Annotated in this window: 50 protein-coding genes, 2 tRNA genes and 1 other RNA gene (2 of these 53 only partly in view); 24 read left to right on the top strand and 29 right to left on the bottom strand. The window is 69.2% G+C overall.

Going from position 1 to position 56,368, the window contains the following annotated elements:
- Positions 1–839 carry the 5' portion of a proteasome assembly chaperone family protein gene (locus ACFVDO_RS02775; protein WP_378859646.1) on the bottom strand. It extends 94 nt beyond the left edge of the window, so only the first 839 of its 933 coding nucleotides appear in the window; the start codon lies at positions 837–839; the stop codon falls past the left edge of the window.
- A 104-nt stretch (positions 840–943) separates the two neighbouring features.
- Between ACFVDO_RS02775 and ACFVDO_RS02780 the strand changes: the two genes are divergently transcribed.
- From ACFVDO_RS02780 to sucB, 3 genes are all read left to right on the top strand, one after another.
- Positions 944–2,416: a leucyl aminopeptidase gene (locus ACFVDO_RS02780; protein ID WP_378859645.1), complete on the top strand. Its 1,473-nt coding sequence runs from the start codon at positions 944–946 to the stop codon at positions 2,414–2,416.
- Positions 2,416–3,789 carry a dihydrolipoyl dehydrogenase gene (gene lpdA / locus ACFVDO_RS02785; protein WP_378859644.1) on the top strand — a complete coding sequence of 458 codons (1,374 nt, stop codon included), beginning with the start codon at positions 2,416–2,418 and terminating at the stop codon, positions 3,787–3,789. Before ACFVDO_RS02780 ends, lpdA begins: the two co-directional genes overlap by 1 nt.
- 96 nt (positions 3,790–3,885) lie before the next feature.
- On the top strand, positions 3,886–5,589 hold the full coding sequence (gene sucB, locus ACFVDO_RS02790; protein WP_378859643.1) for a 2-oxoglutarate dehydrogenase, E2 component, dihydrolipoamide succinyltransferase: 1,704 nt from the start codon (positions 3,886–3,888) through the stop codon (positions 5,587–5,589).
- Between the two features lie 3 nt (positions 5,590–5,592).
- Here the strand turns inward: sucB and ACFVDO_RS02795 are convergent, their stop codons facing one another.
- Positions 5,593–6,927, bottom strand: coding sequence for a hypothetical protein (locus ACFVDO_RS02795; protein ID WP_378886827.1), 1,335 nt, complete (start codon positions 6,925–6,927; stop codon positions 5,593–5,595).
- Between the two features lie 136 nt (positions 6,928–7,063).
- On the opposite strand from ACFVDO_RS02795, the gene ACFVDO_RS02800 reads away from it, so the two are divergent.
- Complete coding sequence (locus tag ACFVDO_RS02800; protein WP_378860144.1) at positions 7,064–7,774, top strand: DUF4191 family protein; 711 nt, start codon at positions 7,064–7,066, stop codon at positions 7,772–7,774.
- A 57-nt stretch (positions 7,775–7,831) separates the two neighbouring features.
- Here ACFVDO_RS02800 and ACFVDO_RS02805 read toward each other — a convergent pair whose 3' ends face one another.
- The gene (locus tag ACFVDO_RS02805; RefSeq protein WP_378859507.1) at positions 7,832–9,019 is read right to left on the bottom strand and encodes a RimK family alpha-L-glutamate ligase; all 1,188 of its coding nucleotides are present in this window, start codon (positions 9,017–9,019) and stop codon (positions 7,832–7,834) included.
- Positions 9,020–9,044: 25 nt separating this feature from the next.
- Between ACFVDO_RS02805 and ACFVDO_RS02810 the strand changes: the two genes are divergently transcribed.
- Positions 9,045–9,548, top strand: coding sequence for an ATP-dependent zinc protease (locus ACFVDO_RS02810; RefSeq protein ID WP_378859506.1), 504 nt, complete (start codon positions 9,045–9,047; stop codon positions 9,546–9,548).
- Positions 9,549–9,551: 3 nt separating this feature from the next.
- On the opposite strand, the gene ACFVDO_RS02815 is transcribed toward ACFVDO_RS02810, so the two are convergent.
- Positions 9,552–9,938, bottom strand: a complete 387-nt coding sequence (locus ACFVDO_RS02815; protein ID WP_378859508.1) for an RDD family protein — start codon at positions 9,936–9,938, stop codon at positions 9,552–9,554.
- A 163-nt stretch (positions 9,939–10,101) separates the two neighbouring features.
- Between ACFVDO_RS02815 and glnA the strand changes: the two genes are divergently transcribed.
- Positions 10,102–11,526 carry a type I glutamate--ammonia ligase gene (gene glnA / locus ACFVDO_RS02820; protein WP_378859505.1) on the top strand — a complete coding sequence of 475 codons (1,425 nt, stop codon included), beginning with the start codon at positions 10,102–10,104 and terminating at the stop codon, positions 11,524–11,526.
- 77 nt (positions 11,527–11,603) lie between these two features.
- Positions 11,604–12,401, top strand: a complete 798-nt coding sequence (locus tag ACFVDO_RS02825; protein WP_378859504.1) for an LLM class F420-dependent oxidoreductase — start codon at positions 11,604–11,606, stop codon at positions 12,399–12,401.
- Positions 12,402–12,449: 48 nt separating this feature from the next.
- Here the strand turns inward: ACFVDO_RS02825 and ACFVDO_RS02830 are convergent, their stop codons facing one another.
- From ACFVDO_RS02830 to ACFVDO_RS02855, 6 genes are read right to left on the bottom strand one after another with little or no spacing between them, the layout of a single operon-like run.
- Positions 12,450–12,863 carry a hypothetical protein gene (locus ACFVDO_RS02830; RefSeq protein WP_378859503.1) on the bottom strand — a complete coding sequence of 138 codons (414 nt, stop codon included), beginning with the start codon at positions 12,861–12,863 and terminating at the stop codon, positions 12,450–12,452.
- Positions 12,860–13,291 carry a cupin domain-containing protein gene (locus ACFVDO_RS02835; RefSeq protein ID WP_378859502.1) on the bottom strand — a complete coding sequence of 144 codons (432 nt, stop codon included), beginning with the start codon at positions 13,289–13,291 and terminating at the stop codon, positions 12,860–12,862. Before ACFVDO_RS02835 ends, ACFVDO_RS02830 begins: the two co-directional genes overlap by 4 nt.
- Positions 13,288–13,866: a pyridoxal 5'-phosphate synthase gene (locus ACFVDO_RS02840; protein ID WP_378859501.1), complete on the bottom strand. Its 579-nt coding sequence runs from the start codon at positions 13,864–13,866 to the stop codon at positions 13,288–13,290. Before ACFVDO_RS02840 ends, ACFVDO_RS02835 begins: the two co-directional genes overlap by 4 nt.
- Positions 13,867–13,882: 16 nt before the next feature.
- Positions 13,883–16,858 (bottom strand): bifunctional [glutamine synthetase] adenylyltransferase/[glutamine synthetase]-adenylyl-L-tyrosine phosphorylase, encoded by a 2,976-nt coding sequence (locus ACFVDO_RS02845; RefSeq protein ID WP_378859500.1) that lies wholly within the window; start codon positions 16,856–16,858, stop codon positions 13,883–13,885.
- A 3-nt stretch (positions 16,859–16,861) separates the two neighbouring features.
- On the bottom strand, positions 16,862–18,199 hold the full coding sequence (locus ACFVDO_RS02850; RefSeq protein WP_378859499.1) for a glutamine synthetase family protein: 1,338 nt from the start codon (positions 18,197–18,199) through the stop codon (positions 16,862–16,864).
- Between the two features lie 5 nt (positions 18,200–18,204).
- Complete coding sequence (locus ACFVDO_RS02855) at positions 18,205–18,396, bottom strand: SPOR domain-containing protein (protein WP_378859498.1); 192 nt, start codon at positions 18,394–18,396, stop codon at positions 18,205–18,207.
- Between the two features lie 69 nt (positions 18,397–18,465).
- On the opposite strand from ACFVDO_RS02855, the gene ppgK reads away from it, so the two are divergent.
- On the top strand, positions 18,466–19,224 hold the full coding sequence (gene ppgK, locus ACFVDO_RS02860; protein WP_378859497.1) for a polyphosphate--glucose phosphotransferase: 759 nt from the start codon (positions 18,466–18,468) through the stop codon (positions 19,222–19,224).
- Positions 19,225–19,312: 88 nt separating this feature from the next.
- Here ppgK and rnpB read toward each other — a convergent pair.
- Both rnpB and ACFVDO_RS02870 read right to left on the bottom strand, forming a co-directional pair.
- Positions 19,313–19,668, bottom strand: an RNA gene (rnpB, locus tag ACFVDO_RS02865) — RNase P RNA component class A.
- A gap of 14 nt (positions 19,669–19,682) precedes the next feature.
- Complete coding sequence (locus ACFVDO_RS02870) at positions 19,683–21,398, bottom strand: bifunctional 3'-5' exonuclease/DNA polymerase (RefSeq protein WP_378859496.1); 1,716 nt, start codon at positions 21,396–21,398, stop codon at positions 19,683–19,685.
- A gap of 91 nt (positions 21,399–21,489) precedes the next feature.
- Here ACFVDO_RS02870 and ACFVDO_RS02875 point away from each other — a divergent pair, with 91 nt between their 5' ends.
- The gene (locus ACFVDO_RS02875) at positions 21,490–22,329 is read left to right on the top strand and encodes an aldo/keto reductase (RefSeq protein ID WP_378859495.1); all 840 of its coding nucleotides are present in this window, start codon (positions 21,490–21,492) and stop codon (positions 22,327–22,329) included.
- 155 nt (positions 22,330–22,484) lie between these two features.
- On the opposite strand, the gene ACFVDO_RS02880 is transcribed toward ACFVDO_RS02875, so the two are convergent.
- From ACFVDO_RS02880 to ACFVDO_RS02890, 3 genes are all read right to left on the bottom strand, one after another.
- Complete coding sequence (locus ACFVDO_RS02880; RefSeq protein ID WP_378859494.1) at positions 22,485–23,219, bottom strand: zinc ribbon domain-containing protein; 735 nt, start codon at positions 23,217–23,219, stop codon at positions 22,485–22,487.
- Positions 23,220–23,239: 20 nt separating this feature from the next.
- The gene (locus tag ACFVDO_RS02885; protein WP_378859493.1) at positions 23,240–23,635 is read right to left on the bottom strand and encodes a YchJ family protein; all 396 of its coding nucleotides are present in this window, start codon (positions 23,633–23,635) and stop codon (positions 23,240–23,242) included.
- Positions 23,635–23,711: transfer RNA gene (locus ACFVDO_RS02890), tRNA-Val, on the bottom strand. The genes ACFVDO_RS02885 and ACFVDO_RS02890 overlap by 1 nt, the downstream gene beginning before the upstream one ends.
- A 153-nt stretch (positions 23,712–23,864) precedes the next feature.
- Between ACFVDO_RS02890 and aceE the strand changes: the two genes are divergently transcribed.
- The 6 genes from aceE to ACFVDO_RS02920 all read left to right on the top strand — a co-directional run bounded on the left by aceE (position 23,865) and on the right by ACFVDO_RS02920 (position 31,455).
- Positions 23,865–26,591 (top strand): pyruvate dehydrogenase (acetyl-transferring), homodimeric type, encoded by a 2,727-nt coding sequence (gene aceE, locus ACFVDO_RS02895; RefSeq protein ID WP_378859492.1) that lies wholly within the window; start codon positions 23,865–23,867, stop codon positions 26,589–26,591.
- Positions 26,592–26,598: 7 nt separating this feature from the next.
- Complete coding sequence (locus ACFVDO_RS02900; protein WP_378859491.1) at positions 26,599–27,816, top strand: PucR family transcriptional regulator; 1,218 nt, start codon at positions 26,599–26,601, stop codon at positions 27,814–27,816.
- A gap of 85 nt (positions 27,817–27,901) precedes the next feature.
- Positions 27,902–28,822, top strand: coding sequence for an ACP S-malonyltransferase (locus ACFVDO_RS02905; protein ID WP_378859490.1), 921 nt, complete (start codon positions 27,902–27,904; stop codon positions 28,820–28,822).
- Entirely contained in the window at positions 28,819–29,820 is a 1,002-nt protein-coding gene (locus ACFVDO_RS02910) for a beta-ketoacyl-ACP synthase III (RefSeq protein ID WP_378859489.1), read from the top strand. Before ACFVDO_RS02905 ends, ACFVDO_RS02910 begins: the two co-directional genes overlap by 4 nt.
- Positions 29,821–29,884: 64 nt before the next feature.
- Positions 29,885–30,133 (top strand): acyl carrier protein, encoded by a 249-nt coding sequence (locus tag ACFVDO_RS02915; RefSeq protein WP_116242207.1) that lies wholly within the window; start codon positions 29,885–29,887, stop codon positions 30,131–30,133.
- Positions 30,134–30,213: 80 nt separating this feature from the next.
- Positions 30,214–31,455, top strand: coding sequence for a beta-ketoacyl-[acyl-carrier-protein] synthase family protein (locus tag ACFVDO_RS02920; RefSeq protein WP_378859488.1), 1,242 nt, complete (start codon positions 30,214–30,216; stop codon positions 31,453–31,455).
- A 59-nt stretch (positions 31,456–31,514) separates the two neighbouring features.
- Here the strand turns inward: ACFVDO_RS02920 and ACFVDO_RS02925 are convergent, their stop codons facing one another.
- Entirely contained in the window at positions 31,515–32,171 is a 657-nt protein-coding gene (locus tag ACFVDO_RS02925; RefSeq protein ID WP_378859487.1) for a YitT family protein, read from the bottom strand.
- 96 nt (positions 32,172–32,267) lie between these two features.
- On the opposite strand from ACFVDO_RS02925, the gene ACFVDO_RS02930 reads away from it, so the two are divergent.
- Complete coding sequence (locus ACFVDO_RS02930; RefSeq protein ID WP_378859486.1) at positions 32,268–33,671, top strand: PLP-dependent aminotransferase family protein; 1,404 nt, start codon at positions 32,268–32,270, stop codon at positions 33,669–33,671.
- Between the two features lie 126 nt (positions 33,672–33,797).
- Here ACFVDO_RS02930 and ACFVDO_RS02935 read toward each other — a convergent pair whose 3' ends face one another.
- Together ACFVDO_RS02935 and ACFVDO_RS02940 are read right to left on the bottom strand one after the other, a co-directional pair.
- Positions 33,798–34,301, bottom strand: coding sequence for a DUF3145 domain-containing protein (locus ACFVDO_RS02935; RefSeq protein ID WP_378859485.1), 504 nt, complete (start codon positions 34,299–34,301; stop codon positions 33,798–33,800).
- A 169-nt stretch (positions 34,302–34,470) separates the two neighbouring features.
- Positions 34,471–35,244, bottom strand: a complete 774-nt coding sequence (locus tag ACFVDO_RS02940) for a hypothetical protein (RefSeq protein WP_378859484.1) — start codon at positions 35,242–35,244, stop codon at positions 34,471–34,473.
- 174 nt (positions 35,245–35,418) lie between these two features.
- Between ACFVDO_RS02940 and ACFVDO_RS02945 the strand changes: the two genes are divergently transcribed.
- Positions 35,419–37,419, top strand: coding sequence for a DUF262 domain-containing protein (locus ACFVDO_RS02945; protein ID WP_378859483.1), 2,001 nt, complete (start codon positions 35,419–35,421; stop codon positions 37,417–37,419).
- On the top strand, positions 37,419–38,669 hold the full coding sequence (locus ACFVDO_RS02950) for an alpha/beta fold hydrolase (RefSeq protein WP_378859482.1): 1,251 nt from the start codon (positions 37,419–37,421) through the stop codon (positions 38,667–38,669). The genes ACFVDO_RS02945 and ACFVDO_RS02950 overlap by 1 nt, the downstream gene beginning before the upstream one ends.
- Before the next feature lie 11 nt (positions 38,670–38,680).
- On the opposite strand, the gene ACFVDO_RS02955 is transcribed toward ACFVDO_RS02950, so the two are convergent.
- Positions 38,681–38,754: transfer RNA gene (locus tag ACFVDO_RS02955), tRNA-Ile, on the bottom strand.
- Between the two features lie 27 nt (positions 38,755–38,781).
- Positions 38,782–39,318, bottom strand: coding sequence for a gamma carbonic anhydrase family protein (locus tag ACFVDO_RS02960; protein ID WP_378859481.1), 537 nt, complete (start codon positions 39,316–39,318; stop codon positions 38,782–38,784).
- Between the two features lie 129 nt (positions 39,319–39,447).
- Here ACFVDO_RS02960 and ACFVDO_RS02965 point away from each other — a divergent pair, with 129 nt between their 5' ends.
- Positions 39,448–39,933: a Dps family protein gene (locus ACFVDO_RS02965; protein ID WP_378859480.1), complete on the top strand. Its 486-nt coding sequence runs from the start codon at positions 39,448–39,450 to the stop codon at positions 39,931–39,933.
- A gap of 68 nt (positions 39,934–40,001) precedes the next feature.
- Here the strand turns inward: ACFVDO_RS02965 and ACFVDO_RS02970 are convergent, their stop codons facing one another.
- The 7 genes from ACFVDO_RS02970 to ACFVDO_RS03000 form a co-directional block, all read right to left on the bottom strand.
- The gene (locus ACFVDO_RS02970; protein WP_378859642.1) at positions 40,002–42,110 is read right to left on the bottom strand and encodes an acyltransferase family protein; all 2,109 of its coding nucleotides are present in this window, start codon (positions 42,108–42,110) and stop codon (positions 40,002–40,004) included.
- Between the two features lie 48 nt (positions 42,111–42,158).
- Positions 42,159–43,649: an amidohydrolase gene (locus tag ACFVDO_RS02975; RefSeq protein WP_378859641.1), complete on the bottom strand. Its 1,491-nt coding sequence runs from the start codon at positions 43,647–43,649 to the stop codon at positions 42,159–42,161.
- Positions 43,646–44,287, bottom strand: a complete 642-nt coding sequence (locus tag ACFVDO_RS02980; protein ID WP_378859640.1) for an FMN-binding negative transcriptional regulator — start codon at positions 44,285–44,287, stop codon at positions 43,646–43,648. The genes ACFVDO_RS02975 and ACFVDO_RS02980 overlap by 4 nt, the downstream gene beginning before the upstream one ends.
- A 66-nt stretch (positions 44,288–44,353) precedes the next feature.
- A complete protein-coding gene (locus ACFVDO_RS02985) occupies positions 44,354–45,838 on the bottom strand; it encodes an alanine/glycine:cation symporter family protein (RefSeq protein WP_378859639.1) in 1,485 nt (494 codons plus the stop codon).
- 91 nt (positions 45,839–45,929) lie between these two features.
- Complete coding sequence (locus ACFVDO_RS02990) at positions 45,930–46,928, bottom strand: Fpg/Nei family DNA glycosylase (protein WP_378859638.1); 999 nt, start codon at positions 46,926–46,928, stop codon at positions 45,930–45,932.
- Between the two features lies 1 nt (position 46,929).
- Complete coding sequence (locus ACFVDO_RS02995) at positions 46,930–47,415, bottom strand: ribose-5-phosphate isomerase (RefSeq protein WP_378859637.1); 486 nt, start codon at positions 47,413–47,415, stop codon at positions 46,930–46,932.
- Between the two features lie 23 nt (positions 47,416–47,438).
- The gene (locus ACFVDO_RS03000) at positions 47,439–48,614 is read right to left on the bottom strand and encodes a ferrochelatase (protein WP_378859636.1); all 1,176 of its coding nucleotides are present in this window, start codon (positions 48,612–48,614) and stop codon (positions 47,439–47,441) included.
- Between the two features lie 152 nt (positions 48,615–48,766).
- Here ACFVDO_RS03000 and pepN point away from each other — a divergent pair, with 152 nt between their 5' ends.
- From pepN to ACFVDO_RS03020, 4 genes are all read left to right on the top strand, one after another.
- Positions 48,767–51,319: an aminopeptidase N gene (gene pepN, locus ACFVDO_RS03005; RefSeq protein ID WP_378859635.1), complete on the top strand. Its 2,553-nt coding sequence runs from the start codon at positions 48,767–48,769 to the stop codon at positions 51,317–51,319.
- Between the two features lie 86 nt (positions 51,320–51,405).
- Positions 51,406–52,509, top strand: a complete 1,104-nt coding sequence (locus ACFVDO_RS03010) for a mechanosensitive ion channel family protein (RefSeq protein WP_378859634.1) — start codon at positions 51,406–51,408, stop codon at positions 52,507–52,509.
- Positions 52,506–52,937, top strand: a complete 432-nt coding sequence (locus ACFVDO_RS03015; RefSeq protein WP_378859633.1) for a globin — start codon at positions 52,506–52,508, stop codon at positions 52,935–52,937. Before ACFVDO_RS03010 ends, ACFVDO_RS03015 begins: the two co-directional genes overlap by 4 nt.
- Before the next feature lie 36 nt (positions 52,938–52,973).
- Positions 52,974–54,635, top strand: a complete 1,662-nt coding sequence (locus ACFVDO_RS03020) for an FAD-binding dehydrogenase (RefSeq protein WP_378859632.1) — start codon at positions 52,974–52,976, stop codon at positions 54,633–54,635.
- Here ACFVDO_RS03020 and ACFVDO_RS03025 read toward each other — a convergent pair.
- The gene (locus ACFVDO_RS03025; protein ID WP_378859631.1) at positions 54,632–55,303 is read right to left on the bottom strand and encodes a hypothetical protein; all 672 of its coding nucleotides are present in this window, start codon (positions 55,301–55,303) and stop codon (positions 54,632–54,634) included. The genes ACFVDO_RS03020 and ACFVDO_RS03025 overlap by 4 nt on opposite strands.
- A gap of 66 nt (positions 55,304–55,369) precedes the next feature.
- Here ACFVDO_RS03025 and ACFVDO_RS03030 point away from each other — a divergent pair, with 66 nt between their 5' ends.
- Positions 55,370–56,245, top strand: coding sequence for an acyl-CoA thioesterase (locus ACFVDO_RS03030; protein WP_378859630.1), 876 nt, complete (start codon positions 55,370–55,372; stop codon positions 56,243–56,245).
- An 18-nt stretch (positions 56,246–56,263) separates the two neighbouring features.
- Here the strand turns inward: ACFVDO_RS03030 and ACFVDO_RS03035 are convergent, their stop codons facing one another.
- On the bottom strand, positions 56,264–56,368 hold the end of the coding sequence (locus ACFVDO_RS03035) for an acyl-CoA thioesterase (RefSeq protein WP_378859629.1). The gene runs 369 nt beyond the window's last position; the window shows 105 of its 474 coding nt (coding positions 370–474); its start codon lies off the right edge, out of view; its stop codon occupies positions 56,264–56,266.

A 56,368-nucleotide genomic window follows, 5' to 3' on the forward strand; every position in this document is an offset into this window, starting at 1 on the left:
TCGTCGAAGCCGCCCTCATCGACGTCCTCAGGGTCGCGTCCGGCCATGTACGCGTCATAGCGGCGCTCGAGCGTGTGGACCATCTGCATCAGCTCGTCGTTGCCCTGCACCTGCTCCTCGACCCGCGATACGTACGCTTCGCGGCTCTCCTGCACCTCGTCCATCCGCAGCACCAGCCCGGTGGCCGCCATAAGCCGATCGGCGGCGGTGATGACAGCATCCGGATACTCCGTGTCGGCGAGGTAGTGGGGCACGAGCAGCACGAATCCGACCACACGATCGCCCTGCTGCGCGAAGCGATACTCCAGAAGGTGGCCGGCGGTCGACGGCACCTGTGTGCGCGGGCGCCAGACCGAGTGCGCGCCGATGAGATCGCGCCTGTTGCCGCTGACGGTGGTGCCGATCGGACGTGTGTGAGGAACGGGCATGGCGATCGAGTGCACCCAGGACACACCGGACACCTCGAACTCGGTCGCCAGTTCGAGGACCGCGTCCGAGAATGCATTCCAGGCGAAGTCCGGCTCGTAGCCGGCGAGCAGCAGGAACTGCTGCCCGAGCGCATCGTGCGCGAGGGAGAGTTCGAGCCGCGCGGGACGGAACTCGGTGAGGTGATCCTGATCGAAGGAGACGACAGGACGTCGGGCGCGGTAGTCCAACAGCATGTCATTGTCGAAGACGACGATCGGCTGCGGGCCGGCCGTCTCCTCGAGGTGGTCGATCAGACCGGATACCGCGTTGCCCGCGTCGGTGAACCCGGTGAGCAGGATGACGAGCGGCAATCCGGTCGGCACGACCGGGGCGTTCGCGACGCGTTCGTGGACGTCTCCGGTGAAGGGCATGCTTCCATGCTACGAGCCGGTCCTGCCCACGGGGCCGCGGCTCTCATGCTGAGAGCGAACAGCACGGCGGTCTCGCGCTCTCATCCCTGAATAGGATGGGAGGCATGACGCTACCCGCGCTCTCGCACACGACCGAAACGTTCCCCGAAAGCGCTGCAGACGCCGCAGTGCTCGTGATCCAGGATCCGGAGGCCACGCCAGAAGCGCTCACGGCCTACCCGGGTCTCGCGGACTTCCTCTCCGGCGTCGGCTTCCGCGGCTCCGCCGGCGCACACGCTCGCGTGCACCTGCCCGAGATCACCGCGCTGCCGCTGACCGTTGTCAGCATCGGCAAGGAGCAGACCGCCGCCGCCGTGCGCGATGCCGTCGCGACCGCCGTCCGCACGCTGACCGGCTTCAGCCGCGTCGCCGTCGGGTTCGCCCCCGGCGCGGATGCGCACGCCGCCGCCGCGGCCGAGGGGGCCGTGCTCGGCGGCTACCGCTTCGACGACTACCGCAGCGACCGCGGCCCGTCGCGAGCCGATGAGCTCGTGCTGCACGCCGAACTGACCGACGCGGACGTCTCCCGTGCCGTCGCCGTCGCTGAGGCAGTCGCCCTGGTCAAGGACCTGGTGAACGTCCCCGCGGAGTGGCAGAGCCCCGCACAGCTCGCCGACAGCGCTGTCGACGTGGTCAAGGATCTGGCCGTCACCGTCGATGTGCTCGACGAGAAGCAGCTCGAGGAGCAGGGCTACGGTGGCATCCTCGGCGTGGGGCGCGGCTCCGACCGCCCCGCGCGCCTTGTGCGGCTGGACTACTCCCCCGCCGGCGCGACCCGTCACATCGCTCTGGTCGGCAAGGGCATCACCTTCGACACCGGCGGGCTCTCGCTCAAGCCCGCCGCCAGCATGGTCGGCATGAAGTTCGACATGGCAGGCGCCGCCACGACGCTCGCCGCTGTGCGCGCGATCGCAGCTCTTGGTCTTCCGGTGCGGGTGACCGCCTGGATGTGCATCGCCGACAACATGCCCTCCGGCCGTGCCACCCGCCCCGGCGACGTGCTGCGGATGCTGGACGGGCAGACCGTCGAGGTGCTGAACACCGACGCCGAGGGTCGCCTGGTCATGGCTGACGGCCTCGTGGCGGCGAGCCGCGAGAATCCGGACGTCATCATCGACGTCGCCACTCTCACCGGCGCGATCATCGTCGCGCTCGGCATGCGCCACACCGGGGTGATGGGCAGCGAGGACGCCGTCGCCGAGTACCTGTCGGCCGCGGAGAGCGCCGACGAGCTCGCCTGGCCGCTCCCCCTTCCCGACCACATGGAGGAGTCGCTCGACTCGCCGATCGCCGACATGGTCAACGCGAACATGGGCGACCGCTCCGGTGGCTCGCTGTTCGCCGGCCTGTTCCTCCGTCGCTTCGTCGGCCGCACGTCCGACGAAGCCGACGCACCCCGCATCCCCTGGATCCACCTCGACATCGCCGGCTCCGGTGAGCACAAGGGGTCGGCGTACGGCTTCACGGAGAAGGGCCCGACCGGGGCCACCGTGCGCTCGCTGATCGCGTTCGCCGAAGCATCCGCCAAGGAGGCATGATGACCACCCACACCTTCGACGTCGTCATCCTCGGCGGCGGCAGCGGCGGCTATGCGGCCGCGCTGCGTGCTGCGGAGCTGGGCAAGAAGGTCGCCCTGATCGAGAAGGACAAGGTCGGCGGCACCTGCCTGCACCGAGGCTGCATCCCGACCAAGGCGCTGCTGCACGCGGCCGAGGTCGCCGAGCACGTCCGCGACGCGGCATCCGTCGGCGTGACGGCGACCCTCGAGGGGATCGACGCCGCCGGCGTCCGCTCCTATCGCGAGGGGATCGTCGCCAAGAAGTTCAAGGGTCTCGAGGGCCTGATCAAGGCGCGCGGGATCACCGTCGTCGCGGGTGCCGGGCGCCTGGACACCGACCGCGCCGTCGTCGTCGGCGAGGACCGCTACGTGGGCGCCGACGTGGTGCTCGCGACGGGCTCGTACAGCAGGTCGCTCCCCGGGCTCGAGATCGGCGGCCGCATCCTCACCAGCGAGCAGGCGCTCGCCCTCGACGAGGTGCCGGCACGCGTTCTCATCCTCGGCGGCGGTGTGATCGGCGTCGAGTTCGCCAGCGTGTGGCGCTCGTTCGGCGCCGAGGTGACCATCATCGAGGCTCTGCCGCACCTGGTCCCGAACGAGGACATCGCCCTCAGCAAGGGCCTGGAGCGCGCATTCCGCCGTCGCGGCATCGCGTACTCGCTCGGCGTGCGGTTCCAGTCCGCCACCCAGACCGCGGATGCCGTCACCGTCACCCTCGAGGACGGCAAGACCCTCGAGGCCGACTACCTGCTGGTCGCCGTCGGTCGCGGTCCCGCCACCGCCGATCTCGGCTTCGCCGAGGCCGGCGTCACGATGGATCGCGGTTTCGTGATCGTCGACGAGGAGCTGCGCACGGGCGTTCCCGGACTGTGGGCCGTCGGCGACATCGTCCCCGGTCTCCAGCTCGCGCACCGCGGGTTCCTGCAGGGCATCGCGGTCGCCGAGCGCATCGCCGGGCTGAGCCCGGCTCCGATGCCCGAAGCGAACATTCCGCGAGTGACGTACTGCAGCCCCGAGGTCGCCTCGGTCGGCATCACCGAAGAGGCGGCGGTGGCCGCGCACGGCGCGGAGCAGGTCGTCTCGTACGACTACAACCTCGCGGGCAACGGCAAGAGCGAGATCATCGGCACGGGAGGCCTGGTCAAGGTCGTCCGTCTCAAGGACGGTCCCGTGCTGGGTGTGCACCTGCTCGGCGACCGCGTCGGCGAGCTGATCACCGAGGGTCAGCTGGCCGTCGCGTGGGAGGCGCACCCTGAGGACATCGCACCGCTGATCCACGCACACCCCACTCAGAGCGAGGCTCTGGGCGAGGCCTTCCTGGCCCTCGCCGGGAAGCCTTTGCACGCATTGTGAAAACTTTTTCGCGCATTGTGGAAGTTTCGTTCTGTCTCTGCGCGGTCAAGGCCACTAAGCTGAACACCACACGAACATCCTGAAGGAGACTCCGACATGAGCACATCCGTGGTCCTCCCCGCTCTCGGAGAGAGCGTCACCGAGGGTACGGTCACCCGCTGGCTCAAGCAGGTCGGCGACACCGTCGAGGCTGACGAAGGCCTCCTCGAGATCTCGACCGACAAGGTCGACACCGAGATCCCCGCACCCGTCAGCGGCGTGCTCGAGGCGATCCTGGTCGAAGAGGACGAGACGGTCGAGATCGGCGCGCTGCTCGCCCGCATCGGCGACGGTTCCGGCGCGGCCCCGGCCGCCGAGGCACCTGCTGCCGCTGCCCCTGCACCCGCTGAGGCACCTGCACCCGCCGCTCCGGCACCGGTCGCTGAGGCGCCCGCACCGGCACCCGCTGCCGAGGCGCCCGCCGCCCCCGTGGCGTCCGGCGACGCCACCGACATCGTGCTTCCTGAGCTCGGCGAGAGCGTCACCGAGGGCACCGTCACCCGCTGGCTCAAGCAGGTCGGTGACAGCGTCGAGGTCGACGAGGCGCTCCTCGAGATCTCGACCGACAAGGTCGACACCGAGATTCCGTCGCCTGTCGCCGGCGTGCTGCAGGAGATCGTCGCCGCCGAGGACGAGACCGTCGCCGTCGGCGCCGTGCTCGCTCGCGTCGGCTCCGGTGCTCCCGCTGCGGCTGCTCCGGCACCTGCGGCTGCTCCGGCACCGGCTGCTCCCGCTCCCGCGGCTGCTCCCGCTCCGGCGGCTGCTCCCGCACCCGCTGCTGCTCCGGCGCCCGCCCCGGCTCCCGCGGCTGCTCCGGTTCCGGCACCCGCTGCCGACGTGACCGGCTCGGACAACCTCTACGTCACCCCGCTCGTGCGCCGCCTGGCCGCGCAGCAGGGTGTCGATCTGGCAAGCGTGCAGGGCTCGGGCGTCGGCGGTCGCATCCGCAAGGAGGACGTGCTGAAGGCTGCGGAGACCAAGACGCAGGCGCCTGCCGCGGCGGCTGCACCGGTCGCCGCCGCTCCGGCTGCGCTCGAGGTCTCCCCGCTGCGCGGCACCACGCAGAAGATGTCCCGTCTGCGCAAGGTCGTCGCCGAGCGCGCCGTGGCATCGATGCAGCAGACGGCACAGCTGACCACGTTCGTCGAGATCGACGTGACGGCCCTGGCCGCGTACCGCGACAGCGTCAAGGTGGCGTTCCAGCAGAAGACGGGCGACAAGCTCTCCTTCCTGCCGTTCTTCACCCTCGCCGCCGCTGAGGCGCTTCAGGCCTTCCCGATCATCAACTCGACGGTCGACGGCGACAGCATCGTCTACCCCGCGACGGAGAACATCTCCATCGCGGTCGACACCGAGCGCGGCCTGCTGACGCCGGTCGTGCGCGATGCGGCGACGAAGAACCTCGCCCAGCTGGCGCACGAGATCGCCGATCTCGCCACCCGCACGCGCGACAACAAGCTGAAGCCGGACGAGCTCGCCGGTGGCACCTTCACGGTGACCAACACCGGTTCGCGCGGCGCGCTGTTCGACACGCCGCTCGTGTTCCTGCCGCAGTCCGCGATCCTCGGCACCGGCGTCGTGTTCAAGCGCCCCGGCGTCGTGAACGTCGGCGGCGTCGACGCTATCGCGGTCCGCTCGTACGTGTACTTCGCGATCTCGTACGACCACCGGATCATCGACGGCGCGGACGCCGCCCGCTTCCTGGGCGCGATCAAGGCCCGTCTCGAGGCGGCGGACTTCGCCGCCGTGCTCGGCGCGTAAGCCTCACGACGATCCTGGCTGGTCCGCGACGGCATAGACGTCGCGGACCAGCCATTCGTCTTTCTGGAGGAGGAGCACCAGGATCTGCTGCTCCTCCTCCGGGCCGCCGCGACGGATCACCGCGATGTCACCGTAGGAGTCGACGAGTGCGACGTCATCGCCGGCATCCGTGGCCTGCACGGCCTTGAGCACCGCCGACTCCGATCCGTCGACGACGGCGTCCGCGCAGCGCTCGTCGTGCTCCCGCACGCACCGCGCGATCCGCTTCAGGAGTGCCGGTGCAGCAGCGGCGGGGTCGACCGTCTGCTCCGCCACCGGGTCCTGTGTGAGCGCCGGGGGCGAGGCCGGCGAGCTCGCCGCGGGACTGATCTCCGTCGCGGCCGGTTTCTCGGCATCCTGAGCCGATGCCGCCTCGTCGGCGTCACCACTCGGCCACAGCAGCCCGCCCGCAAGCACGATGACTGCGGCAGCCAGGCCGACGAGGAGCGGACGGCGACGCCCGGCTCGACTCGTAGCGGATGAACGCTCGGGCGCTGACCCGACAGGAGCATGTCTGCCCAGCCGCAGCGCGCGCCCCAGGTGCGCGCGCCCGGCGTCGAGCGCGGCCCCCAGCCATCCGACGAGGACCGTGCGCCATCCGACGCCGCGAGCTTCCAGGCCATCCACATCCGCCGGGAAGCGGTCCTCCACGACTGCTGCCGCCGCGGCGGGAGCGAACACCTCACGCTGAAGAGGCCGCGGCGCGGCGAGCTCGGTGAGGTCGGCCTCCCATCGGTCCATCCGACGCCGCGCAGCGCGCAGATCGAACAGGCCGGACTCGATGTCTGCGAGGAGTCGTTCCAGGCTCCGATCAGACCCACTCGCACGCACACGGGCGACGACTGCGCGCGTGGCCTCCGCCGCCGACTCCCCCGTGCCGAGGACGAACAACGGCCGGCCGCCGTCGGTCAGCCACCAGGTTCCCGGCAACGGGCTTCCGTCGAGCTCCATGAGGCCGCGCAGCAGGCTGCCGACCAACGTGACGCTCTCCCCGGTTCCGAGTGGCTGCGCGGCGGCGACGCGGCGGCCGAGAAATACCCCGACGCGCTCCGTGCACCATGGCAGGAGGACATCGGTGCCGTCCGCGCGGCGCACGAGGTCGAGCGGACCCGCCACGTGGTCGGCGCCCCCGTACGCCCAGAACGGTTCCCCGACGCATCCGGCAGCATCCGTGCGCACACGCACGTCCTCGCCGTCTGCGATCAGCTCGCCGCGGAACGGACCCTCCTGCGGATCGAGCACACGGATGCGGCGGTGCACGCCGCCGACCAGTGCCGCGGGCGATCTGTTGTCTGTCATCTCGCCATCCCAGCGCAGTGCGTGCCCTTGCCCGCCCCGGAATCCCGAGGCTGTGCAGGACACCTTCCACACCTCGGCCTGTGCACGATGAGTCACCGGCGGCGACGCGCCCCGGGCGACCGGTAGGCTGGTACCCATGGCAAAGCGTGATTCCGCACCTGAGAAGCGACCTGGGTTCTTCTCCCAACTGAAGTCCCTGTTCCGCTTCACGCGCGAGATCTACGGCTGGCTCCCCTGGGCCCAGGCCGCGATCGTCGTGGGCGGCGTGCTGATCGGCGTGATCCTCGGATACCTGATCCCGCCGAGTGGCGTGTTCGCGATCATCCTGTGGGGCGTGACCGGCCTCATGCTCGGTCTGCTCGGCGCGATGATGCTGATGACCCGACTCTCCACGAGCGCGATGTACCAGAAGATCGACGGCATGCCCGGTGCGAGCGGTCACGTGCTCTCGACCAGCCTCGGTCGCAACTGGCAGGCATCTGACACGCCTGCCGGCATCAACCCCAAGACGCAGGAGGCGGTCTACCGTGCGGTCGGCCGCGGCGGCGTGGTCGTCGTCGGCGAGGGCGCACGCGGTCGCCTCACGCGCCTCGTGAACGAGGAGCGCTCGAAGGCCCAGCGCGTGGCGACCGGAGTGCCGGTCACGGTTCTCTACGTCGGTCACGGCGAGGACGAGGTGCAGATCAAGGATCTCGCCAAGACGATCAAGAAGCTGCCCAAGAAGATCGACAAGGCCACGATGGCCGCCGTGATCAAGCGCATCGAGTCGGTCTCGCAGTCGGTGACCTCGCTGCCGATCCCGAAGGGGATCGATCCGATGAAGGCCCGGGCGCAGCGCCCGCGCTGATCCACCACAGAGCTCATGAGAAAGGCCCCGTCCTCGGACGGGGCCTTTCTCATGCCATCATTCGCCGAGCGGCTGCTTGGGCAGTCGGCGCACCTTCGCGCGCCGGCGCGGTCGCTCCGGAATCATCGAGCGCATCTCATCGAGTTTGCCGAAGCAGAGCAGCCGGTCCCCCGCCTCCAGCACGACGTGCTTACGCGGATTCGGGATGACGGTCACGCCGCGGTGCAGGGTGAGCACGGTGATGTCGCGGTCCCACAGTCCCAGGTCTCCGAGCTGCTTGCCGACCTGCTCGGCACCGGAGTGCATGACGAGCTCGGCGACGCCGTATCCGGTCGACACGCTCAGCCGCTGACGGACGTCGATGTCGGGGAAGGCGACCTGCTCGGAGATGTAGTCGATGATCGCGCCCGCGACGTCGAGCTTGGTGGCCGCTTCGATTCCCTGCAGTCCCGGAGAGGAGTTGACCTCCATGACCAGCGGACCGTCCTCGCCCTCGAGCATGTCGACGCCGGCGACCCGCAGGCCCATGATCTGGGCCGCGCGCACCGCCGTCTGCTCGTACACCGGGTCGAGGGTGACCGGCTCCACCCGGCCGCCGCGGTGCACGTTGGAGCGGAACTCGTCGCCGTCAGCGACCCGTCGCATGGCTGCGACGACACGCCCGCCGACGACCAGGGCACGGATGTCGCGCCCGCGCGACTCGGCGATGAACTTCTGGATCAGCACGTTCTGCTTCGTCGAGTGCAGTGTCTCGATGATCGCCTCGGCCACCTTCACCTGCGGCGCGAGGATCACGCCGATGCCCTGGGTGCCCTCCAGGAGCTTGATGACCACCGGTGCTCCACCGACCCGTTCGATCGCCGGACGCACGTCCGCGCGATTGCGCACGAAGGCTGTCGCCGGCATCGCGATGTTGTGCCGCGACAGGATCTGGTTCGCGCGCAGCTTGTCGCGCGCGCTGGAGATGCCGTTGGCCGTGTTCGGCGTGTAGACGTCCATCTGTTCGAACTGCCGCACCACGGCGGTCCCGAAGTACGTGATCGAATTGCCGATGCGCGGCAGGATCGCGTCGTAGTCGCTGAGCTGCTTGCCGCGATAGAACAGGTCCGGTTCATCCGCTGTCAGATCGATCGCGAACCGCAGGGTGTTCAGGACCTTGACGTTGTGCCCGCGCTGCTGCGCTGCAGCACGAAGACGCTGGGTGGAGTAGGACTGCGGCGCTCGGGAGAGGACGGCGATCTTCAACGGGGATTCCTGCCAGGATGTAGGGATGGGTCGGTCTTCTCATTCAAACACGCTCACGGGGTGGCGTGAGTGGGTCGCGCTGCCCGATCTCGGCGTGGCGTGGATCAAGGCGAAGATCGACACCGGCGCGCGCACCTCCTCGCTGCACGCATTCGATGTCGAGGAGTTCACTCGCGACGGCGCCGAGTGGGTCCGCTTCCGGGTGAACCCCTGGCAGGACACCTTCGCCGACGCCGTGCGCGCCGAGTACCCGGTGCATGATCGTCGCGAGGTGCGCAGCTCTTCTGGGCACACCGAGATCCGTCTGGTGGTGCAGCTGGTGGTGCGCCTGGTCGACCAGGAAGTCACCGCCGAGGTCACGCTCACCAATCGCGATGAGATGGGCTTCCGCATGCTGGTCGGACGCGAGGCGCTGCGTCAGGGCTTCGTCGTCGACCCGGCGCGGTCGTTCCTCGGCGGGCGCGCACCAAAGGAGGCACGCCGCCGCAACCGCGGCAAGGACCCTGCGACAGGCTCCGCCACCTCGTAGCGGTCAGGCGCGGATCAGCACCAGCCCTGATGCCTTGTCATGCAGGCCCCGCTGATCTGCGTCCCAGATGACCGCGGGGATCACGACCACGAGCAGCAGCGTGCGGATGATCGGCCGCCACAGCCCCGACCAGCCGCCGCCCAGCCGGATCACGCGCATGCCGAGGATGCGGTGCCCAGGGCTGCCGCCCGCGGTGGGGATGAACAGGATCTGCATCACGGCGAACACCATCATCGGCGCGAACTGACGCCACCCGGCCTCGGCGGGCAGATCGAACTGGTTGTAACCGAGGAAGCCGATCGCGATGATCGTGGCTGCCAGGTAATCGATCGCCAGCGCACCGATGCGGCGACCGACGCGGGCGATGCTCCCAGGCCCCGTCTGCGGCATTCCGAGGCGCTCTCCGGGGTACGTGTTCACAGCATCCGTCACGGTTCCAGCTTAGGCGTCGCCTGTAACATGCTCGAAACACGGCAGACACGGCGGGGAAACCGCCTCTCCGTAATCTGCCTCGTGGGCCAAGTCCCCCGAATCCCTTCCACAGGAGTGCTACATGTTCAGTGAACCGTCCGAGCTGCTCGCCTACATCAAGGAGAACGACGTCAAGTTCCTTGACATCCGCTTCACCGACCTGCCAGGTGTGCAGCAGCACTTCAACATCCCGGCCTCCACGGTCGACGAGGACTTCTTCCGGGACGGACAGCTCTTCGACGGCTCCTCGATCCGCGGCTTCGCGTCGATCCACGAGTCCGACATGCAGCTCATCCCCGACGTGACCACCGCGTACATCGACCCCTTCCGCGAGGCGAGCACCATCGTGATGGTGTTCGACATCTACAACCCGCGCACCGGCGAGATCTACTCGAAGGACCCGCGCCAGGTCGCCAAGAAGGCCGAGAAGTACCTCGCCTCCACCGGCATCGCCGACACCGCGTACTTCGCCCCCGAGGCGGAGTTCTACATCTTCGACGACGTGCGCTACTCCGTCACCTCGGGTGAGAGCTTCTACAAGGTCGACTCCGAGGAGGCCGCGTGGAACTCCGGCCGCGAGGAGGAGGGCGGCAACCTCGGGAACAAGACCCCGTTCAAGGGCGGATACTTCCCGGTCGCGCCGGTCGACAAGACCGCCGACCTGCGCGACGACATGACGCTGCGCCTGATCGACGCCGGCTTCCACCTCGAGCGATCGCACCACGAGGTGGGCACCGCGGGGCAGCAGGAGATCAACTACCGCTTCGACACCATGGTGCATGCGGCCGACGACATCCTGAAGTTCAAGTACATCATCAAGAACACGGCCGAGGAGTGGGGCAAGACCGTCACGTTCATGCCGAAGCCGCTGTACGGCGACAACGGCTCGGGCATGCACACGCACCAGTCGCTGTGGCTGGACGGCAAGCCGCTGTTCTTCGACGAGAACGGCTACGGCCAGCTCAGCGACACCGCCCGCTGGTACATCGGCGGTCTGCTCAAGCACGCGCACGCCGTGCTCGCCTTCACCAACCCGACCCTGAACAGCTACCACCGTCTGGTGAAGCACTTCGAGGCGCCGGTGAACCTGGCCTACTCCGCCGGCAACCGCTCCGCCGCGATCCGCATCCCGCTGACCGGCTCGAACCCGAAGGCCAAGCGCATCGAGTTCCGCGTTCCGGATGCCTCGGGCAACCCGTACCTCGCGTTCGCCGCGCAGCTGATGGCCGGCCTCGACGGCATCCGCAACCGCATCGAGCCGATGGAGCCGATCGACAAGGACCTCTACGAGCTGCCGCCGGAGGAGGCCAAGAACATCCCGCAGGTGCCGAACTCGCTGCTGGACTCGCTCGAGGCTCTCCGCAACGACCACGACTTCCTGCTCGAGGGCGGCGTGTTCACCCAGGAGCTCATCGACACCTGGATCGACTACAAGTACAACAACGAGATCCTGCCGATGGCGCAGCGCCCGCACCCGTACGAGTTCGAGCTGTACTACGGCGTGTGATCAACGCCTGACCAGTGAATGCCCCGCCTTCCCCTTGGGAGGCGGGGCATTCCCATAGAGTCGACCTGGAGGAACACATGACGTCTGAACACCGCCCCGTCCGCATCGGCGTGCAGATCCAGCCTCAGCACGCGCCCTACGAGAGGTTCCGCGACACCGCGGCGGCGCTCGAGGACCTCGGCGTCGACGTGCTGTTCAACTGGGATCACTTCTTCCCGCTCCGAGGAGAGCCTGACGGCCTGCACTTCGAGTCGTGGACGATGCTCGCGGCCCTGGCGGAGCAGACCAGCCGTGTCGAGATCGGTGCGCTGGTCAACTGCAACAGTTACCGGAACGCGAATCTGCAGGCGGACATGGCGCGCACGATCGACCACATCAGCGCGAAGGGCGGTCAGGGCCGGTTCATCTTCGGCACCGGATCGGGCTGGTTCGAGCGCGACTACGACGAGTACGGCTTTGAGTTCGGAACCGTGGGCAGTCGCCTGGACGCGCTCGCGAGGGATCTTCCGATCATCGAAGGCCGGTGGGCAAGGCTGAACCCGCCCCCGACCCGTCACATCCCCGTTCTCATCGGAGGGGGCGGCGAGAAGAAGACGCTGCGGATCGTGGCGCAGCACGCCGACATCTGGCACTCGTTCAGCGACGCGGCCACTCTCGAGCGCAAGCTCGGCATTCTCGCGGATCACGGTCGTGCTGTCGGCCGGGACACGACTCAGATCGAGATCTCCACGGAGATCGGCAACCGCAGTCTGGACGAGGTCGAGCAGCAGTACGCCCTCGGCGCAACCCTCTTCACCATCGGCATCTCCGGCCCGGACTACGACCTCGCCCGCGTCCAAGACTGGATCGCCTGGCGCGACGACAAGAACCGCTGAGCATCGCAGGGGCCGGGCGTCACGATGCCCCGCGCACGGCCCCTGCGATCACGCCCCGACGCTCCGGTACACACCCGACACGAGCGGCTGCAGCTCGCCGTCGCCGGATGCTGCGGCCAGGTGCATCGTCAGCACCTTGCCATCGGATGCCAGGCGCATGACGTTGCGGCCGCGCTCCGAACTCCGCTCCAGGACGAGCTCTCCGTCGATCCACGCAGCTGTGCCCGGCGCGGCAGGCACGAACCCGTAGGAGTCGAACCACCACCAGCCGTCTCCGTGGACGACGCCGTGCCCCGTCATCGAGCCGTCCGTGCGCGTCTCGGAGTAGTCGACGATCAGGGCGTCGCTCGGGCCGGCGGCGAGCACCAGCTCCGCCTGTGCACGCCCCGCCGGCGTCCACGCAGTGGCGAACACCTCTTCCTCGCCCGCCCAGCGGCCGTGCAGGGTCTCGAGCGCCGTCACCACGGCATCGGCCGTTCGGGCGCACGCGTGCTGTCATTCGGCATGTGCGGCAGCTCCTCGCCTCCGGCACGGATACAGAGCCAGCGCAGCTCTCCGGGGCTGTCCGGCAGCGCCCGCCAGGTGCGCCAGACGTTCTGGCCGACTCGAACGACCGTGCCGGGCCCGACATCGACGACATCATCGTCGAGGCCCATCTGGCCTCGTCCGTCAAGGAAGACGTAGAGCTCCTCCACGCGGCTGTGCGCGTGCCAGTAACCGGCCTGCTCCCCCGGCAGCAGTGCGTTGGCGGTCATGCCGATGTACTGCATGGTCAGTTCATGGTCGACCACCCGGCGGCCATCCCGTGATCGGTTCTCGTCGAACCCGCCGAAGTGGCCCCGCCAATCGTCCAGACCACCGATCTGAGTGACTTCGTAACTGTCGGTCATCCTGCATCCTCTCTCTGTTCACCGCTCCGCACGGCGTGCGACCAGCCGTCGCCCCGTCGCTCGTACACCAGCCTCAGGTGCCGGCGATCCGCCGATCCCTGCCAGAACTCGATCTGCTCGGGCACCACGCGCCAGACTGCCCAGTCCCCCTCGGCGACACCCTCGCGGGCCGCTGCGGAGCGCGCCGCGAGATCTGCGGCGGACTCCTCCTCGGCCGCCCGCACGACCGGCCCGCGCACGCGCACCGCGCGCACCTGCGCCTGCCACCAGAAACTCAGCGCCGCCGCCGGATGCACCGCGAGCTGATGCCCCTTGGCAGACGAGCGCGTGCTCGCGAACGCCCATCCCAGCCGGTCGACGTCCTTGAGGATCAGCGTCCGGGCATCCGGGCGTCCCTCCTCGTCGACGGTCGACAGGGTCATCGTATGGGGCTCGGCGATTCCGGCAGCCAGCGCCTCGTCGCACCAGACGAGGAAGAGCGCCACGGGGTCATCCGGTGCGGAGAGCGGATCGAACGACGGCGCCGTTCCGGTGAGCGCGGGCACGGCGCGCAGCAGGCCTCGGACGGAGCTCATCATGCGATCCTCTCGGTCAGCCGTAGAAGTGCTTCTCGAACACGCGCCGGGCGCGCCGGGTGACCCGCAGGTAGTCCTCGTCGAGCTGCGTCGCCGAGCGATCCGGATAGCCGAGAAGCCTCGCGACGGCGTCCAGCTCGCGACGATCGGCCGGCAGGATGTCGGTCGCCTTGCCCGTGTACAGCGTGATCGCAGATCGCAGCCGGCTGGACATCAGCCACGCCTCGCTCAAACGGGTCACGGCCGAGGCAGGCAGCAGCCCCGCATCCTCTGCAGCGGAGAGCGCGCCCAGCGTCGACGTCGTGCGCAGCCCCGGCAGGGCGGCGGCGTGCTGCAGCTGCAGCAGTTGTGCCATCCATTCCACGTCGCTGAGCGTGCCGGGGCCGAGCTTGAGGTGGCGGCGCGGATCGGCGCCCTGCGGGAGCCGCTCTCCTTCGACCCTGGCTTTGATCCGCTTGATCTCGCGGACGTCCTGGAGCCCGATCGACTCCGGGTAGCGGATGCCGTCGGCCAGCTCCATGAACCGCGCGGTGAGCTTGGCGCTCCCGGCGACGCCCCGTGCCCGCAGCAGCGCCTGGGCCTCCCACGACAGCGACCAGCGCCGGTAGTACTCCGCATACGCGTCGATCGAACGGACCATCGGACCGTTGCGGCCCTCCGGCCGAAGATCCGCGTCGAGCTCGAGCGGCAGCCTGTGATCCGTGAGGTGCTCGCGCAGCCCCGCGACGACCTTGGCGGACAGGCGCTGCGCGGTCTGCGGGTCGACACCGTTCGCGTCGTACACGAAGAGCACGTCGGCATCCGATCCGAAGCCGAGCTCGGCGCCGCCGAACCGGCCCATGCCGATGACGGCGAAGTCGAGGGCCTCATGCTCGGGCGGCACGGTCTCGCGCCACACCGCCCGGAGCGCGGCCTGGATCGCCGCGCCGGTGATGTCGGTGAGGGCCTGCGCGACCTGGTCGATGGTGAGCACGTCGAGCACCGCACCCATCGCCGTGCGAAGCAGCTCACGACGGCGCATGGCGCGCACCGCTTTGGCCGCGTCGGCGACGGTGCTGTGCCGGGTCTGGATGGCCCGCGCCTCATCGTCGAGGGCTTTGGCCGAACGCGGCCGCAGCTGAGCCTCGCTGTCGAGCCAGGCCACGGATTCCGGAATCCACTCCATCAGCTCGCCGATGTACTTCGACCCGGACAGGACGCGAGTCAGGCGTTCGGCGGCGCCGGCGGAGTCTCGCAGCATGCGCAGGAACCACGGGGTGTCTCCGAGGCGCTCGCTGATCCGGCGGAACGCGATCAGGCCGTAGTCGGGGTCGCTGCCGTCGGCGAACCATCGCACCATGATCGGCATGAGGGAGCGCTGCACCACCGCCTTGCGGCTGAGTCCTCCGGTGAGCGCGCCGATGTGACGCAGCGCACCCGCCGGATCGCGGAAGCCGATCGCTGCGAGCCTGTCGTGCGCCTGCGCGGCGGACAGCGTGCGCTCCTCCTCGGGGAGAGCCGCCACCGCGCTGAGCAGCGGCCGGTAGAACAGCCGCACGTGCAGCTCGCGCACCTCACGGCGGATCGCCTCCCACCGCCGCCAGATCCCGGCGGCGGTGTCGGAGAGTCCGGTGGCCCGCGCCAGCACCCTCAGCCCGGCATCGGTGCGGGGCATCAGGTGGGTGCGCCGCAGGTCACGCAGCTGCAGCCGATGCTCCAGCAGGCGCAGCATCCGGTAGTCGGCGCCGAAGACGGCGGCCTCCGCGCGGCCGATGTACCCGCGATCGCGCAGCGCGTCGAGTGCCTCGAGAGTGCCGCGCACGCGCAGAGACTCGTCAGCGAGGCCGTGCACGAGCTGCAGCAGCTGCACGGTGAACTCGATGTCGCGCAGGCCGCCCTCCCCCAGCTTCAGCTGGTATGCGGCGTCCGCCGGGTCGATGTGCGCCGTGACGCGCTCGCGCATCTGCTGCACGCTGTCCACGAAGTCGTCGCGTGCGGCGCTGGACCAGATCAGGGGCTGCACGGCGGCGAGGTACTCCTCGCCGAGCACGTGGTCGCCCGCCAGCGGCCGCGCCTTCAGCAGCGCCTGGAACTCCCAGCTCTTCGCCCAGCGTTCGTAGTACGCCAGGTGCGAGGCGAGCGAGCGCACCAGCGCGCCGTGCTTCCCTTCCGGCCGGAGCGCGGCATCCACCTCCCACAGCGGAGGCTCCACCTCCATGCCTGACAGGATGCCCATCACGTCGCGCGCGAGACGGGTGGCATGGTCGAGCGCCCTGGACTCGGCGAGGACTTCCTCGTCATCGGTGCCGCCGACGAAGATCACGTCGACGTCGCTGATGTAGTTCAGCTCGCGCGCCCCCGCCTTTCCCATGCCGATGATCGAGAGCCTGGTGGCCTTTACCTCGGCCACGGGAACCGACTCCGACAGTCGAGCGCGCGCGACCGCGAGAGCGCCTTCGAGCGCTGCACCCGCGGCATCGGCCAACGCCGCACAGACCTTGTCGATCAGCCCCACAGGATCATCGGATGTCACATCGACGAGCGCGATCTCGCTGAGCACCCGGCGGTAGGCGACGCGCAGCGCGATCACCGCATCCTCGCCGCCATCGACGGCGACGCCGTCGACGGATCGCACCGCGTGCAGCGTCCGTTCGCGCATGGACTGTTCGTCGGGCAGCGCCGGCGCGGGGTCCGCGAGCACCGCGAGATGTTCCGGATGCCGCAGCAGGAACTCCGCCACGCCGGAGGAGGCGCCAAACAGTCGCCAGGCGCGCGAGCGCGCCCCGGCATCCGCCAGCAGCGGAGCGAGGTCGCCTGGCGCGCGCCGGGCGACCCGAAGCAGGCCTTCCAGCGCAGCGTCCGGATCGGCCGCCCCCGCGCCCTCCAGGAGCGCGGCGCGCGACGATCCGGTCAGCGCCGCGAGCTCCTCCAGTGCAGCCGACGCCGTGCTCAGCTCGGCGAAGCCGAGCCGGGCGAGCGCCGACAGCGAGACGGACTCGTCCTGGCGGGCCATGGATCAGAGCAGCTCGAGGTTGCTCTTGAGCTCGAACGGCGTGACCTGGCCGCGGTACGCCTCCCATTCCTTGCGCTTGTTCAGAAGCACGTAGTTGAACACCTGCTCACCGAGGGTCTCTGCCACCAGCTCGGAGTCCTCCATGAGCTCCAGCGCATGGTCCAGGCTCGCCGGAAGCGGCGCGTAGCCGAGCGCCCGACGCTCGGCGTCGCTCAGCGTCCACACGTTGTCCTCGGCCTCCGGAGGCAGGTCGTACTCCTCCTCGATGCCCTTCAGACCGGCCGCGAGGATCAGTGCGTACGCCAGATACGGATTCGTCGCGGAGTCCAGGCCCCGGTACTCGACACGCGAGGACTGGCCCTTGTTCGGCTTGTACATCGGCACGCGAACGAGCGCGGAGCGGTTCTGGTGGCCCCAGGTGACGAAACTGGGCGCCTCGCCGCCGCTCCACAGCCTCTTGTACGAGTTCACGAACTGGTTCGTGACGGCCGCGATCTCGTTGGCGTGTCGCAGCAGGCCGGCGATGAAGTTCCGGCCGGTGCGGGAGAGCTGATACTGCGCGCCCTCCTCGTAGAACGCGTTCACGTCGCCCTCGAACAGCGACATGTGCGTGTGCATGCCACTGCCCGGATGGTCGCTGAGCGGCTTGGGCATGAACGTGGCGTACACGCCCTGCTCGATCGCGACCTCCTTGATGACGGTGCGGAAGGTCATGATGTTGTCGGCCGTCGTGAGCGCGTCGGCGTAGCGCAGGTCGATCTCGTTCTGCCCGGGGCCGCCCTCATGGTGGCTGTACTCCACCGAGATGCCGAGGTCCTCCAGCATCCGCACCGCGCGGCGGCGGAAGTCGTGCGCGGTGCCGCCTGGCACGTTGTCGAAATAGCCCGCGGAGTCCGCAGGGATCGGTCCCTCCGGGCCGATCTGCGAGGACTTCAGCAGGTAGAACTCGATCTCCGGATGCGTGTAGAACGTGAATCCGGCATCCGACGCCTTCGCCAGCGTGCGACGCAGCACGTGTCGCGGATCGGAGACCGCGGGCTGCCCGTCGGGCGTGGTCAGGTCGCAGAACATGCGAGCGGTGGGGTCGATCTCCCCCCGCCACGGCAGGATCTGGAAGGTCGTCGGGTCGGGCTGAGCCAGCAGATCCGACTCGAACGAGCGGGTGAGCCCCTCGATCGCCGACCCGTCGAAGCCGATGCCCTCCGCGAATGCGCCCTCGACCTCCGCCGGCGCGATCGCGACCGACTTCAGCGTGCCGATCACATCGGTGAACCACAGGCGCACGAACTTTACGCCGCGCTCCTCGATGGTCCGCAGCACGAAATCACGCTGTTTGTCCATAGGTGTCAGTCCCAGCCGTTCTCGGCCGCTTCTTCCTCGGCCCACTTGTTCGAGCGCTCCGTCATGACCTCCGGAGCGCGGGCCGCCTCAGCCGCAGTGTCGAACGGGCCGACACGGTCGTAGGACGTCGAGATCATGCCGTACTCGACCTGCTTGGTGGTCAGGTTGTACCAGTACTTGTCGTCACCCTCGGGCATGGCCCCATCCCTTCGTCAGCTGTTGTCACGATCCTAACGTCGGGTCGCGCTCTCGGTAGGCTAATGGTCATGGCACAAGCGATCGGCGTCGACATCGGCGGCACAGGCATCAAGGCGGGAATCGTCAATCTCTCGCACGGCACTCTCGACTCCGATCGCATTCGGGTTCCCACTCCGAAGGGCGCCGCTCCCGCCGACGTGCTGACCGCCGTCAAGCAGGTGCTCGACACCCTCGGCGTCGCCGACTCGGACCTGCCGCTCGGAGTCGCCTTCCCGGCGATCGTGAAGAACGGCAAGACGCTGTCCGCCGCGAACATCTCGAAGGACTGGATCGGGTTCGAGGCCGAGAAGTTCTTCGAGGACGGCCTCGGCCGCCAGATCCACTTCGTGAACGACGCGGATGCCGCCGGCGTCGCCGAAGTGCGCCACGGCGCCGCGCGCGATGCGCAGGGCCTCACCATCCTCGCGACGCTCGGAACCGGCATCGGCTCCGCGTTCCTCTACGACGGCGTGCTCCTGCCGAACACCGAACTCGGCCACCTTCTGTACAACGGCACCTCGGTCGACACCGACTCGATCGAGAAGTGGACCGCATACTCCGCCATGGAGCGCGAGAACCTCTCCTGGGAGGAGTGGTCGGCGCGGCTGCAGGTCTTCTTCAGCCACGTCGAGTTCCTGTTCAGCCCCGACCTGTTCGTGGTCGGCGGCGGCGTGTCGAAGCACCCGGAGAAGTTCATCCCGCTGCTCGAGCTGAACACCCCGATCGTCCCGGCGATCCACCGGAACTCGTCCGGCATCATCGGCGCGGCGTCGCTCGCCGCCGACTGAGCCTCACGCCCGGGCGATCTGTCGGGGACCTCAAGACGCATCAGAAGCCCCGGATTCCGAACGGAGTCCGGGGCTTCGTCGTGTGAGGTGAACGGGCCGGCCTGTACGCCGGGTTCTGTCCGGGGGCTCACGCCCCGTGGACGGTCATCTCTCTCGGCGACACGTTGCCGTGCCGCTCCAGCGGCCTACCCGAGGACTCGGCGAGCCGCGTCAGCATCCTCTGTCTGGCCTTGCTCCGGGCGAGGTTTACCTGGCGGGCCGTGTCACCACGGCCCCCGGTGGTCTCTTACACCACCCTTTCACCCTTACCTCTTGCGAGGCGGTCTGCTCTCTGTGGCACTGTCTCGCGGATTGCTCCGGGTGGGTGTTACCCACCGCCCTGCCCTGTGGAGCCCGGACGTTCCTCGGTGCGGTCACCCGCAACGCGACCGTCCAGCCGACCCGTTCACCCTTCGATTCTAGGCGTCTTTGCCCGCGTCATCCGCGACGCGCAGATCGAGGGGGATCTCGATGTCGAACCCGGGGAACAGGCGTGCGGTCGCCGCATCGGCGGCAGCCCTGACGATCGCGGCCGCGGCATCCGACTGCTCGGCAGGGCAGTGCACGATCACCTCGTCGTGCAGGAAGAACGCGAGATGGGCGGTGCTCCGGAACACCGGACCGGATGCCGGTGCCGGCGACTCCGCGGCGGGAAGTGCCGACAGCCGATGCCGGATCTCGGCCAGCCACAGCAGCGACCACTCCGCGGCAGTGCCCTGCACGACGAAGTTGCGGGTGAATCTCCCCCGGTCCCGCGCGCGGCTGCGCGCCCGACGCTCCTCCGCGCCGCCCGCTGTGGGGTCGCTGGCGCGGGACTGCGCATCGCGCCAGGCTCCGTCCGGGGGCGGCGAGCTGCGGCCCAGCAGGGTGGACACGACCCCGCCCTCCTCCCCCGTGCGCGCGGCGCGGTCGACGAGCGCCATGGCCTTCGGGAACACCCTGCGCAGCCGGGGCACCAGACGACCGCTCTCCCCCGTCGTCGCGCCGTACATCGCGCCCAGCACCGCGTACTTCGCCTCGGTGCGGGTCGCCACCGCACCGGAGCGGACCACCCCCTCGTAGAGATCCGCTCCGCGTGCCGCAGCCGCCATTGCGGAATCCTGCGACATCGCGGCGAGGACCCGGGGCTCGAGCTGCGCGACGTCCGCCAGTACGAACCGCCACCCGGCATCCGCGCGGACCGCGGGGCGGAGGCTGCGCGGGATCTGCAGTGCTCCCCCACCGCTGGATGCCCAGCGACCGGTGACCACCCCGCCGGTCAGGTAGATCGGGCGGAACCGGCCGTCGCGAACCCACTCCCGCAGCCAGGCCCAGCCGTTCGCGGTGTGCAGTCGCGCGAGCTTCTTGTATGCGAGCAGCGGTTCGACAGCCGGATGCTCGTGCTCGGCGAGCTCCCACCGCGAGGTCGACTCGACGAGGATCCCCGCACGGTGCAGCGAGCGCAGCAGGCGGGGCGGACTGTCGATCGGCACCTCGCGCTCGCCCAGCTGCTCCGCCACCTCGACGGCGAGCCGCGCCATCTTCGCCGGGCGCGCACCGGTGAGAGGGCGCGGCCCCAGCGCGTCTTCGAGCAGTCGTTCGTGCGCGGCGACGTCCCAGGGCAGCCCGGCGGCCGTCATCTCCTCGGCGACCAGCGCCCCTGTCGACTCCGCCCGGCAGAGCAGATCGAGCCTGGCATCCGGTGCGCGGCGGAGTGCGGCGCGCTGGCGCGCCCACTCGGCGAGCAGCTCCTCGATCCCGTCGACCGGTGCAGCAGCCGCTTCCACCTCGAACAGCGCCTGCGGACGCGGCTCCGCGGCCTCGGTGCGGAGCCAGAGAGCGGATGCGGGCACCGGCGGCGCCAGCGATGCGGTGTCGCGCAGGATCGCATGGCAGAGCAGCAGATCGTGCGCGCGGCGCAGCCGGATGCCCGCAGCCAGCAGCGGCGGGTAAGTCTCCCGCAGCGTCCGGACGACCCACAGCGGTGTGGCCTGCTCCGCGCGCGCGACGGCGGCGGCCAGGTCCTCGGGAGGACAGGTCTCACGGTCGAGCTCGATGCCGTCGGCATCGCACCGCACCAGCACCCATGAGCCTGTGGCATCGCGCCCCAGCGCGACGGCGGCGGGGCGCTGCGCCGTCGCATCCGGTTCGTTCACGTCTCGACGTTACGCCAGACCGGCGACACCGGGACGCGAGCGTCTAGCGTGGAATGCAGGACCAGACCGACCGCCGACTGAGGGAGCCATCATGACCGACTCATCCGCCTTCACCGCACACAACGGGTTCACCCTGCCTCCGCAGGGGCTCGGCACCTACAACCTGCGCGGTGAGGCCGGGGCCGACGCCGTCCGCCAGGGCATCGAGCTCGGCTACCGCCTGATCGACACCGCCTTCAATTACGAGAACGAAGGCGCCGTCGGCTGGGGCGTCGCCGGCGCCGCGGTCGACCCCGCCGAGCTCATCATCACGACCAAGCTCGCCGGCCGGCACCATGCCGCCGGTCGGGCGCGCACGGCGCTCGAGGAGAGCGGGTTCCGCCTCGGCGTGGATCAGGTCGACATCGCGCTCATCCACTGGCCGAACCCGAGTGTCGACCTGTATGTGGAGGCGTGGCAGGCGCTGATCGATGCGAGGGAGCGCGGCCTGGTCCGGCAGATCGGCGTCTCGAACTTCCTGCCCGAGCATCTCGAGCGGATCGAGGGTGCCACAGGCGTGCGTCCGGTCGTCAATCAGATCGAGCTGCACCCGCACTTCCCGCAGCAGGATGCCCTTGCGTACCACCGGGAGCGCGGCATCATCACCGAGGCCTGGAGCCCGCTCGGTCGCGCCCGCGATGTGCTCGAAGAGCAGGCGATCATCGACATCGCCGGCGCACATGGCGCGACGACGGTGCAGACGGTGCTCGCCTGGCACCAGGCCCGTGGGGTCGTGTCGATCCCGAAGGCGGCCGACCCGGCGCATCAGCGTCAGAACCTCGCGGCCGGCGACATCGTGCTCACCGCGGAGGAGGTCGAACGGATCACCTCGCTCGGCCGTGCCGACGGGCGTCTGTTCGACGCCGACCCGCGCACCCACGAGGAGCAGTGACGCTCACCTGCCGGTGAGGCCCCGAGTCCCCCGCGAGTTCTGGGTGAGACCCCGGGTTCTGCGCGAGACGTGCGTCGCGCACCTGGGTCTCATACAGAGCTCGGGGTTTCGCCGCGACGCCAGACGACCGCCCGCGGTCACGGACCAGACCGGGGTCAGAGCCCGGATTCCTCGGTGCGCACCAGGATCGCACCGCACTCCGGGCACGAGACGACCGCGTCGGAGGCCTGACGGCGGATCGCGGTGAGGTCGGTGCCCGAGAGCACCATCCGGCATCCCTCGCAGGTGCCGGCGCGCAGCAGCGCGGCGGCCGGGATCGTGCGCACCGCGCGACGGTCGTAGTCCGAGAGCAGCTCGGCGGGGATGCCGCCGGCGACGGCCGCACGGTCGCGGGCGAGCTGCTCGCCCTCGGCCTCGGCGGCGGTCATGTCGGCCTTGGCCTGACGTGTGAGCTCGCCGCCCTCGGCACTGGTCGCGTCGATCAGTGCCTGCTGCGCCGCGACCGCCGCATCCGCCTCCTCGACGGCCCCCATGCGCTCCAGTTGAACATCCTCGAGCGAGCTGAGTCGCTGACCGAGACTGGCGATCTCCTGCTCGAGCGCGACGGCGTCCTTCGGGCTGGTCACCGTCGCGAGTCGCTCGGCGTCGCGATCGCGGCGCTTCTCGGCCAGAGCGACATCCGACTCGACGCGTGCCAGCTCGGTCTGCGCGTCATCCCGCACGCCGGCGAGAGCGGTCAGCTCGCGAAGCTGATCCTGCCGCTGCGCGGCGAGCTCGGAGATCCGGGCACCTTGAGCGGGGTTCTTCGCGGCCTTCGCGGCCCGCGCGATGCGCAGGTCGAGATCGGCGATGTCGAGCAGGGCGCGCTGGCTTTCGGGAGTGGCGTTCACGAAGTCCAATCTACCCAGTGTCAGCCCAGATCGCCGTCGACGTAGAACCAGTCCCGTCCCTCTCTCACGAACCTGCTGCGCTCGCGCAGCTCGCCCTGGCCGGATGCGTCGCGATAGGCCGCGACGAAGGCGACGACGCCGTCACGGTCGAACGGCCCGCCGGCCTCGGTCGCGGAGATCTCCAGCCAGAGCCAGCGGGTCGCCTCGTCGAGGTCCAGCACCTCAGGACGGGTGGACGGATGCCACGACCTGAGCAGGTACGCCGCGTCACCGACCGCGAACGCCGTGAACCGCGAGCGCATCAGACGCTCCGCGGTCGGCGCCGGTCTCCCGGCGAGGACCGGGCCGCAGCACTCGCCGAAGCGCGAACCGCTGGAGCACGGGCAGCGTGTGGAGTCGTCGGGGGTGATGGACATGGTGCGCCCAGAGAGACTCGAACTCCCGACCCCCTCGGTGTAAGCGAGGTGCTCTAACCAACTGAGCTATAGGCGCCTGCGTCCCACTTTAGCCAGGTTCACGGTGCGCCATGACGTCGCCGCGGAGGGATAGGCTGAGCACAGTGCGCGTTGTGTGAAGCCGACAAGGCTCACCGATGCGGCATCCCGTTCCCTTGGCATGATCTGCCAGCATGACGAAAGGTCGACCGTGACCGTTCACGATCAGGATCCGTACTCGCAGGGCCCGCAGGACAGCGACCCGGAGGAGACCGGCGAGTGGCAGCAGTCACTCGATGAACTCGTCGATGCGAAGGGCCACGGCCGCGGGCGAGAGATCATGCTCAGCCTGCTGAAGCGCTCCAAGGATCTGCACCTGGGCGTGCCGATGGTTCCGACCACCGACTACATCAACACCATCGCCCCCGAGAACGAGCCAGCGTTCCCCGGCGACGAGGAGCTCGAGCGCCGCTACCGGCACTGGATCCGCTGGAACGCCGCGATCACCGTGCACCGCGCCCAGCGCCCCGGCATCGGTGTCGGCGGCCACATCTCCACCTACGCCTCCGCGGCGTCGCTGTACGAGGTCGGTCACAACCACTTCTTCCGGGGTCGCGACGACGCCAACGGCGGAGACCAGATCTTCTACCAGGGCCACGCCTCCCCCGGCATGTACGCCCGAGCCTTCCTCGAGGGTCGTCTCACCGAGACGCAGATGGACGCGTTCCGCCAGGAGAAGTCCGGCGCCCCGAACGGGTTGCCGTCGTACCCGCACCCGCGGATGATGCCGGAGTTCTGGCAGTTCCCGACCGTGTCGATGGGCATCGGCCCGATCAACGCGATCTACCAGGCAATGACGAACAAGTACCTCGCCAACCGTGGCATCAAGGACGTCTCGGACTCGCACGTCTGGGCGTTCCTCGGCGACGGCGAGATGGATGAGGTCGAGTCCCGCGGCCAGCTGCAGGTCGCCGCGAACGAGGGCCTGGACAACCTCACCTTCGTGATCAACTGCAACCTGCAGCGTCTGGACGGCCCGGTCCGCGGCAACGGCAAGATCATCCAGGAGCTGGAGAGCTTCTTCCGCGGCGCCGGCTGGAACGTCATCAAGGTGGTCTGGGGCCGCGAGTGGGACGACCTGCTCGCCCGCGACACCGAGGGTGCGCTGCTGAACCTCATGAACGTCACGCCCGACGGCGACTACCAGACGTACAAGGCCGAGAACGGCGCCTACGTGCGCGAGAACTTCTTCGGTCGCGACGAGCGCGCGCTCGCCCTGGTCAAGGACCTCACCGACGATCAGATCTGGCAGCTGCGCCGCGGTGGTCACGATTACCGCAAGGTCTACGCCGCGTACAAGGCGGCCATGGAGCACAAGGGCCAGCCCACCGTCATCCTCGCGAAGACCGTCAAGGGCTACGGCCTCGGTCCGCACTTCGAGGGCCGCAACGCGACCCACCAGATGAAGAAGATGACGCTGGACGACCTCAAGCTGTTCCGCGACACCATGCACATCCCGATCACGGATGCGCAGCTCGAGGCCGACCCGTACCGCCCGCCGTACTTCCACCCGGGTGAGAAGGACGAGACCATCCAGTACATGCTGGACCGCCGTCACGACCTGGGCGGCTTCCTGCCCGAGCGGCGCAGCACGCACGTCGGTCTGCAGCTGCCCGACGACAAGGCGTACTCGCTGCCGAAGAAGGGCTCCGGCAACCAGGAGGTCGCCACGACCATGGCCTTCGTGCGCATGGTCAAGGACCTCATGCGCGTGAAGGGCTTCGGCGAGCGGATCGTGCCGGTCATCCCGGATGAGGCCCGCACGTTCGGCATGGACGCGTACTTCCCCACGGCGAAGATCTACAACCCGAACGGCCAGAACTACACCTCGGTCGATCGGGAGCTGCTCCTCGCCTACAAGGAGAGCCCGCAGGGCCAGCTGATGCACGTCGGCATCAACGAGGCCGGTGCGACCGCCGCCTTCACCGCGACGGGCACCTCGTACGCGACGCACGGCGAGCCGCTGATCCCGATCTACATCTTCTACTCGATGTTCGGATACCAGCGCACCGGTGACGCCTTCTGGGCTGCCGGCGACCAGATGGCGCGCGGTTTCGTGATCGGCGCGACCGCAGGCCGCACCACCCTGACCGGTGAGGGCACCCAGCACGCGGACGGTCACTCACCGCTGCTCGCCTCGACCAACCCGGCGACGCTCGTCTACGATCCCGCCTTCGGCTACGAGGTCGCGCACATCGTGCAGGCCGGTGTCGAGCAGATGTACGGCGGCACGCACCCCGACCCTGACGTCATGTACTACATCACCGTGTACAACGAGCCGATGCGCCAGCCGGCGGAGCCCGAGGATGTCGACGTCGAGGGCATCCTCAAGGGTCTGCATCGCATCTCGGTCGGCTCCGGCGAGGGCCACCGCGCACAGCTGTTCGCCTCCGGCGTCGGCGTGCCGTGGGCGCTCGAGGCGCAGCAGCTGCTGCGCGACGACTGGGGTGTCACCGCCGATGTCTGGTCGGTGACCTCGTGGAACGAGCTGCGCCGCGACGGCCTCGCCGCCGACGAGCACAACTTCCTGCACCCCGAGCAGGAGCCGCGCGTCGCCTACCTGACGCAGAAGCTGCAGGGCGCCGAGGGTCCGGTCATCGCGACCAGCGACTTCATGCACGCCGTGCAGGACCAGATCCGCCAGTGGGTGCCCGGTTCCTACTACACGCTGGGCGCCGACGGGTTCGGCTTCGCCGACACCCGTGCCGCCGCTCGCCGGTTCTTCAAGATCGACGGTCCGTCCATGGTCGTCCGCACCCTCCAGGCGCTGGCGGATGAGGGCAAGGTGGAGCGCTCGGTCGTCGGACAGGCCATCGCGAAGTACGACCTGTACAACGTGAACGCCGGCACCAGCGGGAACGCGGGCGGCGAGAGCTGAGAACCAGGTGACTGCGACTCCTCCGCCGGCCGTCGACAAGGCTGCCTCCCTCGCCTGGCTGCGCCGTATCTCCGGCGATCTGGCCACGGCGACGATCAAGCGCCTCGAGGAGACGCTGCCCTGGTACGCCGACATGCCACCGGCCCGACGGTCCTCCGTCGGGCTGGTGGCCCAGGCCGGGATCACCTCGTTCATCCAGTGGTACGAGGATCCGAGTTCGACGCCGTGGATCGGCGCGGACTTCTTCGCCGCTGCTCCTCGTGAGCTGCTGCGCAGCGTCAGCCTGCAGCAGACCCTGCAGTTGATCCGCGCGACAGTGGACGTCACCGAGGAACGGGCCGCGGGCAAGGACGAGAACATCCGCGAGGCGATCCTGCTGTACTCGCGCGATGTCGCCTTCGCCGCCGCCGACGTATACGCGCGCGCCGCTGAGTCCCGCGGTCTGTGGGATGCCCGCCTCGAGGCCCTCGTCGTCGACTCGATCCTCACCGGCGAGGCCGACGAGGAGCTGCCCAGCCGCATCGCGGCCCTCGGCTGGCACGGCCACGGCGAGGTGAGCGTCATCGTCGGCACGACGCCGGCGCAGTTCGACGTCGACACGGTCCGCCGCACGGCGCGCAAGCTCGCCGTCGACGTGCTGATCGGCGTGCAGGGCTCCCGGCTCGTGCTGGTGGTCGGCCGCGCCCGCCTCCCCGGTCGTGAGGAGCCTGTCGACGAGCTGCCCTTCGAGGAGATCGCCAGCCGGCTGGAGCCTTCCTTCGGGCCCGGATACGTCGTGCTCGGCCCGCCGGTCGCGGCCCTGGTGGATGCCGGTCAGAGTGCCCGCGCAGCACTTGCGGGTTTCGCCGTCGCACGGGCCTGGCGTGGAGCGCCGCGACCTGTCGAGGCCGACGACCTGCTGCCCGAGCGCGCTCTCGCCGGCGACGCGCTGGCGAAGCAGACTCTGATCGAGCGGATCTACCGCCCGCTCCAGGCGCACTCCCCCGACCTCGTGACCACCCTGTGGAGCTATCTCGACAACGGGCGCTCGCTCGAGGCCACGGCCCGCGAGCTGTTCGTGCACCCGAACACGGTGCGCTACCGCTTGAAGCGGGTCAGCGAGGTGATCGGCTGGGATGCCACGGGTCCGCGTGAGGCGCTGATCCTGCAGACCGCGCTCATCCTCGGCTCGATCGGAACCGCCGAGCAGGTGCGCCGTCGCCCGCTGGGGCGACGCCCGCGCTGACCTCTGTGCGCCACGCACAAACGAATCGCCGATTGTTGTGAGAGATCATCCACCGCTTCCGCGTGATCGTTGACAGAATGGGTGAGTGATCGTCGTCGCCTGCCCTGGACAGGGCTCTCAGACCCCCGGCTTCCTCTCCCCCTGGCTCGAGCTCGACGGTGTCGCCGAGCAGCTCGCCGCCTTCTCGGATGCCGCGGAGGTCGACCTGGTCAAGCACGGAACCGAGTCCGACGCCGACACCATCCGTGACACCCGAATCGCTCAGCCGCTCATCGTCGCCGCTTCCATGGTCGCCGGCAAACAGCTCGCGGAGCGAGCCGGACGTCGCCCCGACGGCCTCGCCGGGCACTCGGTCGGCGAGCTCGCCGCCGTCGCCGCAGCGGGCGTCATCACCGGCATCGACGCGATGCGCCTGGTCGGTATCCGCGGCCGCGCGATGGCGGATGCCGCCGCTCGCACTCCCACCGGCATGAGCGCCGTGCTCGGAGGCGACGCCGACGAGGTGCTCGCCCTGCTCGCCGAGCTCGACCTGACGCCCGCGAACTACAACGTCGCGGGCCAGATCGTCGCGGCGGGCTCCCTGGAGAACCTCGCCAGGCTCGCCGAGAACCCGGTCAAGGGCAGCCGCGTCCGCGCCCTCGAGGTCGCCGGCGCGTTCCACACCTCGTACATGGCCCCCGCGGTCGAGGCGCTGCGCGCCGCGGTCGACGAGGTCACTCCCGAGGACCCCTCCGTCACCCTCTGGTCCAACCGCGACGGCGCCGTGGTGGCGGACGGTCGCGACGCCCTGGATCGCATCGTCACCCAGGTGTCGTCGCCCGTGCGCTGGGACCTGTGCATGGAGTCGATGACCGAGGCCGGCGTCTCCGGCCTGATCGAGGTCGCCCCGGCGGGCGCTCTCGTCGGCCTTGCCAAGCGCGGCCTGCGCGGCGTACCGAACGTCGCCGTCAAGACCCCGGAAGACCTCGAGGCGGCGGTGGCGCTGCTGAACGGAGAAGCAGCATGACCCGCACGCTCGCCCACACCACCGGTCCTGCGTACACCCGCATCTACTCCTACGGCGCAGCGCGTGGCGAGAACGCGGTCCCGAACGACGATCTGGTCGGCCCGATCGACTCCAGCGACGAGTGGATCCGCCAGCGCACCGGCATCATCACCCGTACCCGCGCCGTGCCGGAGACCGACGCGATCGACCTCTCCACCGCCGCGGGCAAGGAAGCCATCGAGAAGTCGGGCATCGACCCGTCCGACATCGACCTGGTCATCGTCGCCACGATCAGCAACCCCAAGCAGTCGCCGTCGGTCTCGGCCATCGTCGCCGATCGCGTCGGCGCGAACCCCGCAGCCGCCTACGACATCAACGCCGCGTGCGCAGGGTATGCCTACGCGATCACCCAGGCCGACGCCCTGATCCGCAGCGGCGCCGCGCACTACGCGCTGGTCATCGGCGCGGAGAAGCTCTCCGACATCGTCGACCCGACCGACCGCAGCATCTCGTTCTTGCTCGGCGACGGCGCCGGCGCCGCCGTCGTCGGCCCGAGTGACACCCCGGCGATCTCGCCGGCGGTCTGGGGCTCCGACGGCAGCAACGCCGAGGCAGTGGGCATGAACCACACCCTCACGGAGTTCCGCGACGGCGCCGCCCCCTGGCCCACGCTCCGCCAGGAGGGCCCGAAGGTGTTCCGCTGGGCTGTCTGGGAGATGGCGAAGGTCGCGCGCGAGGCTCTGGACCGTGCCGGCATCGAGGCCTCCGACCTCGCCGCCTTCATCCCCCACCAGGCCAACATGCGCATCATCGACGAGTTCGCCAAGCAGCTCAAGCTGCCGGAGACCACCGTCATCGCGCGCGACATCGAGACCACCGGCAACACATCAGCAGCATCCATCCCGCTGGCGACGCACCGCCTGCTGCAGGAGCACCCGGAGCTTTCGGGCGGTCTCGCGCTGCAGATCGGCTTCGGCGCGGGTCTGGTCTTCGCCGCCCAGGTCGTCGTCCTCCCCTGAGAACGCGCACCCGTTCCCTAGACTGTTCCCGGTTCCGAATACCACCCCAAGAAAGAGGAAAGAAATGGCTCTCACCAACGACGAGGTCCTCGCGGGCCTGGCTGAGCTCATCACCGACGAGACCGGCATCGACGCGTCCGAGGTCGCCCTGGAGAAGTCGTTCACCGACGACCTCGACATCGACTCGATCTCGATGATGACGATCGTCGTCAACGCCGAGGAGAAGTTCGGCGTCACCATCCCCGACGACGAGGTCAAGAACCTGAAGACCGTCGGCGACGCCGTCAGCTTCATCGTCGCCGGCGCGGAGTAATTCCCGTGGATGCCACCCCCGCACACCCTGCGGGGCGTGGCATCCGCCGTCCCTGAACGATCCCCACGAAGGAACCATCCATGACCAAGCGCATCGTCGTGACCGGTATCGGCGCCACGTCCGCCCTCGGCGGCACGGCCCCGGAGAACTGGCAGAACCTGCTTGCGGGAGTCCCCGGCGCGCACACCCTGCCGCACGAGTGGATCGAGACGTACCAGATCCCCGTGAAGTTCGCCGCCGAGGCATCCGTCCGCCCCGAGGAGGTCCTGCCCCGGCACGAGGCCAAGCGCCTCGACCCCTCGACCCAGTTCGCGCTGATCGCCGCGCGCGAGGCGTGGGAGGATGCCGGATCGCCGGAGATCGAACCCGAGCGCCTCGGCATCGACTGGGCGACCGGCATCGGCGGCGTCTGGACGCTCCTCGACGCGTGGGACACGCTGCGTGAGAAGGGCCCCCGCCGGGTGATGCCGCTCACGGTCCCGATGCTGATGCCGAACGCCGGCGCGGGCAACCTGTCGCTGCACTTCGGCGCCAAGGCGTTCGCCCGCACCGTCGTCAGCGCCTGCGCCTCCAGCACCGAGTCGATCGCGAACGCCTACGAGCACCTGCAGGACGGTCTGGCCGATGTGGTCATCGCCGGTGGTGCGGAGTCCGCGATCCACCCGATCACGATGGCTTCCTTCGCCTCCGCCCAGGCGCTCTCCCGTCGCAACGACGACCCCGAGGGCGCGTCGCGTCCGGGTGCCGTCGACCGCGACGGCTTCGTGATGGGCGAGGGCGGTGCGGCACTCGTGCTCGAGACCGAGGAGCACGCCAAGGCCCGCGGCGCGAAGATCTACGCCGAGCTCGTGGGCGGCGGTGTCACTGCCGACTCGTACCACATCACCGGCAACGACCCGACCGGCGCGGGTGCGGCCCGGGCCGTCGAGGCCGCACTCGAGCAGGCGGGCGCCTCGCCCGCCGAGGTCACGCACATCAACGCGCACCTCACTTCGACCCCGGTCGGCGACCCGAACGAGTACGAGGCGCTGAAGCGGGTGTTCGGCGCGCGGATCGACGAGATCCCGGTATCAGGCACGAAGGCCTCCACCGGTCATCTGCTCGGCGGCACCGGTGCGCTGGAGGCGGTCTACACCGTGCTCGCGCTGCGCGACCGCGTTGCCCCGCCGACGATCAACATGACCGAGCAGGACCCGGCCGTCCCGTTCAAGCTCTCCGGAGAGCCGCAGGCGCTCGGCGAGGGGCCGCAGCTCGCGATCAGCAACTCGTTCGGCTTCGGCGGTCACAACGCGGTCGTCGCGTTCCGCAGTTACGACGGCTGACCGACGGATGCACGTCGAGGCGCCTCCGGGGAGATCCCCGGAGGCGCCTTGCGTATCCGTCACCGGGTGGCGAGCTCGCGTGTCCTCGCCCCGCGGAACCGGGTGAGACGCGGCAGGAACCAGCCGATCAGCGGGCCGACGCCGAAGGCGAACAGCAGGGTGCCGACGCCCACGGGGCCACCGAGCAGGAACCCGATCACCAGGACGATCCCCTCGATCAGTGTGCGGACGATCCACACCCGCCAGCCGGTCCGCTGGACCAGTCCGGTCATGAGCCCGTCGCGTGGCCCCGGGCCGAAGTCCGCGGAGATGTAGAGACCGGTGGCGAAGGCGAGCAGCACGAGTCCGAACAGGAACAGCGGCACACCCGCCCACAGCGAGGGCGCCGCAGGGACGAGCCACAGCGTCAGATCCGCGCTCGGCCCGATGAGCAGGGCGTTGAGCACCGTGCCCAGTCCGAGGCGCTGGCGCAGCGGGATCCAGAGCAGCAGCACCACCACCGCCGTGAGGTTGGTCACGAGCCCGTAGCCGAGACCGGTTCGCGCGGAGATCCCGAGAGACAGGACGTCCCAGGGGGCGACGCCGATGCCGCCGCGGATCATGAGCGCCAGCGCGACGCCGTAGAGGAACAGACCCGCCACCAGCTGCAGCAGGCGCTCACCGAGATCCCTGGGGCCTCGCCACGAGATCGGCAGCAGGATGGATCGGAGATTCATCCCCTCATGCTGTCGGAGCGTCCTCACCCGTTCGTCGGGCCACCACAGCGAAAGTGGCCTGGGTGTTCCAGTCCACTCTGCCGCAGAATGGACTGCATGAGCTCACGACTGGTCACCCTGCTCGGAGTGCAGAGCGCCGCAGGCGCTTCCGCGGCGTCGCTCGCGGATCAGATCCGCGCGCTCGTCCTGGACGGCAGGCTCACCGTCGGTGAGCGACTCCCGAGCGAGCGAGCGCTGGCACTCGAGCTGCGGCGATCCCGCTCGACGATCACGCACGCCTACGACCTGCTCGCCGAGGGCGGCTATGTCCACCGGGTGCACGGCGGGGGCACCGGAGTGACACTCCCGCATCAGCGGCGGGCTCCTGCGCCCGCCGTCGACGCGGACTCGATCGACATGTCCGTCGCCTCGATGGGATCGACGCCAGGTCTGTACGACGCGACGGTGCGGGCGCTGCCCCGCCTCGCCGGACTCCGCGGCACCAGCGGATACTCGCTGCAGGGGCTGCCCGACTTCAGGGATGCCGTCGCGCGGCGCTTCACAGAGCGCGGCGCACCTACCTCCGCGGACGAGATCGTGATCACGGCCGGTGCGATGCACGCGCTCAACCTGGTACTGAGCGCGATCGGGCGCCGCGGCGAACGGGCGCTGATCGAGCAGCCCACCTTCCCGCACGCGATCGAGGCTCTGCAGCGACACGGGTACCGGATGCTTCCGACCCCGGTGGATGTCGACGGCTGGGACGCCGAGCACGTCACCGACACCCTGCTGAGTGCACGCCCGGATCTCGCCTACCTCATCCCGGACTTCCACAATCCCACCGGGGCGAGCTTGCCGGATGGTTCCCGGTCGGTCATCGCCGCGACGGCACGCAGCGCCGGCACCCGCATCATCGTCGACGAGACCACCGCAGAGCTCGACATCGATCGCGGTTGGACACCCGTGCCGTTCGGCGCCCTGGGACCGCACGTGATCACCATCGGCTCGCTGTCGAAGCTCGCCTGGGGCGGGCTGCGGCTCGGATGGATCCGAGCCGAGAGGGCCACCGTGGACCGCATCCTCGCGACACGGGCCTCCTACGACCTGGGAACGGCGTTCCTCGAGCAGTGCATCGCCGTCGAACTGCTCGACGACCTTCCCGAACTCGCCGCCCAGGTTCGCACCCGGCTGTCCGCGGGGCGCGAGGCGATCGCCGCCGGCATCGCAGCCCTGGACGGAGCGACCATGTCGCACGTGCCCGGCGGTCTCTCCGCTTGGATCGACCTGGGCGCTCCCATCTCCACGGAGCTGTCCCTCGCCGCGCGGTCGCACGGACTCATCCTGCCGCCCGGGCCGCGCTTCGCCACAGGGGGCGTGCTGGAGCGACGGATGCGGATCCCGATCACCCACGACCCCGAGACCGCGACCGAGGCGATGCACCGGTTCGCTCGAGCCTGGCAGGACGTGCGGCACGGCGCGACGCCCCCGGTCGGGGTCTACCCGCGCACCGCCGTCATCTGATCCGGACATGACGGAGCCCCCGCCTTCCCCGGCGGGGGCTCCTGTCGTATGCGAGAGATTCGCCTTCTCGGTCTCCGGGAGCATTCACCGGATCCCGCTACTCGCGCCTCTCCCGCAAGTGTGTGGTTATCCCACCTTGTGCAGCCAGACCACTCGGGAGTCGTCACTGGCATGCCGGAACGGCTCCAGCTCCTCGTCCCAGGCCGCGCCGAGCGCCACGTCGAGCTCGCGCTGCAGCTCGGCGATGCTCCCGGCCGCGATCTCCATGGCGTACCGGATGCGGTCCTCGCCGATGACGATGTTGCCCGCGGCATCCGTCTGGGCGTAGTGGATGCCGAGATCGGGGGTGTGCAGCCAGCGGCCGCCGTCGCTGCGCGGAGTCGGATCCTCCGAGACCTCGAAGCGCAGATGCTCCCACCCTCGGATCGCGGTCGCGAGCGCGGCGCCGGTGCCGACCGGGCCGTCCCAGTAGAACTCCGCGCGGCGCGTGCCCTGCTGCACCGGCTGGTCGCTCCAGTCGAAGTTGACGGCACGACCGAGAGCGCGTCCCACCGCCCATTCGAGGTGCGGGCAGAGCGCGCGAGGCGAGGAGTGGATGTAGACCACTCCCCGTGCGTATCCCGTCGCCATGATCTCTCCGTTTCATCAGGTGCGTCTTCCCCTACGACCTGAGCCACGGATGCTGGCGGACTATGCGGTTATACGGCGATTATCGTCGACATTCCGAGGAATGACAAGCATGTAACACAGAACGGCCCCGATTCGTGGATCGGGGCCGTTCCGAGGGGAGCGCTGAGGATCAGGCCTCGCTCATCGCGAGCTTCTCCTGCTGGCCCTTGGCGGCGTAGTACGCGGCGCGAGCGGCATCCTTGCGGGCCTGCTCGGCGTAACCGGCCTCGAGCACGTCCTGCGCGACCTCGAACTGGGTGTGCTGGTCGGTGCCGTGGTACTTCTCGATGTAGGCGTCGAGCTCCGGGCCCGAGGTCCACGAGGTGATCAGGCAGTAGCGCGGCTCGGTGCCGTTGTGGGTGGTCGCGTGCCACAGGCGCTGCGTGTCGACGATCAGCTGGGCGCCAGCCGGCAGAGCGATGCGGTACTCGATGCTCGGGTCGGTGCGGTTCTCACGCAGGACGAAGTAGCTGTCCTTGTCATCGGTGAGGTTGAAGAATCCACGCACGACCCAGCCGGTGCCGTCCGGGTTCAGGCGGTTGTTGTCGTCCTGGTGCAGGTTGTAGAGGCAGTCGCCGTAGGGCGTGGGCTGCAGCTCGATGACGCGGCAGCGGCCGACGTTGGCACCGGGCTCCTGTGCACGCGCGGTCAGCGTCGGGGCGATGGCGGTCTGCGACTCGATCCAGACGCCGTCCTTGTCGGTGCGCGGCGGCTTGTGGTTCCAGAAGCCGTTGCACTCGATCTCACCCTTGGCACTGGCTAGCGGCGAGAAGCGCGTGTCACCCGAGGACTTCCAGTCGACATACTCGATGTCGAGCCATTCCTTCGGGTCCATTTCCCCGCCGTAGCTGTCGAGGATGACGAAACCCTTGTCCTCAAGGGCTGCGGACTTGATGTATCCCATGATCGAGTCATGTCCTTTCGTAATGGGCCAGCGAAGTTTTAACAGGCCCTACTTAGGTAAGCCTACCTCCCGTCCCTGGACGCGCTGGAGAGGCGGGCCGGGTAAAACACCGCCCCGGATAGACTCGGTGGCGGCGGATCCCGTCTTCCCGCCGCACGGAGGCATCACCCAGTCATGGCAACGGCAACCAACGTCGAAGCGACCGCAACGAGCACGATCGAATGGCTGTCGGCACCGTCGACGAACATCGTCGTCCCGGTGTATCAGCGCCAGTACCGCTGGGATATCGGAGGGTGCGAGAGGCTGCTCTCCGACATCCGCGCCGTCGCCGCGGAGGATGCCGGGCACCGGCACTTCATCGGATCGATTCTGTCCGCCCAGGACGCGTCCTCCGACGGTGCCGACCTCATCCTGATCGACGGTCAACAGCGCGTGACCACCCTCATGCTGCTCGTCGCCGCGCTGCATCACTCCGTGCGCGACACGGACCCCGCGATGGCCGCCGAGCTGGAGCGCGTGCTGGTCCGCGCAGACGATTCCTCCCGCACCAAGCTGCGCCCCCACCATGCCTGGGCCGACCTGTACGACTCGGTCGTGCTGGATCGGCGCGACGACGCCGACCGCGAGTCGCGGTTCGACGACAACTACGCCTTCTTCCGAAGCCAGGTGCACGCCGACGAGGCGCCGCGCATCTGGGAGGGCCTGAAGAAGCTGGAGCACGTCTCGATCACCCTCGGTGCGGCGGCCAACGCGCAGCAGATCTTCGAGAGCCTGAACTCCACCGGCGAACCGCTCCGCGACCACGAGCTCATCCACAACTACATCCTGATGGGACTCTCGCACGGCGAGCAGCTCGAGATCGAGGAGCAGTACTGGCTGCCGATCGAACGCCTCACCGGAGAGACGATCGGGGCCTTCTGGCGCCACTTCCTGGTGATGACCACCGGTCGCGAGGTCGACGTCGCCGGTGAGCGCGGCGTGTACAGCGCGTTCCGCGCAACGTTCCCGCGCTTCGACGTCGAGCGACTGCGGGCGGATGCCGGCATCTGGCGCGAGTACGCCGAGATCTACGGCATCCTGCTCGATCCATCGCTCGAATCGGATGCCGGCATCCGACGCCAGCTCGGCTTCGTGAACACCTTCGGTCGCGCCGCCTATCCCCTGGTGATGAGCGCCTATCACGACCACGCCCGCGGCGTGATCTCGCGCGACGAGCTCATCAGCACGATGGAGTGGGTGCAGGCCCTGCTCCTGCGCCGCACCGTGGTGGGTCTGCCGACAGACCGGCTGATCGCTCGCCTGTGCCGTGCCCGCACGGAGGGGACCGATGCACTGATGCGCGCGATCGCCCGCATCACACCCTCGGACGAGCGCGTCAGCGCCGTGCTGAAGTACAGCGAACTCCCCTACGCCTCTTACGTGCTGAGCCGGCTTCTCGACGTCGAGGATGCGAGCGCCTACGACGTCGAGCACATCGTGCCCGCTGCCCCGGGCGACGCCTGGTCGGGAGACGGCACCCGGCCGTGGAGCGAGTACAGCGAGGACGAGCAGAACAGCCACCGCGCGCTGGCGCCGACGCTCGGCAACCTCACCCTTCTCGAGCAGCGGCTCACCGAGCGAGTGTTCGGCGCCTCCTTCCCCGACAAGCGCGACGACGCGTACGCGCGCAGCGCGGTGGCGGGCACCCGCGCTCTGGCGGAGCTGAGCTCATGGGGCACGGCTGCCATCGCCGAGCGCACTGTGCGGCTCTCCGAGGCGTTCGTGAGGATCTGGGCGCGCCCCGATCTGCCCGAGATCGACGATGACGGGCTCACGCCGGTCCTCGACGCCGTTCGCCGTCGCGGTTGGCCGGCGGGCTGGGAGCGCGAGTTCGACTACGTCGAGTACCGCGGCGAGCACTGGGAGGTCAAGGACGTCCGATACCTGTTCAATCGGGTGTTCCGACGCGCCTGGACAGACGACCGCCGCGCCGCACTGGCCTACAGCGCCGCCCACGGCGGACCGCTCTACGACGAGATGGCCTGGAAGGGCCATTGGGACGACTTCGGCGGCATCCACATCTACATGGGTTGGGACTCCAACTACATGATGGGTGCCGTGCAGGGCGTGCTGGAGGAGTCCGGCATCGCCGCCGAGGTGTTCGTGAAGTACTCCTACATCGGGAACGTGATGTGATGACCACGCTGGTGCGACGTATGCAGGACCTGACCGTGACCGAGCACACCATCTTGGTGCCGCTCGTCTGGGACGACGACTCCGACAACCGCACGATCGAGGTGTTCGCCTCCGTCGTCGCGCGCGACGGCGGAGAAGACCTGCCGTACCTGGTGTTCCTGCAGGGCGGACCGGGGTTCGAGGCGCCGAGGGCGTTCCACTCCCCCGCATCCCCGTCCTGGCTGGACATCGCGCTGCGCGACCACCGCGTCGTGATGCTGGATCAGCGCGGCACAGGGCGCTCCACACCGGTCGGCGACCGGCTGCTGGAGGAGCTCGGTTCCGAGGCCACGGCCGAGTATCTGACGCATCTGCGCGCGGACTCGATCGTGAAGGACGCCGAGGCGCTGCGCGCAGAACTGGGAGCGGCGTCCTGGAACCTGCTCGGGCAGTCGTTCGGCGGCTTCACCGTGCTCACGTACCTGTCCACGAACGCGTCCGCACTGGACCGGGTGTACACCACGGGCGGCTTGAGCACCGTTGAGCACACCGTCGACGAGGTCTATGCGCTCAGCTACGACAAGATGCGCACGGCATCGGAGAAGTACTACCGGCGCTTCCCCGAGCACCGGGAGCGGATGCGCCGGCTCGTCGGTCTCGCCGCCGAGGGGAGGCTGATCCTCCCGGACGGTGAGGTCGTCTCGCCCTCGCGCATGCGCTCGGTCGGTTCCGCACTGGGCACGAACGACGGCTGGCAGACGGTCTGGTCGCTGCTCGAACTGGACCCGACCACGAACGCGTTCCGGTACGACCTGGCATCCGCGATGCCGTTCGGCGGCCGCAACCCGCTGTACTTCGCCTTCCACGAGTCCTGCTACGCCGACGCGCAGACCACGCGCTGGTCGGCCGAGCGCGTGGAGCCGGCCGACTTCGCCTCGGACGTGACGCTGTTCACCGGCGAGCACATCCGCAAGGAGTGGACCGAGACGGTTCCCGCCTTCCGTCCGTGGCGCGATGTCGCGCTGACGTTAGCCGAGCACGAGTGGCCGGCGCTCTACGACGCGGAGGCGCTCGCGGCATCCGGAGCTCGCGGCGCTGCCGCGGTGTACGTCAACGACGTCTACGTGTCGCTGGAGCACTCCCTGGAGACCGCTCGGCTGCTGCCGGACATGAAGCTGTGGGTGACCAGCGAGTACGAGCACAACGGGCTTCGGTCCGGCGACGTGTTCGAGCGGCTGCTCGACCTCGCGCACGACCGTCGCGTGCGCTGACGCGCATTCGGTAGGGCGGGTGGGACTTGAACCCACGATCGTCGGGTTATGAGCCCGCTGCCTTGACCAGCTTGGCCACCGCCCCGTAGGTTCTCCAGCCTACCGGGCGATCTCAGTGCGCTGTCGCACCCTCATGCGTCCGGGTGTGGCGCAGATAGATCTCGGCGTTCTCGATGAGGCCGGCGCGCTCCTCGTCGGTGAGCGTCCGACGAACCTTCGCCGGCACGCCGGCGACGAGCGATCCGTCCGGCACCTCGGTGCCGCCGAGGACGACGGCGCCTCCGGCGATGAGGCATCCCCGGCCGATCACAGCGCCGGAGAGCACGACGGCGCCCATACCGACCAGCGAACCGTCACCGATCGTGCAGCCGTGCACGACCGCGTTGTGCCCGATCGAAACCCTCTCACCGACGACGACGCCGTGCCCGCTGTCGACATGCACGGAGACGTTGTCCTGCACGTTGCTGCCGGCGCCGATCGAGATCGGCGCCGAGTCCGCACGCAGCACCGCGTTGTACCAGACGCTCGCGTCCGCGGCCAGGGACACGTCGCCGACGATGCGGGCGCCGTCGGCGACGAAGGCGTGATCGTGCAGTCGCGGTGTCTTGCCCGGCAAAGCCAGGACGGATGCTGCGGAGGAGACGGTCATGTAGGTGAGACTACCCAAAGTTCCGCGTGATTCCGCGCCGGTTAGCGTTGCCTCAGCTTGCTTGCGGAACATTTCAGGCTGAGTAGCGTTGTGGACATCAGGCAGCGATTCACGACCCCGGAGGACCACATGAGCGCTTCGAAGACCATCCCCGCCACTGCCGGCGATCCCACCGTCGCGGCGGCCGCGGCACAGTTCCTCTCCCCCGTCGTCCTCGGCCTGCAGGCCCTGGTCGTCAACGGCAAGCAGGCCCACTGGCACGTGCGCGGCGCCAACTTCATCGGGGTGCACGAGTTCCTCGACACCGTCGTGGCCAATGCGGGCGAGTTCGCCGACACCGCCGCGGAGCGCATCGTCGCCCTCGGTCTGCCGATCGACGCACGTATCAGCACCGTCGCCGAGAAGGCCGGCACGACCAAGGTCGCGGCCGGTTTCGCCGCCTCGGACGACCTGGTCCGCGCTGTGATCGCCGACATCGACGCGATCCTCGTCGACGTGAAGGCCGCCGTCGACGGGCTCGACGAGGTCGACCTCACCAGCCAGGACGTCGCCATCGAGATCCAGCGCGGACTCGAGAAGGACCGCTGGTTCCTGTTCTCGCACGTCGCGGCCTGAGCGAGGCTCTCAACAGAACAGCTCCCCGGACCTCTCGGTCCGGGGAGCTGTTCTGTTGAGAAGGCGGGTCAGTTCGCGCTCATGGCCTTCTTGATGGCCTCGGTGTAATACGGGGCGAGGGTGTCGACGAAGCTCACCGTGAGGTGGTCCTGGTCGCGGTACACGTTCGCGCCGCCCACCACAGGGAAGCAGGTCTTGTCGTCGCAGTACACGTCGGTGAAGTCGAGGAGAGTGACGCCCTTCGTACCGTCCGCGGCCGCGCGCAGCGGATCGTCCTCGTCAAGCAGATCGGCGCGCGGGCCCGTGCAGTCCGCCTGGTCACGCGTGCGGAGACACTTGTTCGGATCGGTCTCCCACGCCGGGTTGTCGATGACCGTCACCACAGGGATGCCGCGGTCGGTCATGGTCGACCACGCCTTCTGGTAGCCCGCCACGGCGGCATCGTGAGAGGAGTCATACCCGGCCGAGGAGTACGGTGTGCCCGCGAGCGCCGCAGTGAAGACGACGTCGAAATCCTCGTCGGCGAGCTTGTCGGCCACGCCCGTTCGCCAGTCGGCGCAGGCCGCCCCGAAGGCACCGCCCGTCGACAGTGGCGTGGTGTTCCAGGGGCAGGCGCCCTTGAAGTAGGTGGTCAGGTGCCACCCCTCGCGCTTCGCCATGTCCTCGAATGTGCTGAGCAGCTGGAAGGCGTGGCTGTCGCCGATCAGGGCGACGCGCGGAGCATCCGGTGCATCCGATCCGAAGTCGCAGGACACGGGACGCGAGTCGGTGAGCTGGACGAAGCACTGCTCATCTGCGGGGCGATCGACGCCCGCGAAGCCGGGCGCAGGCAGGATCGCGTCCGTAGCCGGCGCATCCGCGCAGGAGTCATCGAGGACAGCCGCCGCGCCGAAGCAGCTCGGCGGGTTCTCGCGAAGCTCCTGGATCGCCTGGACCCCCTGCTGGTACGTGTTGGCGTTCACCGCCCAGGCGCCCGCGGCGGTGCCGCCGACCAGGAGCATGGCGCCGAGCGCCGCCCAGAGGGTGACCCGAGGACGACGGCTCGTGAGCACCTTCCACGAGCGCGTGGGGTCCTCGACGAACTTCTTCGTCAGCCAGGCGACGACGAAGCAGATGACGAGCAGCGCGACCCGGTGGTAGATCGTCAGACCCCAGAACGGCACCGACGGAGCGATGATGATCAGCGGCCAGTGCCAGAGGTACAGGCTGTACGAGATGTCACCGGTGAACCGCATCGGCCGGATCGCCAGGATCCGCGTCGGGTACCACCACCGGTCGACGTTGGATGCCGAGATGATCGCCGCAGCGCCAAGGGTCGGCAGCAGCGCCATGTATCCGGGGAACGGCGTCTGACCGTCGAAGCGGAACGCGGTGTACAGCAGCGCCAGGATGCCGCCCCACCCGAGGATGAAGCTGAGCACGGCGTTGCGCACACGCAGCATCGGGACGAGGGCGATGACCGCACCCACGCCGAACTGCCACATCCTGCCGAAGGTGACGAAGTATGCCGGTGCGGGGTTCGTCGCGGTGTAGATGACGCAGAAGACGAAGGAGGCGACCGAGACGAGACCGATGGCGACGGCGGCCGCCTTGAGGCGGTCACCGCGCAGCCACTTCACCGCGATCCATGCCGCGAGCAGCATGATCAGCGGCCAGAGCACGTAGAACTGCTCCTCGAGGGACAGCGACCAGTAGTGCTGGACCGTCGTCGGATCACCCGAGAGCGCGAGGTAGTCGGCGGAGTTGCCTGCGAGATACCAGTTCTCCACGTAGAAGGTGGAGGCGATGATCTCCTTGATCTCGGCGGGGAGCGCCGAGGTCGGCGTGAGGTACGGCGATGCGGCGACCAGAGCGCAGAACAGGAGCACGAGCAGGGAGGCCGGCAGCAGACGCCGGGCACGACGCGCCCAGAACTGACCCAGCTTCACCGTTCCTGTCGAGGTGAGCTCCCTGGCCAGGTGCGAGGTGATGAGGAAGCCCGAGATGACGAAGAAGATGTCGACACCGACATAGCCGCCGCTGAGCCGGCCCGGCCAGAAGTGGTAGAGCACCACGAAGAGCACTGCGATCGCACGGAGCCCCTGAACGTGCGGGATGAACCGATTTCCCGCCGCATGCTCCGGCGAACGTTCCCGTCGCAGGGCTTTGCGGGTGGGCGCGACTGCTTCTGACTGCACCATACGACCCTAGCGTGCGGCCGCTCGCTCGCCCGGAGCGACGGCCTGTCATGCCGTGTGCGTGGCCCTCCCCCCGAGGACCGTGGCGAGCACGGGCATCGTTCGCAGCTGCGGCCCCGAGGCGGTGCGCGGGTCGCGACCGCAGAGCACCAGATCGGCGGCTGCGCCCAGTCGGATCTCGGTACGAGCGGCGGCAGCGAGCGCCTGGTCGACCGTGAGCCGCTCCTCCGGATGCCATGGCTCGCGGTCGTCGTCCGTCCTCGTGACGGCCGCTGAGATCGCGTGCCACGGGTCGAGCGCGGTCACGGGAGCGTCCGAGCCGAAGCGGATCTCGACGCCGGCATCACGCAGCGCGGCCAGCGGGTAGCCGATCGAGGTCTGCTCGGCCCAGAGGCGCCCGACGAGATCGCGATCGTCCAGCGCGTGCTGCGGCTGCACACTCGCGATCACGCCGAGCCGAGCGAAGCGCGCGAGGTCGGCGTGGCGCACGAGCTGGGCGTGCTCGACGGTGCCGACGGCCCCGGTGCTGGTGAACGCGTCCAGGACGGCCGTGACCGCTCGGTCGCCGATGGCGTGCGCGGCCACAGCGAGTCCTGCACCGGTCGCGGTCGTGAAGAGGGTCGCGAGCTCTTCCGGCGGCACGGTGAGCACGCCGAAGTTCGCGGCATCGCCCGGGTAGTGGTGCGAGCACGCGGCGGTGCGCGTGCCCAGCGACCCGTCGGTGATGATCTTGAGGGGGCCGACGTGGATCAGTCCCCTCACGGTGTCTGGTGTCCCAGGCCGCTCGCACGCCTCCCCGGTGCGCAGGCCGGCATCGATGGCGCGCTCCAGATCGTGCGGGTAGACCGCGAACTCGACGCGGTGCGCGTCGAACCCCGCGGCGATGCGTCGCTGCCAGGCATCGGCGTTCCAACCCATGTCGAAGTCGACAAGACCCACGATGCCGCGTGCGGCCGCGCGACGCCCAGCCTCCGCGACCGCGGCGTCGGCCATCGGCTCGTCGACCGCATTCAGCCTTCGCGAGATCTCGAAGGCCGGCAGCTCGCGCAGCATCCCGTCGTCGTCCTGGCCTTCGAAGCCCTCGCGCCGCAGAGCCGACGTGTTCAGCCAGACGCTGTGCACGTCGGCATTGAGCAGATACGTCGGCACCCCACCCGTCGCGGCGTCCAGCAGCTCGCGCGACGGCACATCCGGCCAGAGCGCATCCCGGAATCCCGTGCCGATCCGACGTCCGTCGGGCAGCGGCGCGACAGCAGACATCCGTGCCGCGGCATCCGCTGCACTCGTGGCGTCGTGCAGCGGCTCGCGCTGCGCGGTGAGCGCCCATTGCACGGTGTGCACGTGGTTGTCCCAGAGCCCGGGCACCGCCCAGGCGCCCTCGCCGTCGATCACCTCGATGGGCGCGCGCAGGTTGCCGGTCGGGGCGATGTCGGCGATCACACCGTCCTGCACGAGGATGTCGACCGGATCGTCGGTGGGCAGCAGCTCTCGTCCGGGACCGGCGACCCGTACGGCCCGCAGCAGCAGATCGGCGCTCATCCGCGGTGCGCCAGACGTGCCTCGTGCGCGCGGCGCATCTCGGCCGCGAGAGCGGGATGCGAATACGCGCCGTCGCCGTCCAGCTCGGCGATCACGTTCTCGACGACGTCGTCGGGCTTGTTCTGGCTGAGCTTGCGCTTGGCTGTCACTCGGGTGGGGGTCAGCCGGAATCCGACGGTGCCCGCCTCGAGCACGCGCACGAACTCGTCGGTGTTCGGAGCCTGCCACATCAGCCGCGGCTGCGGCAGGCGGGACTCGAAGTGCGCGACCAGCTCGTCGAGGATCTTCAGATTCGTCTGGGTGTCGACGATCTCCGGGATGCCGGCCAGGTGCACCGCCACATAGTTCCAGGTGGGTACCGCCTTGATGTCGCCGTACCAGTTCGGCGAGATGTAGCCGTTCGGCCCTTCGAAGACGAGCAGCAGCTCGGTCTCGCCCAGCCCCAGCACCTGATCGTCGGGCTTGCCCACGTGCCCGACCACGGTCAGGTCTTCGCGGTCGGGGTCGAGCAGCACAGGGTAGTGCGAGGCGACGAGCCCGTCGGGCCCGGTCGCGACCAGAGTCGCCCACGGGTTCTGCGCGATCACCCGCCTCAGCTCGGTCACATCGGTCATCGCGAAGCTCGGGTTCTGGCGCATGAGACCAGATTACGGCGACGGCGGCCCCCGGGGATCGCCTCCCAGGGACCGCCGCGACCGTGTCCGCTACTGCCTGGAGGCGACCACCGGGACCGCCTGCGTCTTCCACTCCTGGAAGTCACGATCGTCGGCCATGAACACGTCGATCTGCTCCTTCGTCGCGAGCAGCTTCGGATCGTTGTCCAGGTACTTCTTCGTCTCTCGGGCGATCAGCCCCGACAGGATCAGCAGACCGATGAGGTTCGGGATCGCCATCAGGCCGTTCATGACGTCGGAGAACGCCCAGACGACGCCGAGCTGCACCGTGCACCCGATGAACACCACGAGCGAGAAGATCACGCGGAACGGCATCACGGCTCGTCGGCCCATCAGCCGCTCGATGCAGCGCTCGCCGTAGTAGGACCAGCCCAGGATCGTCGAGCCGGCGAACATCACCAGGCCGATGGTGACGATGTAGTGGCCCCACTCCCCCGGCAGGCCGTGCGAGAACGCCTCACCGGTCATCAGCGCAGCGCTGATCTGCTTGCCGGTCTCGGAGTCGACCATGTCCCACACACCCGTGGTGATGATGACCAGTCCGGTGCAGGTCACGACGATGATCGTGTCGATGAAGGTCTGCGTCATCGACACGAGCCCCTGACGCACCGGGTGCGTGGTCTTGGCAGCGGCCGCTGCGATCGCCGCGGAGCCCATGCCGGACTCGTTGGAGAAGATGCCGCGGGCGACGCCGAACTGCACCGCGATGATGATCGCAGAACCGGCGAAACCGCCGACCGGAGCCGTGCCGGTGAATGCGTCGGTGAAGATCTGTGCGAAGGCGGCGGGCACATCGGCGATGTTCGCGATCAGGATGTACAGCGCCCCGAGCACGTAGAAGATGATCATGATCGGCACCAGCCCCGCGGTCACGCGGGCGATCGACTTGATGCCGCCGACGAGCACCAGCATGGCGAAGGCCGTGAGCACGAGCCCGGTCACCCAGGTCGGCACGTTGAAGCTGTTCTCCATGTTCGTGGCGATCGAGTTGCCCTGGGTCATGTTGCCGATGCCGAAGCAGGCGAACACCGCGGCGATCGCGAAGAACAGCGCGAGGAACTTCCCGAACCTGTTCGGGATGCCGCGCTCCAGGTAGTACTGCGGACCGCCGGACTTCTCCCCTGCGGCATCCGTCTTACGGAATCGCACGCCGAGGAACGCCTCGGAGTACTTCGAGGCCATGCCGAGCAGGCCGGTCACCCACATCCAGAACAGTGCACCCGGGCCGCCGATGCCGATCGCGGTCGCGACACCGACGATGTTGCCGGTGCCCACCGTCGCGGCCAATGCCGTCGTGAGTGCCTGGAACTGCGAGATGTCGCCGTCGTCGGCGCCCGGGTCCTTGCGGGTGAAGATGCCCAGGCGCAGCGCGGAGCCGAGCCGGAGGAACTGGATGCCGCCGAGGCGGATCGTCAGATAGAGCCCTGTTCCCAGCAGGAGCGGGATGAGGATCCAGGGCCCCCAGATCCATCGGCTGATCGCCTCGAGTACGGTTTGCAGGCCGGAAAGGTCCATCGGATCTCCTGTCGTGCGTCGTTGCAGAGAGTCCGGTCATCCTTTCACAGCGCGCTCACAGGCTTCTACCCGGCGCCGGTGCGGCGGCGTTTCAGCGCTGGCAGGAGGGGCACCAGTACAGCTTGCGTGCACCGATCTCCTCGAGCGCGATCTCGGTACCGCACACCCTGCACGGGAGGCCCGCGCGGTGATAGACCCAGTGCCGGTCATCGCGACTGGCCATCGCGGCGCGGTACTCGTCCGGTGAGAGTTCGTCCATGGTCATCATCTGGCCGGTCTCGACCCCGATCGCCAGCAGCCGCACCCAGTCCTGCCACAGCTCGCGGACGACATCCTCGGGCACCTGCTTGCCTGGCGTGTGCGGGTTCAGCCGCGCACGGAACAGCATCTCGGCGCGATACACGTTGCCGATGCCGCTGACGACCGCCTGGTCCATCAGCAGCAGTGCGATCGGGGTGCCCTTCTTCCGCACCGCCGCCGTGAATCGCTCCTCGCCCTCGGCGGGGTCGCCCACCAGCGGGTCCGGCCCGAGCTTCGCGATCGTGGCGAGCATCTCGTCGGGCGTCTGCACCTGGCAGGCTGTCGGGCCGCGCAGATCTGCGCAGGTGACGTCCGTCAGCAGGCGGACGCGCACCTGACCGACCACGGGCGGCGGCCACTCGTCGCCCTCGTCCTCGAGGCCCTTGGTCTGCTCCGACATCCGCACATGCACGCGGGTTCGCCGAGGTGCGCCGATCGAGGTGAGTGAGTTCTCGCCCGCGTCGTCCAGGATCGGCGCGTCCAGATCCGTTCCGCGCTGGTTCGTCTGCCCCATCCGCCCGTTGGCGGAGGCGATGGTCGGGTCGACGAGGATCTCCCCCGCGAAGTCCCATGCTCCGTACAGTCCGAGGTGCACGCGCAGCCAGGCGTCGCCGTCGAAGCCGAGGAACATCTGCTTGCCGACGGCCTTCGCATCGAGCAGCTCACGACCGCTGAGGAACTCGGCGCCTTCGGCGAACCGGCCCTGCGGGCTGGACGCCATGACCTCGCGGCCCACGAAGTTGCGGTCGAACTGACGAGCGATGCGGTGGACGGAGTGGCCCTCGGGCATCTCAGGCCCGCGGGTCCGGCAGCAGGGAGCCGTCGCGCTCGAAGTCGGCGATCTGGCCGATACGCCGAACATGCCGCTCCTCGTCCGAGAACGGCGTCGCGATGAACAGGTCGATGAACGAGGTCACCTCATCGAAGGTGTGCTGACGCGCACCGATCGAGATCACGTTGGCGTCGTTGTGCTCACGGGCCAGCTCGGCGGTGGACAGGTTCCACACCAGCGCCGCGCGGATGCCCGCCACCTTGTTCGCCGCGATCTGCTCGCCGTTGCCCGAACCACCGAAGACCACGCCCAGCGCCTCGACCCCTGCCGCCTGATCGGCGACGACGGCCTGCGCCGCTCGGATGCAGAACGCCGGGTAGTCGTCCACCGGGTCGTAGGACAGCGGGCCGTGGTCGACCACGTCGTGTCCGGCCGCACGCAGGTGCTCCTGCAGACGGGTGGAGAAGTCGAGTCCGGCGTGATCGGTGGCGAGGTGGATGCGCATGGCATCCATCCTAGAAGCGCGACTCAGGGCGCGAGCCCTGCCGCGGCCGGACGGAATCCCAGGCGCGCGTTCTCGCAGTCACCAGGTCGGGACACGTCGTACCAGGGGCCGAGCGCAGTGACGTGCGGGCGCTGCGCTGCCGGCATCCCCTCGACACGCTCCTCGACGAGGTCGACGAGCCCGGCGACGAAGGCCGGGTGGATGCCGGGGGTCGGCGTGCGCACCGCCCGGATGCCGGCCTCCTCGGCAGCCTGCATCGCCTCGGTGTCCAGGTCCCACAGCACCTCCATGTGGTCGCTCACGAAGCCGAGCGGGACGATCACGACGGCCTCCGCGCCGCGGGAGGGCAGCTCGCCGATGACGTCGTTGACGTCGGGCTCGAGCCACGGCTGGGTCGGCGGACCGGAGCGGGACTGGAAGACGAGCTCCCAGGGCAGCACTCCCCCGCCGACCGGCAGGTTCGCCATGATGTACTCCGCGACCGCGCGGTGCTGCGCGGCGTATGCGCCACCCTCGCCCCAGTCGACGTCCCGAGGGCCGGAGCGCTCCGCGTCACCGGTCGGGATACTGTGCGTGGAGAACAGCACATGGATCTTCGAGGCATCGACGCCGTCGTCGAGCAGCTGCCGAACGGCATCCGCCACACCCTCCTGGAACGGCGCGACGAAGCCGGGGTGGTCGAAGAAGAGTCGCACCTTGTCGGCCGTCACCTGCTGCTCCAGACCGGCGTCGGTGATCGCGCGCGCGATGTCCTCGCGGTACTGGCGGTCGCTGGAGTAGGAGCTGTACGCGCTGGTGGCCAGCACCAGCAGGGTCTTGTGGCCGTCGGCGGCCGCCTGGGTGAACGCCTCGTCGAGGTAGGGACCCCAGTTCCGGTTGCCCCAGTAGACGGGCAGGTCGAGGCCACGACGGGCGATCTCCGCCTCGAGTGCGGCCTTCAGGTCGCGGTTCTGCGCGTTGATCGGGCTGACCCCGCCGAAATGCCGGTAGTGGTGCGCGACCTCCTCGAGTCGCTCATCCGGGATGCCGCGGCCGCGCGTGACGTTGCGCAGGAACGGGATCACGTCGTCCTGCCCCTCCGGCCCGCCGAAGCTCGCGAGGATCAGCGCGTCGTAGGCGACGGGCGTCTCCACGAACGGTGCGCCGGAAGCTGCGGCAGGAGATGCGAAGGGAACGATATCGACGGGAGTCACAGTCACCTCATAATCTTTTCACCGCTCCCTATGAGAGTCCCGATCCCGCGGGCCGTGGAATTCGGTGGCACGGGTGCCTGGCGTAGGCTGTCATGGTTGCCGTCGGCGCCAGCAGCGCCGGACCGTGGCGACACCCCCTCACCACTGGGAGAAGAGCTGTGCCTGGAGAGAACCTCACCCGCATCGAAGCGCAGGAGCGCCGCGCCGTCATCGACACGCAGTCCTATGAGGTCACGCTCGACCTCACCAAGGGCGACGAGGTGTTCGGATCGCGCAGCGTCGTGCGCTTCACTGCGACCCCGGGGGCCTTCACCTTCATCGACCTCATCGCCCGCGACGTGCGCGAGATCTCGCTCAACGGTGAGCAGCTCGATCCCAGCGCGGTGTTCGCGGACTCCCGCATCGCGCTCGAGGGCCTGCAGGCCGAGAACGTGCTCGTCGTGGACGCGGACTGCCTGTACACCAACACGGGCGAGGGCCTGCACCGCTTCGTCGACCCGGTCGACGGCGAGGTCTACCTGTACTCCCAGTTCGAGGTGCCCGACTCCCGCCGCGTCTTCGCGGTCTTCGAGCAGCCCGATCTGAAGGCGACGTTCCAGTTCACGGTCACCGCGCCGTCGGCCTGGAAGGTCGTGTCGAACTCGCCCACGCCCGAGCCGATCGTGCACGACGACACCACGATCGCCACGTGGGGCTTCGACCCCACCCCCCGAATCTCCTCGTACATCACCGCGCTCGTCGCCGGTCCCTACGAGTCGGTGTTCTCCGAGCTGACCAGCGCCTCCGGCCGCGTCATCCCGCTCGGCGTCTACGGTCGTAAGAGCCTGTGGCAGCACCTCGACGCCGACTACATCTTCGACAAGACCCGTGAGGGCTTCGCCTACTTCGAGTCGAAGTTCGGCGTGCCGTACCCGTTCGCGAAGTACGACCAGCTGTTCGTGCCCGAGTTCAACGCGGGGGCCATGGAGAACGCCGGCGCCGTCACCTTCACGGAGACCTACGTGTTCCGCAGCAAGGTCACCGACGCGGTCAAGGAGCGCCGCGTCGTCACGATCCTGCACGAGCTCGCGCACATGTGGTTCGGCGACCTGGTCACCATGAAGTGGTGGAACGACCTCTGGTTGAACGAGTCGTTCGCCGAGTGGGCCTCGACCATCGCCACTGCCGAGGCCACCGAGTGGACCGAGGCGTGGACCACGTTCAACGCCATGGAGAAGACCTGGGCGTACCGGCAGGACCAGCTGCCCTCCACGCACCCGGTCGTCGCCGAGATCAACGACCTCGAGGACGTGCTGGTCAACTTCGACGGCATCACCTACGCCAAGGGCGGATCGGTGCTCAAGCAGCTCACCGCCTGGGTGGGCATCGACGCGTTCTTCGCCGGCGTCTCGGCCTATTTCCAGAAGCACTCCTGGGGCAACACCGAGCTCAGCGATCTGCTCGTCGAGCTCGAGCGCACCAGCGGCCGCGACCTGACCACGTGGTCGAAGAAGTGGCTCGAGACCGCAGGCGTGAACACCCTCGCCCCCGTCGTGGCCGAGGACTCCAGCGGCGTCATCACCCGGTTCGCCGTCACGCAGACCGCCCCGGCCGACTACCCGACCATCCGCCCGCACCGTCTGGGCATCGGCTTCTACGACCTCGAGGCCGGCGCCCTGGTGCGCACGCACTACGTCGAGGTGGACGTCGACGGCGACCGCACCGAGCTGCCCGAACTGCAGGGGCTGAAGCGGCCCGCACTGGTGCTGCTGAACGACAAGGACCTCGCGTACGCGAAGATCCGCCTCGACGAGAAGTCGCTGGCCACCGCCATCGAGCACCTCTCCGACATCAGCGACCCGCTCGCCCGCTCGCTCGTGTGGGGCGCGGCCTGGGATCAGACTCGCGACGCCGAGAGCAGCGCGAGCGACTACATCGACCTGGTGCTCGGCAACATCGGCCGCGAGACCGAGTCGACCACCATCCGCACCACGCTGGCCCAGCTGGGCCTCGCCGCGTCGGCGTACGTCACTCCTTCGCAGCGCTCCGCCGCTCGCGAGAAGGTCGCCGACGGCCTGTGGTCCCTCGCGCAGGGCGCCGCTGCGGGCAGCGACAGCCAGCTGCAGCTGGTCACCGCCTTCGCGAACATCCTCGTCACGCCCGAGCACGCCGGCGTCGTGGGTCGGCTCCGCTCCGGCGAGGACACCCTTCCCGGCCTCGACATCGACGCGGACCTGTCCTGGCAGCTGCTGGTCGGGCTCGCGGCCGCCGGTGCCACGGATGCTGCGACGATCGACGCCTCGCTGGCTGCGGACAACACCTCGAAGGGTGCGGAGTTCGCCGCCCAGGCTCGTGCCGCGCTGCCCTCCGCCGAGGCCAAGCAGACCGCATGGACCTCGCTGGTGGACAACGCCGACCTGCCGAACACGATCGTGCGCGCTGCCGCCGCCGGCTTCGTGCACCCCTCCGGTGTCGAGGTGCTCGGCGACTTCGTGCCGAAGTACTTCGAGATGCTGCTGCCGATCTGGACGTCGCGCACCTACCAGATCGCCGACTACCTCGTGGTCGGTCTGTACCCGCGGTCGCTCGCGACCGTCGAACTCCGGGATGCCACGCGCGCCTGGCTGTCGTCGAACCAGGATGCCGCCCCCGCGCTGCGCCGCCTCGTGCACGAGAACCTGGCCGATGTGGAGCGCGCCCTCGCCGCGCAGTCTCGCGACGCCGACGACTGATCCCCGCGGACCCAGAGTTCTGAAAGCCCCGGTGAGGCCTCTCCGCGCACAGCGTGCGGAGAGGCCTCATCAGTAGAATCGAGGGGATGCTTCTTCTCCCGCTTGCTGCCGCGACACCGGCTCCGACCGCGTCCACTGATCCCGCACCCTGGTCCGGGGAGGCGATCCTCGGCGTGCTGACCGCCATCGGCGCCAAGCTCCTTCACATCGCGATCATCGTCGCCGTCTGCATCGCGATCGCCTTCGTGCTGCGCCTGGTCATCCGCCGCGTCGTGCACCGCATCGTGGACAACGCGAAGAACAAGGCAGCAGTGACCGACACGGTCGCGCTGGAGCGCTCCCCGCTCGCAGACATGCGCCTTGTGCAGCGCACCCGCACCCTCGGCACCATCCTGCAGAACATCGTGAACGTCACCCTCGTGATCGTGGCGCTCGTGCTCATCGTCTCGGCGATCAACCCCGACATCCTCGGCTCTCTGACCCTGCTCACGGCCGCGGTCGGCGCCGGCCTCGGCTTCGGCGCGCAGAACATCGTCAAGGACGTGCTGAACGGCATGTTCATCGTCGCCGAGGACCAGATCGGCATCGGCGACGTGGTCGACCTGGGCCTCGCCACCGGCGTCGTAGAGTACGTCAGCGTCCGCATCACCCAGGTCCGCGATGTCAACGGCACGCTCTGGTACGTGCGCAACGGCGAAGTGACCCGCATCGGCAACATGTCCCAGGGCTGGGCGCGCGTGATCGTCGACCTTGGCCTGCCGGCCGACAGCGATCTCGACGATGTCGAGCAGTCGATGCTGGAGACCGCCCAGGCTCTCGCGAAGGATCCGAAGTGGCGCACCAGGATCATCGAGAAGCCCGAGATCTGGGGCCTGGAGTCGATCGACGGTGATGCGCTGGTGGTGCGCGTCGTCATCAAGACCAGGGCGAACGCGAAGGACGACGTGGCACAGGAGCTGCGCGCGCGCCTGAAGAAGACTTTCGACGAGAAGCAGATCGCCCTGCCCAGTCTCGTCGGCGTGGTCCCCACGGGCCTGGACGGCGCGCGCCGCGTGCGCGGTGCCAACCCGCCGAAGACCCGCCCCACTCCGGTGACGGGCGTGCCGGTCGTGGATCGCGGCGTCTGGCGCCGGAAGAAGTCCGGAGACACGAAGCCCGAGAGCGGCGCGGAAGGCGGGACGAAGAAGTGACGTTCTACGACGAGATCGGCGGGCACGAGACCTTCGAGAAGATCGTGCGCGTGTTCTACCGCGAGGTCGCCGCCGACCCCGTGCTGCGCCCGATGTACCCCGAAGAGGACCTCGGCCCCGCCCAGGAGCGGCTGCGGATGTTCCTCGAGCAGTACTGGGGCGGTCCGTCCACCTACGGCGAGCAGCGCGGCCATCCCCGGCTGCGGATGCGGCACGTGCCGTTCCACATCGACCCGGACGCCCGTGACCGCTGGCTCGCACACATGCGCACAGCGCTCGACGAGGCGGAGCTCTCCCCGATGCACGAGGCGACGTTCTGGGACTACCTGCAGCGCGCGGCGCATTCGCTCGTGAACACCTTCGAGCCCTCCGGTGTCGGCCCGATCCAGCAGGCGCAGACCCGACCCGATCTGGGCCTCACCTCGTAGCATCCGCTCTTCCGCATCGACGACGAAGGAGTCGCCATGTCCGCACCCCGTACCGACGAGACCGATGTGCTCGTCATCGGCTGGGGCCTGTCCGGCCTCGTCGCCGCGGCCGAGGCCGTGGCCGCCGGCCGGCGCGTCACCGTGATCGATCAGGAACCACGCTCCAACCTCGGCGGCCAGGCCTGGTGGTCGTTCGGCGGGTTGTTCTTCATCGACTCCCCCGAGCAGCGCCGGATGGGCATCCGCGACTCGCTGGACCTCGCCCGCGAGGACTGGTTCGGCAACGCCGGGTTCGACCGTCCGGAGGATGAATGGCCGCGGCGCTGGGCGGAGGCGTATCTGCAGTTCGCGGCCGGCGAGAAGCGCGCCTGGCTGCGCGAGCGCGGCGTCGGTTTCTTCCCTGTGGTCGGCTGGGCCGAGCGCGGTGGGTACGGCGCGATCGGCCCCGGCAATTCCGTGCCGCGCTTCCACATCACCTGGGGCACCGGCCCCGGCATCGTCGCACCCTTCGCCGACGCACTGTTCGAGGCGGAGAAGGCCGGACGGCTCACCGTGCTCCCCCGCCACCGCGTCACGGCGCTCACCGGCGCGGACGGCGCTGTCACCGGCGCGCACGGCGACGTGCTGGCCGACAGCCCCGCCGACCGCGGCGAGAAGAGCAGTCGCGAGGTCGTCGGGTCGTTCGAGATCACCGCGGGCGCGACGATCGTGGCATCCGGCGGCATCGGCGGCAACCACGACCTCGTACGCAAGATGTGGCCGGAGCGGCTCGGCACTCCCCCGCAGCACATGCTGACCGGTGTTCCCGCCTACGTCGACGGATCGATGCATGAGGTCGCTCGGTCGGCCGGCGCGCGGCTCATCAACGAGGACCGCATGTGGCACTACGTCGAGGGCATCACCAACTGGGATCCGGTGTGGCCCTCGCACGGCATCCGCATCCTGCCCGGCCCGTCGTCACTGTGGCTGGATGCCACCGGCGCCCGCCTGCCCGTGCCGCTGTTCCCCGGATTCGACACGCTCGGCACTCTCGCGCACCTGCGTGCGACAGGGCACGACCACTCCTGGTTCGTCACCTCGCTGAAGATCGTCGAGAAGGAGTTCGCGCTGTCCGGCAGCGAGCAGAACCCGGATCTCACCGGCAAGGACGTGCAGCTGCTGCTGAAGTCGCGGCTGGCGAAGGGGCCCACGGGCCCCGTGCAGGCGTTCCTCGACGAGGGCCCGGACTTCGTCGTGGAGGACGATCTGGAGACGCTGCTGGCCGGCATGGCGGCGATGCCCGGCGGCGAGGCGCTGGACCTAGATCGGCTGCGCCGCGAGGTGATCGCCCGCGACCGCGAGATCGAGAACGACTTCACCAAGGACGCCCAGATCGGGATGCTGCGCTCGATGCGCGCCTACCGCGGCGACAAGCTGATCCGCACCGCCCCGCCGCACCGCCTGCAGGATCCGTCTGCGGGCCCGATGGTGGCCGTCAAGCTGCACGTGCTGACCAGGAAGTCGCTGGGCGGCATCCAGACCGATCTCGACGGTCGCGCTCTGGACTCGTCCGGCGCGCCGATCCCCGGACTGTACGCCGCGGGCGAGGCCAGCGGCTTCGGCGGCGGCGGCGTGCACGGCTACCGCGCTCTGGAGGGCACGTTCCTCGGCGGCTGCCTGTTCTCCGGGCGCCAGGCGGGCCGCGCCGCGGCGCGCTAAGACTCGTCGGCGGCGCCGGTCGCGCGCACGGCCGTCAGGCCGGTGACGGCCGGCCCGCGGCTGAGCACGTGACCGCGGCGGAACGCGAGGCGCGTCCAGCGGCCAGAGACCGTCACCGGCACCTGCTCGACACCTCCGAGGAAGCCGAACGCCTGCGCGGCGAACGCGACCCCACGCGGCAGGCCGAGAAGATCCTCGTCGGGCTCGCCCCAGACGGATGCCCGGACGCTGCGCACGATCTCCTCACCCGACTGGGTGCCGGCGCCGCGCGCGACGGCGGACATGCCCCACTGAGAGCGCTCGGCGATCAGTGCGGCATCCAGTGAACCGCGCGGCAGCCAGCCACCGCGGGGCGGGGCGACTCCGGCCCAGGCGGGCGAACGGCTGGTGTCGGGCAGCTGCAGCATCCGACCGTCGTCGGTGTCGGACAGGTCGTCCACGACGATGTCGCACTCCAGCTCGGGGTCGGCATGCACGATGCGCATGGCCAGCACCGTCGGAGTGCGGTCGAAGAGCCCCTGCGGAGCAAGTGCCGCAGCGGTGAGCGCGAGCACGCCGTTCGCCGCCTGCAGCCGTACTCCATCATCCGAGATCGCATGGGAGCGGCCGAGGAACGTCAGCACGTCCTGGGCGGTGTGGGCATCGGCGAGGACGAGACGTGGGGACACGACATCTAGACTATCCATCGGTGCCCCGAGCCGACCCGGCCGGCGTCATCGAGCGAAAGGCAGGCGATGGACGCACAGGAGACGGTCGACGGACTGCTGGAAGTACTGTCTCTGGACGTGTCGGGAGCCCGCACGACCGAGGACATCTTCACCGGCATCTCGCATCCGATGCCCACCGGCCGCATCTACGGCGGTCAGGTGCTCGCGCAGTCGGTCATCGCAGCGGAGCGGACGGTCGCCGAGGGTCGGATCCTGCACTCGATGCACGGGTACTTCCTGCGGCCCGGTGATGCCTCCAAGGGCATCACGATCGCCGTGGACCGCATCCATGACGGACGCTCGTTCTCCACCCGGCGTGCGCAGGCGTATCAGAACGGTGTGCCGATCTTCTCGATGATCGCGTCGTTCCAGGACGACGGCCCAGGTCTCGAGCATGCGGCACCGATGCCGGAGGGCGTTCCCGACCCCGAGAGCCTGTCCAACGACGAGGCGCTTTCGCCCGACATCCATCCGCTGTCGCAGCGCATGCTCACCGATCGCCCCGTGGACATGCGTCACGTCGACGGACCGATCTACGTCGAGGCCGGCGCCGAGCGCGTGGCCGCGCAGGCGGTCTGGATGCGGATGCGCGCGCCGCTGCCGGATGCTCCGAGTCTGCACCGCGCCTCTCTCGCCTACCTCAGCGACATGTCCATCCAGGAGTCGATCCTGCGCGCCCACGGCCTGTCCTGGGCCGAGCACGGACTCAAGGTCGCAAGCCTCGACCACGCGATGTGGTGGCACCGCCCGGCACGTGTGGACGACTGGCTGCTGTACGTGCAGGAGTCGCCCAACGCCCGCGGCGGGCGCGGCCTCGCTGCTGGCCGGATCTACACCCGGGACGGCATCCTGGTCGCCAGCGTCGCGCAGGAGATCATGATCCGGGTGCCGTCCGGCGACTGACGACGACGGCGCCGCCCGTCAGCGGTGCGCGTAGCGGATCGGCTCGTCGATGTACGGGCCCCAGGCCTCGCGCATCTCCGGTGTGATGCGGGTGGGACGGCCGCTGACGGCGTCCACCAGCAC

This window comes from Microbacterium sp. NPDC057741 (genome assembly GCF_042798735.1).
Lineage (GTDB): Bacteria > Actinomycetota > Actinomycetes > Actinomycetales > Microbacteriaceae > Microbacterium.

Bases quoted from the DNA above. Each gene is read 5' to 3' on its own strand.
- sucB (WP_378859643.1), top strand. From the start codon at position 3,886: ATGAGCACATCCGTGGTCCTCCCCGCTCTCGGAGAGAGCGTCACCGAG.
- ACFVDO_RS02980 (WP_378859640.1), bottom strand. From the start codon at position 44,287: ATGCGCCAGAACCCGAGCTTCGCGATGACCGATGTGACCGAGCTGAGG.
- ACFVDO_RS02795 (WP_378886827.1), bottom strand. From the start codon at position 6,927: ATGACAGACAACAGATCGCCCGCGGCACTGGTCGGCGGCGTGCACCGC.
- ACFVDO_RS02960 (WP_378859481.1), bottom strand. From the start codon at position 39,318: ATGACCGTCTCCTCCGCAGCATCCGTCCTGGCTTTGCCGGGCAAGACA.
- ACFVDO_RS02985 (WP_378859639.1), bottom strand. From the start codon at position 45,838: ATGGACCTTTCCGGCCTGCAAACCGTACTCGAGGCGATCAGCCGATGG.
- ACFVDO_RS02950 (WP_378859482.1), top strand. From the start codon at position 37,419: ATGACCACGCTGGTGCGACGTATGCAGGACCTGACCGTGACCGAGCAC.
- ACFVDO_RS02990 (WP_378859638.1), bottom strand. From the start codon at position 46,928: ATGCCCGAGGGCCACTCCGTCCACCGCATCGCTCGTCAGTTCGACCGC.
- lpdA (WP_378859644.1), top strand. From the start codon at position 2,416: ATGACCACCCACACCTTCGACGTCGTCATCCTCGGCGGCGGCAGCGGC.
- ACFVDO_RS02940 (WP_378859484.1), bottom strand. From the start codon at position 35,244: ATGGGATACATCAAGTCCGCAGCCCTTGAGGACAAGGGTTTCGTCATC.
- ACFVDO_RS02935 (WP_378859485.1), bottom strand. From the start codon at position 34,301: ATGGCGACGGGATACGCACGGGGAGTGGTCTACATCCACTCCTCGCCT.
- ACFVDO_RS02850 (WP_378859499.1), bottom strand. From the start codon at position 18,199: ATGGACAAACAGCGTGATTTCGTGCTGCGGACCATCGAGGAGCGCGGC.
- ACFVDO_RS02930 (WP_378859486.1), top strand. From the start codon at position 32,268: ATGAGCTCACGACTGGTCACCCTGCTCGGAGTGCAGAGCGCCGCAGGC.
- ACFVDO_RS02810 (WP_378859506.1), top strand. From the start codon at position 9,045: ATGGGTCGGTCTTCTCATTCAAACACGCTCACGGGGTGGCGTGAGTGG.
- ACFVDO_RS02840 (WP_378859501.1), bottom strand. From the start codon at position 13,866: ATGAGCTCCGTCCGAGGCCTGCTGCGCGCCGTGCCCGCGCTCACCGGA.
- ACFVDO_RS02800 (WP_378860144.1), top strand. From the start codon at position 7,064: ATGGCAAAGCGTGATTCCGCACCTGAGAAGCGACCTGGGTTCTTCTCC.
- ACFVDO_RS02925 (WP_378859487.1), bottom strand. From the start codon at position 32,171: ATGAATCTCCGATCCATCCTGCTGCCGATCTCGTGGCGAGGCCCCAGG.
- ACFVDO_RS02780 (WP_378859645.1), top strand. From the start codon at position 944: ATGACGCTACCCGCGCTCTCGCACACGACCGAAACGTTCCCCGAAAGC.
- ACFVDO_RS02885 (WP_378859493.1), bottom strand. From the start codon at position 23,635: ATGTCCATCACCCCCGACGACTCCACACGCTGCCCGTGCTCCAGCGGT.
- ACFVDO_RS02815 (WP_378859508.1), bottom strand. From the start codon at position 9,938: ATGCCGCAGACGGGGCCTGGGAGCATCGCCCGCGTCGGTCGCCGCATC.
- ACFVDO_RS02975 (WP_378859641.1), bottom strand. From the start codon at position 43,649: ATGAGCGCCGATCTGCTGCTGCGGGCCGTACGGGTCGCCGGTCCCGGA.
- ACFVDO_RS03030 (WP_378859630.1), top strand. From the start codon at position 55,370: ATGGACGCACAGGAGACGGTCGACGGACTGCTGGAAGTACTGTCTCTG.
- ACFVDO_RS02920 (WP_378859488.1), top strand. From the start codon at position 30,214: ATGACCAAGCGCATCGTCGTGACCGGTATCGGCGCCACGTCCGCCCTC.
- ACFVDO_RS02995 (WP_378859637.1), bottom strand. From the start codon at position 47,415: ATGCGCATCCACCTCGCCACCGATCACGCCGGACTCGACTTCTCCACC.
- ACFVDO_RS02835 (WP_378859502.1), bottom strand. From the start codon at position 13,291: ATGACCGACAGTTACGAAGTCACTCAGATCGGTGGTCTGGACGATTGG.
- ACFVDO_RS02875 (WP_378859495.1), top strand. From the start codon at position 21,490: ATGACCGACTCATCCGCCTTCACCGCACACAACGGGTTCACCCTGCCT.
- glnA (WP_378859505.1), top strand. From the start codon at position 10,102: ATGTTCAGTGAACCGTCCGAGCTGCTCGCCTACATCAAGGAGAACGAC.
- ACFVDO_RS02965 (WP_378859480.1), top strand. From the start codon at position 39,448: ATGAGCGCTTCGAAGACCATCCCCGCCACTGCCGGCGATCCCACCGTC.
- ACFVDO_RS02915 (WP_116242207.1), top strand. From the start codon at position 29,885: ATGGCTCTCACCAACGACGAGGTCCTCGCGGGCCTGGCTGAGCTCATC.
- ACFVDO_RS02945 (WP_378859483.1), top strand. From the start codon at position 35,419: ATGGCAACGGCAACCAACGTCGAAGCGACCGCAACGAGCACGATCGAA.
- ACFVDO_RS03020 (WP_378859632.1), top strand. From the start codon at position 52,974: ATGTCCGCACCCCGTACCGACGAGACCGATGTGCTCGTCATCGGCTGG.
- ACFVDO_RS02855 (WP_378859498.1), bottom strand. From the start codon at position 18,396: ATGCCCGAGGGTGACGACAAGTACTGGTACAACCTGACCACCAAGCAG.
- ACFVDO_RS03010 (WP_378859634.1), top strand. From the start codon at position 51,406: ATGCTTCTTCTCCCGCTTGCTGCCGCGACACCGGCTCCGACCGCGTCC.
- ACFVDO_RS02825 (WP_378859504.1), top strand. From the start codon at position 11,604: ATGACGTCTGAACACCGCCCCGTCCGCATCGGCGTGCAGATCCAGCCT.
- ppgK (WP_378859497.1), top strand. From the start codon at position 18,466: ATGGCACAAGCGATCGGCGTCGACATCGGCGGCACAGGCATCAAGGCG.
- ACFVDO_RS02910 (WP_378859489.1), top strand. From the start codon at position 28,819: ATGACCCGCACGCTCGCCCACACCACCGGTCCTGCGTACACCCGCATC.
- ACFVDO_RS02845 (WP_378859500.1), bottom strand. From the start codon at position 16,858: ATGGCCCGCCAGGACGAGTCCGTCTCGCTGTCGGCGCTCGCCCGGCTC.